Annotated in this window: 50 protein-coding genes and 1 pseudogene (1 of these 51 only partly in view); 26 read left to right on the top strand and 25 right to left on the bottom strand. The window is 73.0% G+C overall.

From position 1 onward, the window contains the following. On the top strand, window positions 1-1730 hold the 3' portion of the coding sequence (gene fxsT, locus ABEA10_RS47890) for an FxSxx-COOH system tetratricopeptide repeat protein (RefSeq protein WP_345475366.1). It extends 787 nt beyond the left edge of the window; only the last 1730 of its 2517 coding nucleotides appear in the window; the start codon falls outside the window, past its left edge; its stop codon occupies window positions 1728-1730. 4 nt (window positions 1731-1734) lie between these two features. Here the strand turns inward: fxsT and ABEA10_RS47885 are convergent, their stop codons facing one another. The 3 genes from ABEA10_RS47885 to ABEA10_RS47875 all read right to left on the bottom strand — a co-directional run bounded on the left by ABEA10_RS47885 (window position 1735) and on the right by ABEA10_RS47875 (window position 6086). Beyond that, the gene (locus ABEA10_RS47885) at window positions 1735-3084 is read right to left on the bottom strand and encodes an HEXXH motif domain-containing protein (RefSeq protein ID WP_345475365.1); all 1350 of its coding nucleotides are present in this window, start codon (window positions 3082-3084) and stop codon (window positions 1735-1737) included. Next, complete coding sequence (locus ABEA10_RS47880) at window positions 3081-4298, bottom strand: FxsB family cyclophane-forming radical SAM/SPASM peptide maturase (protein ID WP_345475364.1); 1218 nt, start codon at window positions 4296-4298, stop codon at window positions 3081-3083. Before ABEA10_RS47880 ends, ABEA10_RS47885 begins: the two co-directional genes overlap by 4 nt. A gap of 243 nt (window positions 4299-4541) precedes the next feature. Then, window positions 4542-6086, bottom strand: coding sequence for a DHA2 family efflux MFS transporter permease subunit (locus ABEA10_RS47875; protein ID WP_345475363.1), 1545 nt, complete (start codon window positions 6084-6086; stop codon window positions 4542-4544). A 294-nt stretch (window positions 6087-6380) separates the two neighbouring features. Here ABEA10_RS47875 and ABEA10_RS47870 point away from each other — a divergent pair, with 294 nt between their 5' ends. From ABEA10_RS47870 to ABEA10_RS47845, 6 genes are all read left to right on the top strand, one after another. Continuing rightward, window positions 6381-7457: a serine hydrolase domain-containing protein gene (locus tag ABEA10_RS47870; RefSeq protein ID WP_345475362.1), complete on the top strand. Its 1077-nt coding sequence runs from the start codon at window positions 6381-6383 to the stop codon at window positions 7455-7457. After that, window positions 7454-8365, top strand: coding sequence for an SAM-dependent methyltransferase (locus tag ABEA10_RS47865; protein WP_345475445.1), 912 nt, complete (start codon window positions 7454-7456; stop codon window positions 8363-8365). Before ABEA10_RS47870 ends, ABEA10_RS47865 begins: the two co-directional genes overlap by 4 nt. A 117-nt stretch (window positions 8366-8482) precedes the next feature. Beyond that, complete coding sequence (locus ABEA10_RS47860) at window positions 8483-9271, top strand: hydroxypyruvate isomerase family protein (RefSeq protein WP_345475444.1); 789 nt, start codon at window positions 8483-8485, stop codon at window positions 9269-9271. Beyond that, entirely contained in the window at window positions 9268-10140 is an 873-nt protein-coding gene (locus ABEA10_RS47855; RefSeq protein ID WP_345475361.1) for a 2-hydroxy-3-oxopropionate reductase, read from the top strand. Before ABEA10_RS47860 ends, ABEA10_RS47855 begins: the two co-directional genes overlap by 4 nt. Before the next feature lie 171 nt (window positions 10141-10311). Further along, window positions 10312-10665 (top strand): STAS domain-containing protein, encoded by a 354-nt coding sequence (locus tag ABEA10_RS47850; RefSeq protein ID WP_345475360.1) that lies wholly within the window; start codon window positions 10312-10314, stop codon window positions 10663-10665. A gap of 81 nt (window positions 10666-10746) precedes the next feature. Beyond that, entirely contained in the window at window positions 10747-11571 is an 825-nt protein-coding gene (locus ABEA10_RS47845; RefSeq protein ID WP_345475359.1) for an SDR family oxidoreductase, read from the top strand. Window positions 11572-11596: 25 nt separating this feature from the next. On the opposite strand, the gene ABEA10_RS47840 is transcribed toward ABEA10_RS47845, so the two are convergent. Further along, window positions 11597-12136 (bottom strand): cysteine hydrolase family protein, encoded by a 540-nt coding sequence (locus ABEA10_RS47840; RefSeq protein WP_345475358.1) that lies wholly within the window; start codon window positions 12134-12136, stop codon window positions 11597-11599. Between the two features lie 86 nt (window positions 12137-12222). After that, window positions 12223-12450, bottom strand: a complete 228-nt coding sequence (locus ABEA10_RS47835) for a hypothetical protein (protein ID WP_345475357.1) — start codon at window positions 12448-12450, stop codon at window positions 12223-12225. Between the two features lie 116 nt (window positions 12451-12566). On the opposite strand from ABEA10_RS47835, the gene ABEA10_RS47830 reads away from it, so the two are divergent. The 4 genes from ABEA10_RS47830 to ABEA10_RS47815 all read left to right on the top strand — a co-directional run bounded on the left by ABEA10_RS47830 (window position 12567) and on the right by ABEA10_RS47815 (window position 16511). Continuing rightward, on the top strand, window positions 12567-13415 hold the full coding sequence (locus tag ABEA10_RS47830) for an SDR family oxidoreductase (protein WP_345475356.1): 849 nt from the start codon (window positions 12567-12569) through the stop codon (window positions 13413-13415). A gap of 324 nt (window positions 13416-13739) precedes the next feature. Next, window positions 13740-14633, top strand: coding sequence for a glycosyltransferase family 2 protein (locus tag ABEA10_RS47825; protein WP_345475355.1), 894 nt, complete (start codon window positions 13740-13742; stop codon window positions 14631-14633). After that, window positions 14630-15532, top strand: coding sequence for a glycosyltransferase family 2 protein (locus ABEA10_RS47820; protein ID WP_345475354.1), 903 nt, complete (start codon window positions 14630-14632; stop codon window positions 15530-15532). Before ABEA10_RS47825 ends, ABEA10_RS47820 begins: the two co-directional genes overlap by 4 nt. A 22-nt stretch (window positions 15533-15554) precedes the next feature. After that, window positions 15555-16511 (top strand): UDP-glucuronic acid decarboxylase family protein, encoded by a 957-nt coding sequence (locus tag ABEA10_RS47815; RefSeq protein WP_425551064.1) that lies wholly within the window; start codon window positions 15555-15557, stop codon window positions 16509-16511. Here the strand turns inward: ABEA10_RS47815 and ABEA10_RS47810 are convergent. From ABEA10_RS47810 to ABEA10_RS47795, 4 genes are read right to left on the bottom strand one after another with little or no spacing between them, the layout of a single operon-like run. Then, window positions 16477-17424, bottom strand: coding sequence for a glycosyltransferase family 9 protein (locus ABEA10_RS47810; RefSeq protein WP_345475352.1), 948 nt, complete (start codon window positions 17422-17424; stop codon window positions 16477-16479). The two genes, ABEA10_RS47815 and ABEA10_RS47810, sit on opposite strands and share 35 nt — an antisense overlap. Continuing rightward, window positions 17421-18755 carry a D-glycero-beta-D-manno-heptose 1-phosphate adenylyltransferase gene (gene rfaE2 / locus ABEA10_RS47805; RefSeq protein WP_345475351.1) on the bottom strand — a complete coding sequence of 445 codons (1335 nt, stop codon included), beginning with the start codon at window positions 18753-18755 and terminating at the stop codon, window positions 17421-17423. The genes ABEA10_RS47810 and rfaE2 (ABEA10_RS47805) overlap by 4 nt, the downstream gene beginning before the upstream one ends. Before the next feature lie 10 nt (window positions 18756-18765). Beyond that, complete coding sequence (locus tag ABEA10_RS47800) at window positions 18766-19977, bottom strand: glycosyltransferase (RefSeq protein ID WP_345475350.1); 1212 nt, start codon at window positions 19975-19977, stop codon at window positions 18766-18768. After that, window positions 19974-20891, bottom strand: coding sequence for a glycosyltransferase (locus ABEA10_RS47795; protein WP_345475349.1), 918 nt, complete (start codon window positions 20889-20891; stop codon window positions 19974-19976). Before ABEA10_RS47795 ends, ABEA10_RS47800 begins: the two co-directional genes overlap by 4 nt. A gap of 92 nt (window positions 20892-20983) precedes the next feature. Here ABEA10_RS47795 and ABEA10_RS47790 point away from each other — a divergent pair, with 92 nt between their 5' ends. Beyond that, window positions 20984-21901 (top strand): RNA-guided endonuclease InsQ/TnpB family protein, encoded by a 918-nt coding sequence (locus tag ABEA10_RS47790; RefSeq protein ID WP_345475348.1) that lies wholly within the window; start codon window positions 20984-20986, stop codon window positions 21899-21901. Here the strand turns inward: ABEA10_RS47790 and ABEA10_RS47785 are convergent. The 4 genes from ABEA10_RS47785 to ABEA10_RS47770 form a co-directional block, all read right to left on the bottom strand. Then, complete coding sequence (locus ABEA10_RS47785; protein WP_345475347.1) at window positions 21877-22932, bottom strand: glycosyltransferase family 9 protein; 1056 nt, start codon at window positions 22930-22932, stop codon at window positions 21877-21879. The two genes, ABEA10_RS47790 and ABEA10_RS47785, sit on opposite strands and share 25 nt — an antisense overlap. After that, window positions 22929-24407 carry an HAD-IIIA family hydrolase gene (locus ABEA10_RS47780; protein ID WP_345475346.1) on the bottom strand — a complete coding sequence of 493 codons (1479 nt, stop codon included), beginning with the start codon at window positions 24405-24407 and terminating at the stop codon, window positions 22929-22931. Before ABEA10_RS47780 ends, ABEA10_RS47785 begins: the two co-directional genes overlap by 4 nt. Beyond that, window positions 24404-26014 carry a carbamoyltransferase family protein gene (locus ABEA10_RS47775; protein WP_345475345.1) on the bottom strand — a complete coding sequence of 537 codons (1611 nt, stop codon included), beginning with the start codon at window positions 26012-26014 and terminating at the stop codon, window positions 24404-24406. Before ABEA10_RS47775 ends, ABEA10_RS47780 begins: the two co-directional genes overlap by 4 nt. A 734-nt stretch (window positions 26015-26748) precedes the next feature. Continuing rightward, window positions 26749-27423: a hemerythrin domain-containing protein gene (locus tag ABEA10_RS47770; protein ID WP_345475344.1), complete on the bottom strand. Its 675-nt coding sequence runs from the start codon at window positions 27421-27423 to the stop codon at window positions 26749-26751. A 224-nt stretch (window positions 27424-27647) separates the two neighbouring features. Between ABEA10_RS47770 and ABEA10_RS47765 the strand changes: the two genes are divergently transcribed. From ABEA10_RS47765 to ABEA10_RS47750, 4 genes are all read left to right on the top strand, one after another. Next, window positions 27648-28865: a glycosyltransferase gene (locus ABEA10_RS47765; RefSeq protein WP_345475343.1), complete on the top strand. Its 1218-nt coding sequence runs from the start codon at window positions 27648-27650 to the stop codon at window positions 28863-28865. A gap of 200 nt (window positions 28866-29065) precedes the next feature. After that, a complete protein-coding gene (locus ABEA10_RS47760; RefSeq protein WP_425551063.1) occupies window positions 29066-29719 on the top strand; it encodes a D-sedoheptulose-7-phosphate isomerase in 654 nt (217 codons plus the stop codon). Between the two features lie 13 nt (window positions 29720-29732). Further along, on the top strand, window positions 29733-31157 hold the full coding sequence (gene rfaE2 / locus ABEA10_RS47755) for a D-glycero-beta-D-manno-heptose 1-phosphate adenylyltransferase (protein WP_345475342.1): 1425 nt from the start codon (window positions 29733-29735) through the stop codon (window positions 31155-31157). Beyond that, window positions 31154-32122, top strand: coding sequence for a UDP-glucuronic acid decarboxylase family protein (locus tag ABEA10_RS47750; protein ID WP_345475341.1), 969 nt, complete (start codon window positions 31154-31156; stop codon window positions 32120-32122). The genes rfaE2 (ABEA10_RS47755) and ABEA10_RS47750 overlap by 4 nt, the downstream gene beginning before the upstream one ends. Before the next feature lie 117 nt (window positions 32123-32239). Here the strand turns inward: ABEA10_RS47750 and ABEA10_RS47745 are convergent, their stop codons facing one another. Beyond that, window positions 32240-32581: a hypothetical protein gene (locus ABEA10_RS47745; protein ID WP_345475340.1), complete on the bottom strand. Its 342-nt coding sequence runs from the start codon at window positions 32579-32581 to the stop codon at window positions 32240-32242. Here ABEA10_RS47745 and ABEA10_RS47740 point away from each other — a divergent pair. The 4 genes from ABEA10_RS47740 to ABEA10_RS47725 all read left to right on the top strand — a co-directional run bounded on the left by ABEA10_RS47740 (window position 32570) and on the right by ABEA10_RS47725 (window position 36677). Continuing rightward, window positions 32570-32797, top strand: coding sequence for a hypothetical protein (locus ABEA10_RS47740; protein WP_345475339.1), 228 nt, complete (start codon window positions 32570-32572; stop codon window positions 32795-32797). The two genes, ABEA10_RS47745 and ABEA10_RS47740, sit on opposite strands and share 12 nt — an antisense overlap. A 198-nt stretch (window positions 32798-32995) precedes the next feature. After that, window positions 32996-33787, top strand: a complete 792-nt coding sequence (locus ABEA10_RS47735; RefSeq protein ID WP_345475338.1) for an ABC transporter ATP-binding protein — start codon at window positions 32996-32998, stop codon at window positions 33785-33787. A gap of 14 nt (window positions 33788-33801) precedes the next feature. Next, the gene (locus ABEA10_RS47730; RefSeq protein WP_345475337.1) at window positions 33802-36324 is read left to right on the top strand and encodes an FtsX-like permease family protein; all 2523 of its coding nucleotides are present in this window, start codon (window positions 33802-33804) and stop codon (window positions 36322-36324) included. A gap of 143 nt (window positions 36325-36467) precedes the next feature. Beyond that, window positions 36468-36677 (top strand): PspC domain-containing protein, encoded by a 210-nt coding sequence (locus ABEA10_RS47725; protein ID WP_329254241.1) that lies wholly within the window; start codon window positions 36468-36470, stop codon window positions 36675-36677. Window positions 36678-36765: 88 nt separating this feature from the next. Here the strand turns inward: ABEA10_RS47725 and ABEA10_RS47720 are convergent, their stop codons facing one another. Continuing rightward, window positions 36766-38052: a nucleotide sugar dehydrogenase gene (locus tag ABEA10_RS47720; protein ID WP_345475336.1), complete on the bottom strand. Its 1287-nt coding sequence runs from the start codon at window positions 38050-38052 to the stop codon at window positions 36766-36768. Window positions 38053-38140: 88 nt separating this feature from the next. After that, window positions 38141-39088: an NAD-dependent epimerase/dehydratase family protein gene (locus ABEA10_RS47715; protein ID WP_345475335.1), complete on the bottom strand. Its 948-nt coding sequence runs from the start codon at window positions 39086-39088 to the stop codon at window positions 38141-38143. Between the two features lie 386 nt (window positions 39089-39474). Between ABEA10_RS47715 and ABEA10_RS47710 the strand changes: the two are divergent. Further along, window positions 39475-39726 (top strand): annotated as a pseudogene (locus ABEA10_RS47710) (zinc ribbon domain-containing protein); the annotation flags it as partial. A gap of 42 nt (window positions 39727-39768) precedes the next feature. Here ABEA10_RS47710 and ABEA10_RS47705 read toward each other — a convergent pair. Continuing rightward, the gene (locus ABEA10_RS47705; protein WP_345475334.1) at window positions 39769-40947 is read right to left on the bottom strand and encodes a glycosyltransferase; all 1179 of its coding nucleotides are present in this window, start codon (window positions 40945-40947) and stop codon (window positions 39769-39771) included. A gap of 64 nt (window positions 40948-41011) precedes the next feature. Next, complete coding sequence (locus ABEA10_RS47700) at window positions 41012-42022, bottom strand: NAD-dependent epimerase/dehydratase family protein (RefSeq protein ID WP_345475333.1); 1011 nt, start codon at window positions 42020-42022, stop codon at window positions 41012-41014. An 83-nt stretch (window positions 42023-42105) separates the two neighbouring features. Here ABEA10_RS47700 and ABEA10_RS47695 point away from each other — a divergent pair, with 83 nt between their 5' ends. Further along, window positions 42106-43494, top strand: coding sequence for an O-antigen ligase family protein (locus ABEA10_RS47695; protein ID WP_345475332.1), 1389 nt, complete (start codon window positions 42106-42108; stop codon window positions 43492-43494). Next, complete coding sequence (locus ABEA10_RS47690) at window positions 43491-44339, top strand: class I SAM-dependent methyltransferase (RefSeq protein WP_345475331.1); 849 nt, start codon at window positions 43491-43493, stop codon at window positions 44337-44339. The genes ABEA10_RS47695 and ABEA10_RS47690 overlap by 4 nt, the downstream gene beginning before the upstream one ends. Here ABEA10_RS47690 and ABEA10_RS47685 read toward each other — a convergent pair. The 5 genes from ABEA10_RS47685 to ABEA10_RS47665 form a co-directional block, all read right to left on the bottom strand. Beyond that, on the bottom strand, window positions 44316-45611 hold the full coding sequence (locus ABEA10_RS47685; protein ID WP_345475330.1) for an oligosaccharide flippase family protein: 1296 nt from the start codon (window positions 45609-45611) through the stop codon (window positions 44316-44318). The genes ABEA10_RS47690 and ABEA10_RS47685 overlap by 24 nt on opposite strands. After that, window positions 45608-46729, bottom strand: a complete 1122-nt coding sequence (locus tag ABEA10_RS47680; protein ID WP_345475329.1) for a glycosyltransferase — start codon at window positions 46727-46729, stop codon at window positions 45608-45610. The genes ABEA10_RS47685 and ABEA10_RS47680 overlap by 4 nt, the downstream gene beginning before the upstream one ends. Then, window positions 46729-48651, bottom strand: coding sequence for an asparagine synthase (glutamine-hydrolyzing) (gene asnB / locus ABEA10_RS47675; RefSeq protein WP_345475328.1), 1923 nt, complete (start codon window positions 48649-48651; stop codon window positions 46729-46731). The genes ABEA10_RS47680 and asnB overlap by 1 nt, the downstream gene beginning before the upstream one ends. Continuing rightward, a complete protein-coding gene (locus tag ABEA10_RS47670) occupies window positions 48639-49856 on the bottom strand; it encodes a glycosyltransferase (protein ID WP_345475327.1) in 1218 nt (405 codons plus the stop codon). The genes asnB and ABEA10_RS47670 overlap by 13 nt, the downstream gene beginning before the upstream one ends. A gap of 94 nt (window positions 49857-49950) precedes the next feature. Next, window positions 49951-50817: a hypothetical protein gene (locus tag ABEA10_RS47665; RefSeq protein ID WP_345475326.1), complete on the bottom strand. Its 867-nt coding sequence runs from the start codon at window positions 50815-50817 to the stop codon at window positions 49951-49953. Window positions 50818-51237: 420 nt separating this feature from the next. Between ABEA10_RS47665 and ABEA10_RS47660 the strand changes: the two genes are divergently transcribed. The 3 genes from ABEA10_RS47660 to ABEA10_RS47650 all read left to right on the top strand — a co-directional run bounded on the left by ABEA10_RS47660 (window position 51238) and on the right by ABEA10_RS47650 (window position 54365). Continuing rightward, a complete protein-coding gene (locus ABEA10_RS47660; RefSeq protein WP_329254285.1) occupies window positions 51238-52197 on the top strand; it encodes an MraY family glycosyltransferase in 960 nt (319 codons plus the stop codon). Between the two features lie 24 nt (window positions 52198-52221). After that, complete coding sequence (locus tag ABEA10_RS47655) at window positions 52222-53595, top strand: tyrosine-protein kinase domain-containing protein (protein WP_345475325.1); 1374 nt, start codon at window positions 52222-52224, stop codon at window positions 53593-53595. A gap of 368 nt (window positions 53596-53963) precedes the next feature. Further along, window positions 53964-54365 carry an STAS domain-containing protein gene (locus ABEA10_RS47650; RefSeq protein ID WP_345475324.1) on the top strand — a complete coding sequence of 134 codons (402 nt, stop codon included), beginning with the start codon at window positions 53964-53966 and terminating at the stop codon, window positions 54363-54365. A gap of 22 nt (window positions 54366-54387) precedes the next feature. On the opposite strand, the gene ABEA10_RS47645 is transcribed toward ABEA10_RS47650, so the two are convergent. Together ABEA10_RS47645 and ABEA10_RS47640 are read right to left on the bottom strand one after the other, a co-directional pair. Beyond that, a complete protein-coding gene (locus ABEA10_RS47645; protein ID WP_345475322.1) occupies window positions 54388-55218 on the bottom strand; it encodes an MBL fold metallo-hydrolase in 831 nt (276 codons plus the stop codon). A gap of 90 nt (window positions 55219-55308) precedes the next feature. Continuing rightward, window positions 55309-55887: a TetR/AcrR family transcriptional regulator gene (locus tag ABEA10_RS47640; protein WP_329254299.1), complete on the bottom strand. Its 579-nt coding sequence runs from the start codon at window positions 55885-55887 to the stop codon at window positions 55309-55311. Window positions 55888-56175 lie beyond the last annotated feature (288 nt).

Below are 56175 nucleotides of genomic sequence, written 5' to 3'. Positions count from 1 at the left end.
CGAAGCTGCCCGAGGCCATCGAGCTGTTGCGATGTCTCGCGTTCTTCGGCCCCGACCCGGTGCCGCGCGAGATCCTGCGCGCCTCCGGCGAGCTGCGCCGGCCCCTGCTCAAGGCGACGCTCGCGGATCCCATCATGTTGACCCGGGCAGTCGGTGAGCTGGGACGTTTCGCGCTCGCCAAGGTCAGCACCGGCGACCGGTCCATCGAGGTGCACCGGTTGATTCAGGCGCTGCTCCGCGATCAGCTCCCCGCGAAGGACCGGGAGTCGCTGCGTGACGACGTGCACGTCCTGCTGGCGCACGGGGCGCCGGCGAACCCCGACGACGGCTCTCAGTGGCCGCGCTACGCCGAACTCGTGCCTCACCTCGGGCCGGTCGGGATCGTCCGGAGCGTCGACATGCGGGTGCGGGACTTCGTGCTGAACGTCGTGCGCTACCTGTACCAGTCGGGCGACCGCCAGGCGGCACGGTCGATGGTGGAGGACGTCCTGCGCCGCTGGGATGACACCCCGGGCGAGGACAACGACCGCCTGCTCCTGACCGCCGCCGCTCACCGCGGTGACATCCTCCGCGATCTCGGGGACTACGCCGCGGCGCTGGAGACCGACCAGGAGGCGTTCCACAACGCCCAGCGGGTCTTCGGGCAGTACCACGAGATCACCCTGCGCCTCGCCCGGGGCATGGGCGGCGACCTGCGCGGCACCGGGAGGTTCGCGGAGGCGGCGGCCCAGGACGACTCCGCGCGCGAACGCCATGTGCAGGCGTTCGGCGCCGACGACCGCAGGACGCTGCGCAGCGTCAACAACCTCGCCCTGGACTACGGCCTCGTGGGCCGCTACAAGGAGGCGCGGGAGCTGCACCTGCTCGCCTACACCAGCCAGCGCGACCCGGAGAGCGGAGCCAGCGAGGTCGAGATCCTCAGCTCCTGGAACGGCCTCGCCCGGGTGATCCGGCAGAACGGTGACTACGCGATCGCGCGTGACCTCGGCCGGGACGCGCTGGGGTACGGACACAAGGAACTGGGCGCCGAACACCCCTGGACGTTGCGGACCGGCCGGGACCTGTCCATCGCGCTGCGCCGGGCCGGTGAGTTCGAGGAGGCGCACGAACTCGCGGAGAGGGTGTACGCCGCGTGCCGCCGGCTCTTCGGGCCGGACAACCCCGACACCCTCGCCGCCGCGACCTGCCTGGCCAACGCCGAACGGAGCGTCGGAAACCTCGACAAGGCCTTCGAGCTGGCCGAGGACGCGCTGCGCCGCTATGCCCCCGTCTACGGACAGGAACACCCCTTCACCATCGCCTGCCTCGGCAACGTCGCGCTCCTCCACCGGGTGAAGGGCGCCGTACGGACGGCACGAGAGCTGGACCAGGAGTGTCTCGGGGGCCTGCGGGACACGGTCGGTCCCGACCATCACTACTCGCTCAACGTCGCGATCAACCTGGCCAGCGACCTGGCGGCGCTGGGCGACGTCGCCGGCGCCGTGTCCTTGGGCACCGAGACGCTGGAACGCGTGCGCGCGGTGCTCGGCGAGGGGCACCCCGTGGCGATGGGCTGCGCGGCCAATCTGATCAACGACCTGACCGCGGCGGGCGACCGAGAGGCGGCGGCCGTGCTCTCAGCGGAGACGTTCCCCCTGTACGAGCGGCTCTTGTTCCCCAACCACCCGGATGTCAGAACCGCCCGGGAGGGCCGGCACCTCGACTTCGACTTCGACCCACCGCTGATCTGAGCGATCAGCCGGACGCCGCAGTGGTGGTGTTCCGCCGCTTCCAGGCGTCGTGGTGCCGCTGGTTCTCGTCGGCGGCGCGGGCCATCGCGCGTGCCGGGACCTCGTCTCGCTCCCAGCCGAGCAGCGTGGCGCGTACGCCGGAGACGAACTCCTCTCCCGCGGCGGTCAACCGGCCGCTGTTCAGCAAGGTCTCGGCGCCGGCGCGGGCGGCGGCGCGCCAGCGGGCGAACTCGCGGTCGGCGGTCCCGGTGGTGTCGAGGGCGCGTTCGCGGCGCCAGAAGCCGGTGACTCCGAGGTACGCGTACACCCCCTGGAGGAGGCCGCCGGCCGGGCGGGGGTCGTCGCGCCACGGCGCGTAGTAGCGCGTGCCGTCGTCGGGGAGCACGAGGCGCACGATGTCGAGCAGGCCGGTGAGCTTCGCGTGCCCGACCTCGTGCGCCAGGGTCTCGGCGCAGGATCGCGGGTCGGTGGGCACGGACATCGCGACGGAACCGAAGGTGTCCCGCCCGGTCGCGCTGACCTGGCCGTGCTCGGGTGACCGCAGCGGAGTGAGCACCAGCAGCGCGGCCCGGACCTCGTCGGCGGTGTCCGGGTGGTGACGCGCGAGGTGTTCCCAGCCCGCCGGGAAGACCTCCTGCCACTCGCGGACCTGCCGGTCGGTGAGCGGGCCGGCGAGATCGGGCATCGCGGGCATGCGGTAGGGGTCCGTGTCATCGATGATCAACTCGATACGGCGGCTCGCGCCGCCGGCGGACAACCTGGGCAGGGCGCGCCAGCCGGGGACGTCGTGGCGCGGATCGGCCGGCAGCGTCAGCCGGTCGACCGCGGCGTCGTCGGCGACGCGAGCCGGGGCGCCGCCGGGAAGACAGCGGATCTCGGCGCCGTCACCGCTCACGTCGATGACGGCCCGGTCGCGCCGCAGGAGCGCCCGGCCCAGCGACGGGAGTACGAGCACGCCCGCGGGCGCGGCCACCTCGACGGTGGCCGGGACGCCGGCGCGGATCGCGGCGGCGGCGGCGAGGGCGCCGAGACGGCCGAGGTCGGCGTCGGCGTCGCGGGCGGAGGAGGGGCGGGTCAGCGTACGCGCGGCATGCCGCGCCCAGGCGCGGACCGACGGATGGCGGAGCGTGGCCTCCACCTCGTCCGGCGCCTTGTCGTGCAGCGAGGCGAGCTGCTCGAACGCGCGCTCGGCGTCGAGCGCGCCGGGTCGGCCCGTGGCGCGGCGGAGCACGCCGGTGACGAGCAGCAGGAGCTTGCTGTAGGAGATGTCCGAGAGCAGGCTGATCGCCGTCGGCCCACCTCCTCCCGCGGCGATGGCCGAGAACGTCTCACGGGAGAGCTGATGAGATCTCATGCTTCTCTGTTTCCGTTCGCCCGGGCGATCAGGTCGGTCTCCATCACGCGCGCCATGTGGGAGATCAGGCGGAGCAGATCAGGGCAGTAGACGGAGGGATTCGCGAACCCCGATCCCGGCCGGTAGCGGTGGGCGTACAGGCCCGCTCCACAGACACGGTGGACGGCGCAGCGGCGGCAGTCGTCCGCGAGGGCGAGCTCTCCGAGCTGACGTGCGGCGACCGAGGGCAGGGCGAGTGCCGCGTCGAACGGATCACGTGTGACGTGAAGGCCGGTGACCGGCGCGCCGGAGTAGGCGGACTTCAAGATGTCGGACTGCTCGATGCCGCCATCGGTCTCGACGACCACCACCGTGACCGGCGAGAGCCCGACGCTCTCGCTGGCCGACGCGCCGCCGAGCAGCAGGTGCATCAACTCGCCGAACAGCCGGACCCGCGTCTCCTGCCGGGGGGCGGCGTACCAGTGATCGAACACCTCGATCAACCAGTCGGCGTACGGCGTCGCCGCCGAACCGGGGTGCCGGCCGGGTGGCGGCGCCGTCCAGTTGCCGTGCGGGAGAAGGAAGTCGATCGCCGGCGGGTCGAACTCGAGCAGGGCCGCGTACGTGTCGAGCGGTGGGTTGCGCAGGTCGACCGTGCACAGCAGGCCGCTGAACAGATGCCGGTGGCGTTCGGACAGAAGACGCACGTTGGCCGCGACCGTGTCGTAGCTGCCCGCGCCGTGCGCGTAGCGCCGGTGCCGGTCGTTGGCCACGGAGTCCCCGTCGAGGCTGACTCCGACGTGGACGCCGAGCCGGTCCAGCAGTTCGAGGTGGGGGGCGAGCCGTACGCCGTTGGTCTGGAGCGCCATCCGGACCTCCACCCCCGGCCCGACCGCCTCGCGAATCGTGGTCACGGTCTCGGTGATGGCCTCCGGGCCGGCCAGCAGGGGCTCGCCGCCGTGCAGGACCACGTCGATCGAGGTGAGCCCATGGGACCTGACGTGCTCCCCGATCCGGGAAGCGGTCGCGGCGACGACCTCCGAGGACATCCGGAGCGGCCGGTCTCGCCAGCTCTGGTCGGCCATCGCGTAGACGTAGCAGTAGTCACACGCCAGGTCGCAGCGGCTGTGGATCTTCAGGACGAATTCCCGGAAGGGGCGAGGCCGCCAGCCGGTCCGTACCAACCGCCCCACGTCCAGCGACGCGGGCCACTCAGGGACGGCCTCGGCTGGCAAGTCTCATCAACCCCTTGCAGGGATCGCGTAGTCGCGTCGTCCAACGCGCGACGCCGCTCGGTCAGGCCGGCGCGTCGTGCGGGCATCAAGCTACTGGTTCACGTACACCGGTGGGGGGAGGCGACCAAGCGTGTTGGGCGGCGGCCCGACGGGCGTCCCCCGGTGCGCCCGGAGGCGGCTCCGACGCGGCTTCGGCCTCGCGACGGTGAGGTCGCGAGGCCGAAGAGGACCGATCGAAAGGCGTCAGTGCATCGTCATCGCGGCCGGGCTGTCGGCGGAGCTCGTCGAGTCCGGGCGGTGGCGGGGCATGAGCAGGGCCGGCAGGAAGGCCAGGGCCAGCAGGCCGACCGCCCACCAGTAGGTGCTCTGGAACGCGTCCGCCATCGGGCCGGCGATCTTGTGCATGAGCGCCGGAGGGATCTTCTGGGCGGAGGACAGGCCGCCGCCCGAACCGCCGCCGAGCTTGTCGGTCAGGTTGTTGGCCAGCAGCACCGACATCAGGGCCGTGCCGATGGAGGCCGACACCTGCTGGATGATGTTCAGCATCGTGCTGGCGCGCGGCACCTCGTCGTGAACGAGGGTCTGGATCGCGGCGGCCATGGTGGGCATCATCGTCAGGCCCATGCCCAGGCCCATCACGAACAGCACCGCGCCCAGCGACCAGTACGAGGTGTCGGCGTGCAGCAGGCTCGTGAAGCCCGCGACCGACGCCACCACCACGACCAGGCCGATCAGCACGACGCGGCCGGGGCCGATGCGGTCGGTGAGCTTGCCGCCGACCGGCATCGTCACCATCGCGCCGATGCCCTGCGGGGCGAGCAGCAGGCCCGCCGCCAGGGCGCTCTCCTGCCGCACGACCTGGTAGTAGAGCGGCAGCAGCAACATGGCGCCCATGAACGCGCACATGAACAGCACCATCGTGCCCGCCGCCGCGGCGACCGAACGCCGCTTGAGCAGGCGCAGGTCGATCAGCGGGTTGGCCGCCGTCAGCGCGCGGACCGCGAACAGGACCACCAGCACCGCACCGGCGATCGTGGTGATGAGGACGTCGGTCGCACCGAAGTCGCTGTTCTGCGCGCCCTTGGCCAGGCCGTAGATGAGCGCGGCCAGGCCCGGGGACAGCAGGAGGACGCCGAGCACGTCGAGGCGCTCACCCGGACGCGGGGTGTCGCGCTTGAGAATGCGGGCGGCCAGGAACAGCGCCACGAGGCCGATCGGCAGGTTGATGAAGAAGATCCAGCGCCAGGACACGTCGTCGACCAGGTAGCCGCCCAGGATGGGGCCGCAGATCGGGCCGAGCAGCATCGGGACGCCGACGATGCTCATCACCTGGCCGACCCGCTTGGGGCCCGCGGCCTGAGTGAGAATCGTCATACCCGCCGGCATGATCATGCCGCCGCCCAGGCCCTGCAGCACCCGGAAGGCGATCAGCGACTCGGCCGACCAGGCCATGCCGGCCAGCGCCGACCCGATCACGAAGAGCGCGATCGAGATCATGTAGAGCCGTTTCGTGCCGAACCGGGCGGACGCCCAGCCGGTGAGCGGGATCACCGTGGCCAGCGCCAGCGTGTAGCCGGTGGCCACCCACTGGATCGTGGACAGCGGAGACTTGAACTCGCTGGTCAGGTGGCTGATTGCGACGTTGACGACGGTGACGTCGAGGATCGACATGACCGCGCCGAGTACGACGACCATGGCGACGGCGAGCACGCCCCGGTCGAGCTTCCCCGACGAGCCGGACGCCTCGGGTGGGTCGTTGGCGACCTCGGGTGAGGAAAGGGTGCTCAATGAAGGGTTCCAATCGTCAATGCGCGGGGGGCCGTTGTCTTGGGATAGTGCGGCAACATGATGGCGGGGCGCACTGACATTTTGGCAAACGAATTAGCCGCCTTGATCAGCACCCCTGTGCCCGGGAACGCTCTTCGCGACGCTGAGCGCACCCTCGCTCGCCGACCGTGAGAAGGGCGAAATTCGCGACCGCGCGGCGCGGTGGCGCCGGCGGATTACCGGCCCGCGGATACGCGCGTACGCCGGCGATGAGGCCCTTCGCGCCGCCGGACCCGTCGTTCTAGAGTCCTGGATGTGGCAGATGTCGAGGGTTTCTGTGACGAACGTTTCACCGCCGTACGCGAGGCGCTGACCGCGAACCTGGCCGGCGGGGCCGACGTGGGCGCGTCGGTCGCCGTGTACCTCGGCGACGAACCCGTCGTCGACCTGTGGGGCGGGCAGACCCACGACGGCCCGTGGCGGCGCGACACCATCACCAACGTCTGGTCCATCACCAAGACGATGACCGCGCTGTGCGCCCTGATCCTGGCCGACCGCGGCGAGCTGGACTTCCACGCGCCGGTCGCGCGCTACTGGCCCGAGTTCGCCGCGGCGGGCAAGGAACGCGTGGAGGTCCGGCACCTCATGGGCCACACCGCCGGCCTGCCGACGTGGGGCGAACGGATCGACGGCTCCGTTCTGTACGACTGGGAGAAGGCGACGTCACTGCTGGCCGCCCAGGAGCCGGAGTGGGAGCCGGGCACCGAGTCCGGCTACCACGCCGTGACGCAGGGCTACCTCGTCGGCGAGGTGATACGCCGGATCACCGGCCGTACGGTCGGCACGTTCTTCCGCGAGGAGGTCGCCGGTCCGCTCGACGCCGACTTCCACATCGGCCTGCCCGCCGAACACGACCACCGGGTGGCCCGGGTCATTCCGCCCGACGACGCCCCTCCGCCCGCCCCGCCGCGGCAGGCGGCCGAGGCGAGCTGGACCACCGAGTGGCGCCGCGCCGAGATCCCCGCCGCCGGGGGCCACGGTAACGCCCGGTCGGTGGCGCGGATCCAGTCGGTCCTGGCCACGGGAGGCGGCTCGCTGCTGTCCGCCGCCGGCTGCGAACGCGTCTTCGAGCAGCAGTCCGACGGCGTCGACCGCGTCCTCGGCACCTGGGTGCGGTTCGGCCTCGGGTACGGCCTGCCCTCCCGCGGCCTGCCCCTGCCGAGTCCCCGCAGCGTGGCGTGGGGCGGCTGGGGCGGCTCGGTCGTCGTCGCGGACCTGGACGCCGGGATGACCGTGTCGTACGTCATGAACCGCATGGTCGGCGGGTTCACCGGCGACGCCCGGGGGGTCGGCATCGTCCTCGCCGCCTACACGGGACTCGCCGAGAGCTGACCGTACGGCGCCGTCCGGCGCGGGCCGGGCCCGGGAGATCCAGTGGACGCCCGCCAGGCTTTTTTAATTTTTCGCTAACCTTCGGTGTATATCCGAAAGGTGGAGGTATCGGCATTTCCCACAACCGCCCGCCGAAGCGCTTCAACCCCGCGGTGCCCAACGAAGCGCGGATGTTCGACTATGCGATGGGCGGCAAGGACAACTACCGGGCGGATCGGGACGCGGCGGAGCTGATCGGGGCCGCCCTTCCCACGGCGCTGGCCGCGGTGCGGGAGAACCGCCAGTTCATGCGGCGGGCCGTGCGCCACCTGCTGTCCGCGGGCATCCGGCAGTTCCTCGACCTCGGCTGCGGCATGCCCGGACGCGGCAACGTCCACGAGCTCGTGGCCGCCGCCGACCCGTCCGCCACGGTCGTCTACGTCGACAACGAGCCGATGGTCGTCAACCACTTCCAGGCGCTGCTGTCCAGTTCGAGCGTGGCGACCGCGCTGCTCGCCGACATCCGCCGGCCGGGCGACGTCCTCTCCAGCCCCGAGGTGCGCAGGCTGATCGACCTCCGCCGGCCGGTGGGGATCGTCCTGACCGCCGTACTGCACTACTTCGAGGACGAGGACGACCCCGCGGGCGTGGTGAAGGAGTTCGTCTCCGCCGTTCCCCCGGGCAGCCACGTCGTTCTCACCCACTACCACCCCGAGGGCATCCCCGCCGAGGACCGGGCGGTGACGGCCGAGTTCGCCGAGTCCCTGGACATGACGATGGCCGAACGCGACCGCGCGCAGATCGAGGCGCTGTTCGGCGAGCTCGTCCTGGTGGAGCCGGGCCTGGTCCCGCCGCCCCGATGGCACCCCGACCGCCCGCTGCGCGACCCGACCGGATGGCTTCTCGCCGGCGTCGCCCGCAAACCGTGACCGAAGCCGGCGCGGAGGCCTGAGGATCGGGCCGTGCGACGCGCCGGCGCGGAGGCCTGGAACCTGGCCGCGCACGCAACGGAGGCAATCTTGACGCGTTACCTCGCCAACTGCTCGATGCTGTTCACCGAACTCCCGCTGCTCCGCCGGCCCGACGCGGCGCGGAAGGCCGGGTTCGAGGCGATCGAGTTCTGGTGGCCGTTCGCCTCGCCGGTGCCCGGCGACGCCGAGGTCGAGGCGTTCGTGTCCGCGATCGAGGACGCGGGCGTACGGCTCGTCGGGCTGAACTTCTTCGGCGGCGACCTGGCCGGGCCCGACTGCGGCGTGCTGTCCATCCCGGAGCGGGCCGGGGAGTTCCGCGACAACGTGGAGGTCGCCGTCGGCATCGGCGAACGCCTCGGCGTCCGGGTGTTCAACGCCCTGTACGGCAACCGGGTCGAAGGCACGGAGGCCGGGCTCCAGCGCGAGACGGCCCTGGCGAGCCTCGCCCTGGCCGCCGAGGCGGCCGGCCGGATCGGCGCCACCGTGCTGATCGAGGCGGTGAGCGGGCCCAAGCCGTACCCTCTGCGCACCGCCGACCAGGCCGTCGCGGTCGTCGACGCGGTGAACGCCGCGACCGGAGCGGCCGGCGTCGGGTTCCTGTGCGACCTGTACCACCTGGCGACCAACGGCGACGACGTCGGCGCCGCCATCGCCCGGCACGCCGACGTGATCCGGCACGTACAGATCGCGGACGCGCCCGGCCGGGGCGAGCCCGGCACCGGCGATCTCCACCTCGCCGGTCATCTTGCCTCGCTGCGGCATCATGGCTATGACGGCTGGGTCTCGCTGGAGTACCGGCCGTCGACCACGACCGAGGAGAGCCTGGCCTGGCTGCGCCGGGGTGATCTGGAGGAGACACGATGACGACCGTCGGCTTCATCGGCCTGGGCATCATGGGCGGCCCGATGGCGGCCAACCTGGTGGCGGCAGGTTTCGACGTCATCGGGTACAACCGCACCCCGGCCAAGACCGAGCGCCTCGTCGAGCGCGGCGGGCGCGCCGCGGGCAGCGTCGCCGAGGCGGTGCGCGACGCCGACATCGTCGCCACGATGCTGCCCGACTCACCGGACGTACGCGCGGTGCTGACCGAGGTCTTCGAGCACGCGCGGCCCGGCACGCTCATCATCGACTTCTCCACGATCCGGCCCGACGTCGCGGCCGAGCTGGCGGCCGAGGGCGGCGAGCGGGGGTTCCGCGTGCTGGACGCCCCCGTGTCCGGCGGCGAGCAGGGCGCGATCGACGGCAAGCTGTCGATCGCGGTCGGCGGGGCCGACCGCGACTTCGCGGACGCCGTCCCGGTCTTCGAGGTGGTCGGCGCCACCATGGTCCACGTCGGCCCGTCCGGCGCCGGCCAGACCGTCAAGGCGGCCAACCAGCTCATCGTGGCCGGCAACCTCCAGCTGCTCGCCGAGGCGATCGTCTTCCTCGAGGCCCACGGCGTCGACACGAACGCCGCCCTCCAGGTGCTCCGCGGCGGCATGGCGGGCAGCGTCGTGCTCGAACGCAAGGGCGAGACGATGGTCGCCCGCGACTTCAAACCGGGCTTCCGCGTCGAGTTGCACGACAAGGACATGGGCATCGTCACCAGCGCCGCGCGGGAGGCGGGAGTCGTCATCCCGCTGGGCGCGGCCGTCGCCCAGCTCCTCGCCGCGCTGCGTGCCCAGGGCGACGGCGGCCTCGACCACTCCGCGCTGTACACGCTGGTCAGCCGGTTGTCCGGCCGCGACTCCTGAGCGCGGCCGTCGCCCGGGCGCGGTCGTCCGGCAAGGACGGCTGAGTGCGGTTGACTGCGGACGGTCGCCGGGTGGATGGTGGAGAGAGCCGCCCACCGGTCGACGGCGGGCGTAGGGGTCCAAACAGGCGGCCCTCACCATGGAGCGATGTGAGGAGCCGACATGTATGCCATGACGCCATTGCAACTCCCCGTGACGACGGTGCGTGGAGACACGGTCGCCGTACTGCCGTCCGAGGTCGACGCCCACAACGCGCCGATGATCCGCGATGCGCTGTTCAGCCTGCTCGATCAGGGCGTGCCCTCGCTGATCATCGATCTGACGAGCACGAACTTCTGCGACTGCGCGGGCCTGCGCGCGCTCACGCGCGTGCGGCGGCGGGCCGACGTCCTGCACACTCCGGCGTGCGTGGCGCTGCCGGACACCGGTTCCGTCCGCCGGGTCGCGGAGTTGTCGGGCTTCATGTGCGACGACCAGGTCGCGACCGGCCTCGCGGCGGCCCACCGCCGCCTGCACCCGGTCTGAGCGACCGCCCGGCACCGACGCCGCGCCGGGTCCGGCGTCGGCGCGCGGGTTCCTCCGACCTCGTACGGGTAGGGCGCGGGCATGACTTCAGCGAACGCGCCGGTCCACGGCACCGGCTACCCGAGCATCGCGGTCATCACCGGTGCCGACTCCGGCATCGGCAAGGCCACCGCGGTCACACTGGCCGGGCGCGGCCTCGACGTGGGGATCACGTTCCACCAGGACGAGGACGGCGCACGGCGTACCGCCGAGGAGGTCCGCTCACTCGGCCGGTCGTGCGCGGTGCGCCGCCACGACCTGACCGACCCGGTCACCGCGGCGGGCGCCGTGGACGAACTCGCCGACGAACTGGGCGGGATCGGTGTGCTGGTCAACAACGCCGGCACCGGCAGCGGCCGTTCGCTCCTGGAGATGGACTACGACGAGTGGCGGTCCGTACTGTCGGTCGACCTCGACGGCGCGTTCCTGTGCGCCCAGCGGGCGGCGCGCCGGATGACCGAGCAGGGCGGAGGCGGCCGCATCGTCAACGTGACGAGCGTGCACGAGGAGTACCCGCGGGTCGGCGCCGGGCCGTACTGCGCGGCCAAGGGCGGGCTGAAGATGCTGGCACGCGTGCTCGCGCTGGAGCTGTCGCCGTACGGGATCACCGTGAACACCATCGCGCCGGGGGAGATCGCCACGCCGATGACGGGCCAGGAGGACCAGCCGCCCCGGCCGGACACCCGGCCCGGCTACCCGCTGGCCCGGCCGGGCGACGCGCGCGAGGTGGCGGCGGCCATCGCGTTCCTCGCCGACCCGGCCGCTTCGTACGTCACGGGCGCCTCGCTGTTCGTCGACGGCGGGATGGTCCTGATGGGTCCCCAGGCATCGGGCGCCCTCGACTCCGCCGGTTGGCGCCGCGGCTGAGCTCGGTCCTCCCGGTGCGAGCGGGTCAGCAGAGGCACTCGGCGGCCGTGACGATCTCCGCGCGCATGTTGCGTTCCATCATGCGCAGCGCGGCCTCGCCCAGCTCCGGGTCGATGCAGGCCACGGCGTCGCGCGGGATCATGATCCGGAAGTGGCGCACGTACGCGTCCAGGGCGCTGTAGAGCACGCACTGCTCGGTCACCTGCCCGGTGAGGATGAGCTGCTCGGCGCCGATGCGCTGCAGCACGTACTCCAGCGGCGTGCCATAGAACACGCTGTGCCGCACCTTGGTCAGGAACGTCGCGTCCGGCGGAGGCAGGATCGGCTCCACGATGTCCGGCCGCCGGCCGTCGAGGGCCTGGTCGATGAGGTCCTGCCGGCTCGCGGAGAAGTCGCCGAAGTTGTCGTTGACGTAAAGGACGCGGACGTCGTCACGGTCGCGGGCGCGTCCGATCAGCCCGTGCAGCGGTTCGGCGATCCGCTCCGCCTCGGCCGCCAGCAGGTCACCGTCCTCGTGGTCGTACGAGTTGAGCATGTCGATGACGATCAAAGCCGTGACACTCACGGCGCTCACCTGCCCCCATGGTCACGGCCTCATTCACCGGATGCCCAGAACCGCGGCGTCCCCGTTCCCCGGCCGGTCGGCGGCGCCTACGCGTCGCTGTCGCGGGCGCGGTCGGCGCGGGCCTCGGCGCCGGTCTCCTCCGCGTAGCCCACGTCCTGGCCCGCGACCCGGCCCACGAACTTCTCGTTCGGCGTGGTGCCCGTCGTCGTCGCCTGGTCGGGCTGGTCGGGATCGGGCACGCCACCCGTGTCCCGGCTGGCGGCCACGGCCTCGTCCGGCTCCACGTCGCGCTCGGTGTGCTTGTTCCGCTTCATGGTCCCGGCCCTACCCACCAGGTCAGGGACCATTCGGGCGTCCCTGCCGCGCCGTTTCGGCCCGGTCCGCGCGGGTAGCGCGCCGACCGTACCCAGCGGGGATCGGAGGGAAGGTCATGACGGAAAAACCGGCACAGAGTCAGCCGTACCCGGGCGAGACCGGTGAGATGACACCGAGGCCGCGCGACGAGATGCGCGACTACGCCGGAAGCGGGCTGCTGGAGGGCCGCCGGGCGCTGGTGACCGGAGGAGACTCCGGGATCGGCCGGGCGGTGGCGGTGGGGTTCGCCAAGGAGGGCGCGGACGTGGCCATCACCTACCTGCGAGAGGACGCCGACGCGCGGCACACCAAGAACCTGGTCGAGCAGGAGGGCCGGCGCTGCGTGACTCTGGGCGGCGACATGGCCGGCGAGGAACACGCTCGCGAGGTGGTCCGCCGCGTCGCCCGGGAGTTCGGCGGCATCGACGTGCTGGTGCTTCACCACGGTACGCAGAAGCCGGTCCAGGACGTCCGCGAGATCACCACCGACCAGCTCGAACGCACGTTCCACGTCAACGTGTACAGCCTGTTCTGGACCGTGCAGGAGGCCCTGGACCACATGCCGGACGACGGGTCGATCGTGTTCACCGGCTCGATCAACGGGCTGCGCGGCAACAAGACGCTCATCGACTACGCGGCGAGCAAGGCGGCCGCGATGACCTTCGCCCAGTCGATGGCGCAGTCGCTGGCCGACCGCGGCATCCGGGTCAACTGCGTCGCGCCCGGCCCGGTCTGGACACCGCTGATCCCGGCCACGTTCGACGCCGAGCGGGTCGAGGGCTTCGGCGAGCAGTCGCCCATGGGGCGGGCGGGCGAGCCCGACGAGATCGCCCCGTCGTACATCTTCTTCGCCAGCAACCGGCTCTCCTCCTACTACACCGGACAGAACCTCGTGCCCGCCGGAGGTGAGATCCATCCGGGCTAGCGAGTACGCGAGACGATGCACGCGTTCTTGAACTTCTGCGGCCTCCTGTCCGCCGGGAACCACGCGATCGACCTGATCGCCACCGAGCCGCGGGAGGAGTTCGGCCGCGGTGACCGACCGGTCGGCCGCTTGGTCGCGACGGCCGGAAGCGGCACGGGTTGTCATCGGCGGGCCGTAGCGCCCATCGGATCCCCCGGTTCACGATGGAGGAAGGGGATCACGGGGAATGATCCGGACGGCGGCGGACAGAACAGCATGTCTTCGGGACGGGTGGGTAGAGCGGGAACCCGGTGACAGGTCGGCGGCCGATGAAGGGGGAGACCCATGGCGTCACGTGTGACCGTGGTCATCGCGACCCGGAACCGGCGGGACGAACTGGCGCACACGCTGCGCCGGCTGCGGGCGCTGCCCGACCGTCCCGAGATCATCGTCGTCGACAACGCCTCCGCCGACGGGACCGCCGAGGCCGTACGCCGTGAGTTCCCCGGCGTGCGCGTGCTCGCGCTCCGGCGCAACCTCGGGGCCGTCGCACGGAACCTGGGGGTCGAGGAGGCGCACACGCCGTACGTCGCGTTCAGCGACGACGACTCGTGGTGGGAGCCGGGCGCGCTCGACACCGCCGCCGGGCTGTTCGACGCCCATCCGCGCCTGGGCCTGATCGCCGGACGGCCGCTCGTCGGGGACGAGAGGCGGCCCGACCCGATCGCCGGCCGGATGGCGGACAGCCCGCTGCCGCCCGACGACCGCCTGCCCGGCCCCGCGGTCCTCGGCTTCCTCGGCTGCGCCGCGATCGTGCGCCGCGCGGCGTACCTGGAGGTCGGCGGTTACAGCGAGGTTTTGTTCTTCGTGGGGGAGGAACGCCTGCTGGCCTACGACCTGGCCGCGGCCGGATGGGGGCTCAGCTACGTCTCCTCGGTCGTTGCGGTCCACCGGCCGTCGCCGGTCCGCGACACGCCCGAGCGCCGCCGCGGGCTGGAGATGCGCAACGAGGTGCTCACGGCGTGGCTGCGGCGTCCGGTGCCGCTGGCGCTGGCCCGGTCCCTGCGCCTGGCGGGCCGGTCGGTGACCTCGACCGCCGCGCGGTCGGCCTGGCCGTCGGCGCTCGTCCGCCTCCCGGCCGCGCTGCGCGACCGGCGACGGCTGCCGGAGCCCGTCGAGCGCCACGCGCGGCTGCTGGAGTCCGTCGAGCGTCACGCGCGGTCGCTGGAGACGGTGTGAGGGCCCGCGACGAGCGGGTGACCGTCGTCATCATCACTCGTGACCGGTGCGCGGAGCTCGCCCGCACCCTCGGCCACATGGCCGCGCTGCCGGAACGCCCGGAGATCATCGTCGCCGACAACGGCTCGCGGGACGGCACCGCCGCCATGGTCGCCGCCCGCTTCCCTCGGGTCCGGCTGCTGCGGAGCGACCGCAACCTCGGCGCGACCGCGCGCAACCTGGCCGTACGCCAGGTGACCTCGCCGTACGTCGCGTTCTGCGACGACGACACCTGGTGGGAGCCGGGCGCCCTGAGCACGGCGGCCGACCTGCTGGACGCCCACGACGGGCTGGCGTCGGTGACGGGCCGGATCGTGGTCGAGCCCGGGGGCGAGGAGGACCCGATCGTCGCCGAGCTCGACGGGTCGCCGCTGCCCGCGCCGGGCTGGCTGCCCGGGCCCGCGCTGCTCGGCATCCTCGCGGGCGCCAGCATGCTGCGCGTGACGGCGTTCCGCGAGGTCGGCGGGTTCTCGCCGCGGCTGTGGCTCGGCGGTGAGGAGGAACTGCTCGCGATCGATCTGGCCGCCCGCGGATGGTGGATGTGCTACCGCGGCGACGTCGTCGTCCACCACGCCGCCTCGTCCGCCCGCGACGCCACCGAGCGCCGCCGGCTGGGCATCCGGAACACGCTGTGGACGACCTGGCTGCGGCGGCCGGTCCGGGACGCGCTGCGCCGTACCGGCGCGGTCGTCGGTTCCCTGCCGCGCGACACCACGAGCGCCCGCGCGCTGGCCGCCGCCGTCGCGGGGCTGCCGTGGGTGGTGCGCGAACGGCGCGTCGTGCCGCGCGACGTCGAGGAGGGGCTGCGTCTGCTGGAGGGGCCGCAGCGCCGGTCCGTCGCCCGAAGGTATGTCGGGTAGTGCCAGAGAAAGGGAGCGATCTGTGACTGTGCGAACCTTTGAGCGTGCCGTGGTCACCGGCGGGGCCGGTTTCCTGGGCTCGCACCTCTGCGAACGCCTGCTGGAGACCGGCGCGGAGGTCATCTGCCTGGACAACTTCCTGACCGGCACCCCGGACAACCTGGCGCACCTGCAGGAGCATCCGCGGATGCGGATCATCCGCTGCGACCTGACCGACTTCGTGCACGTGCCGGGGCCCGTCGACCTGGTCCTGCACTTCGCGTCGCCGGCCTCGCCGATCGACTACCTGCGCCTGCCGCTCGACACGCTCAAGGTCGGCAGCCTGGGCACGCTGCACTCGCTCGGCCTGGCCGCCGAGAAGGGCGCGCGCTTCCTCCTCGCCTCCACCTCGGAGGTGTACGGCGACCCGCTCGTCCACCCGCAGCCGGAGTCGTACTGGGGCAACGTGAACCCGGTCGGCCCGCGCGGCGTGTACGACGAGGCCAAGCGGTTCTCCGAGGCGCTCACCACGGCGTACCGCGCGAGCAAGGACGTCGACACCGCCATCGTCCGGATCTTCAACACCTACGGCCCCCGGATGCGCCCCGACGACGGGCGGGCGATCCCCACCTTCATCCGCCAGGCACTGCGGAACGAGCCGCTGACCGTCGCCGGCGACGGCTCGCAGACCCGCTCGATCTGCTACGTCGACGACACCGTGTCCGGCATCCTCGCCCTCGCCGCCTCCGGGCACCCCGGCCCGATGAACATCGGCAACCCCGAGGAGATGAGCGTGCTGGACCTGGCGACGAGGATCCGCGCGCTCGCCGGCTCGTCGTCGGAGATCGAGTTCATCGAGCGGCCGGTGGACGACCCGCGCGTACGCCGCCCGAACTGCACGCTCGCCGAGCGCGAACTGGGCTGGCATCCCCGGGTGAACCCCGACGACGGCCTCGCCCGGACCATCAAGTGGTTCGAGGAGTACCTCGCGGGGGCGTGAGCACGCGCGACGCCGCGTCGAGGACCTCCTCGACGGAGATCCGCAGCAGGCGGGGGTCGGTCTCGGTGCCGTGGGCGTCGCCCGGGCGGTCGCCGGTGCCGTGCCAGAGGGCGACGTGCTCCGGACGGCCGGGCGGCGGGCCCCACAGGGCCGGGGACACGGGCCCGAAGAGCGTGACGGAGGGCGTCCCGTACGCGGTGGCCAGGTGTGAGGTGCCCGTGTCGTTGCTGATCACGGCGCGGGCCGACGCCACGAGGGCGGCCAGCTCGGTCAGGGTCGTCTCCAGGGCGGCGTCGGAGGGCAGGCCGGCCTCGGCCGCGACCCGCCGGGTCAGGTCACGCTCGTCCGGAGCGCCGGTGAGGACTACGCGGTGCCCCTCCCGGGCCAGTGCGCGGGCGACCGCCGCGAACCGCCCGGCGGGCCACCGGCGGCCCGCGCTCGCGGCGCCGGGGTGCAGCACGACCGCCCCCGCGTACGGGGAGGGGCCCGGCGAACGCAGCCGCAGGTCGCCGGGGTCGGCCCGTACGCCGTACCACTCCAGCAGCCGGCACCACCGCGTGACCTCGTGCTCGCCAGGGTCCCACCAGGGCCCCTTCGCGTCCGGTGCCTGCGGCGAGGCGTACAGCATGGTCAGCGGGGCGGACAGCGCCTCCACGACCTGATGGCTGGCCGGGCCGTTGCCGTGCAGGTCGACCGCGACCTCCGGAGGCGGGCCGGACCAGGCGACCGGCTCCAGCTCACCCGCCGGCAGCAGCCGGTCGATCGCGCCGGTCAGCTCCGCCAGGGGCGCCAGCATGGAGGGCGCGGCCAGGATCGTCTCGTGCCCGGGGTACGCGGCGCGCAGCGCCCGGTAGGCGGGCACCGCCGTGAGAAAGTCGCCGAGGCCGAGGGCCCGCAGCATGAGCACCCTCATGACCGGTGCGCGAGAATGCGCGTCGTGGAGCGTCCGGGCAGGTAGGGCAGCACGACCGTACGCCCGCCCCAGCTCGCCACGACCGACGCCTCGGGGAGCCGGTCGACGGTGTAGTCGCCGCCCTTGACCCACACGTCCGGGCGCAGCCGGCGCAGGACCTCCTCCGGCGTGTCCTCCTCGAAGACCTCCACGGCGTCGACGCACTCGAGCGCGTTCAGCACCGCGGCCCGGTCGGCGGCCGTGTTGACCGGCCGGTCCTCGCCCTTGGCGCGGCGCACCGACGCGTCGGAGTTGAGGCAGACGACGAGGCAGTCGCCCAGCGCCCGCGCGGAGCGCAGCGTCGCCACGTGCCCGGCGTGCAGGACGTCGAAGCAGCCGCCCGTCGCCACGACGGTGCCCCCGGCCTCGCGTACGGCGGTGACCGGGTCCCGTACGGGCCGGGGCCGCGGTGCGCGGGACAGGGTGGAGGCCGCGCCCCGCTCGACGAAGGCCGCTGCGGCGGCCACGGCGGCCTCGACCGCCTCGGACGGCAGCGCGCCCCGCGCCAGCAGGCCGGCCGCGGTCGCGGCGAACCGGTCGCCCGCTCCGCAGGTGTCGCGGCCGGTGACGGGCTCGGCGGGGAAGATCTGCGGTGCTCCCGAGCCGTGCGACAGCAGCGCGCCCCGCTCGCCCATCGTCACCGCGACTCCGTCGGCCCGGTAGCGCCGCACGATCTCCTCCGCGCTCCGGGTCACCGCGTCGAGGTCGTCCTCCCGCCGGTCGCACCAGGAGAGGGCCTCTCTCAGGTTCGGGCAGATCAGCCGGGCGCGGGGGACCGGATCGGCGCCGCGCGGATGCGGGTCCCACACCAGGGGCACCCGGCGCGCGGCGTCGGCGAGCAGCGCGCGCATCCGCGGCTGGGCCGCCGCCCCCCGGCCGTAGTCGGAGACCAGCACGGCCCCCGCGTCGGCGAGCACCGCCTCGGCCTCCCGGCCCGGCTCGCCCACGACCCCCGGTGCCGACCGGTCGATCCGTACCAGCGGATGGCCGCCCGCCCGGACCCGGGTCTTCTCCGCCGGGCTCTCGCTGAGCGGCAGCGCGACCACGCGTACGCGCGGCGCCAGCAGGTCCCGCAGCGTACGGCTGACGCGGTCGGCGCCGAGCGGCGTCACCAGGACCACGTCCGGACCGTCGTCGGCGGCCAGGAGGGCGGCCAGCCCGGCCCCTCCGGGACGCGTGTGCTCCTCGACGGCGTCGACCACCGGAACCGGGGCGTCCGGGCTGAGCCGCTCGGCCCGCCCGTCCAGGTCGCGGTCGAGCATCACGTCGCCGACGATGACCAGGGGCTTCATTTGATCTCCTTCACTGGCTCGCAGCCATGGGCCGCCGCCGCGCAAGCCGGTCGTAGACCGCCTCGGTGCGCGCGGCCACGTGTTCCCAGGAGTAGCGGGCGCGGGCCCGCTCGGCGCCGGCACGGCCGTACTCCGCGAGGCGCGCCGGGTCGTCCAGCAGCGCGCGCAGCGTGCCGGCCAGCACGTCGGGCCGGCGCGGGGGGACGTGCTCGCCGGTGACGCCACCCGCCACCGTGTCGACGATCCCGCCGACCGCCGAGGCGACCACCGGGACGCCGCACGCCATCGCCTCGACCGGCGCGATGCCGAACGGCTCGTACCAGGGGGTGAAGACGGCCACGTCGGCCGAGCGCAGCAGCGCCGGCACGTCCGCCGGGGGGACGCCGCCCAGCATCACCAGCCGGTCGGCGACGCCCACCTCGGCCGCGACTTTCCGCAGCCGGCACGCCTCACGGTCGCCGTCGAGCTCGCTGGCGGCAGGGCCGCCGGCGACGACGAGTTCGGCGTCTGTCAGGTCGACGAGCGCCCGGATGGCCGTCTCCACGCCCTTGCGCTCGACGAGACGGCCGACGTAGATGAGCCGGTGGCGTTCGCGGCGCGGCACGCGGTCGTCGGCCGGCCCGTCCGGGCGGAGCCGTGCCAGGTCCACGCCGCACGGCACGACGGTCGTCCTGCGGTGGGTCACCCCCATCTTGGCCAGCTCGAACACCTCGTCGCTGCACGTGGCGATGATGTGGTCGGCGTCCTGGCCGATGCGGCGCTCGACGTCGAGGCGGTCGGCCGGGCTCGGGTCGTCCTCGCCGAGGTGACGGCGCTTGACCGTGCCGAGCGCGTGGTAGGTCAGCGCGACCGGCACGGCGCCCTCGCTCGCCGCGAGCGAGGCCAGACCCGACATCCAGAAGTGCGCGTGCGCGACGTCCGGCGGACGGGCCCGCCACCGGCGGCCCAGCTCGTGCCCGAACTCCCGCATGTGCGGCAGCAGCAGGTCCTTGGGCACCGGCTCCGGCGGCCCCGCCGGCACGTGCTCGACCGTGTATCCGGCGTCGGTGCCGACCCGGTCGGGCAGATCGGGGTCGTCGCGGCGCGTGTGCACGGTCACCTCGTGGCCGCGCCGGCAGAGATGCTCGGCGAGCGCCGCGACGTGCACGTTCTGCCCGCCGGCGTCCGCCTCGCCCAGCACGGCCAGCGGGCTGGCGTGTTCGGAGACCAACGAGATCCTCATGCCGTCACCTCTTTCAGGACGCGGTCCCAGTCGTCGAGGAACCGCTGGAGGCCGTACCGGTTCAGCACGCTCTCGCGGGCGGCGCGCCCGGCGTCGGCGGCCTCGGCGGGATCGCCGAGATACCGCCGGATCGCGGCGCGCAGCACGTCGACGTCGGTCGAGACGACGCCCGCCTCGGACGGCACCGCCTCGACCACCTCGGTCGTGGCGAGCGCGACCACGGGCATCCCCAGGTGCATCGCCTCCAGCAGGGACAGGCCGAGCGAGGTCCACCGGATCGGGTGGACGTAGACGCGGCGGCGGGCCAGTTCGGCGTGCATCCGGTCCTGGGGCAGGTCCTCATAGGTGCGGCAGCCGGTCAGCCCGGAGACCTTCATCCCGAACACGTCCAGCGGCGCGTCCAGCCGGGGCAGCAGGTCGGTGCCGACGTAGCGGCCCCGCCGGATCGGCTCGTTGACGACGACGGCGGCGCGCGGGACCTCCCCGGTCCACAGCGGTCCCGGGTCGACCACCCCGTGCTCGACCACGGTCGTGGGCGTCGTGCCGCAGTCCCAGAACAGGTCGTTGAAGTGGGTGACGTGCACCAGGCGCAGGTCCGGCCGGTCGGCCATCGGATGCCGGGTGAGCGGCACGTCGCCCCAGGGGGCGTCGTGTTCGAGGTAGACGGTCGGCACCCGGCCGAGCGGGCGGACGAACTCCTCCTCGTGCGGCCGTTGCAGGATCACCACGTCGGGCTCGGCCTCGGCGATCCGGTCCAGGGGCACCTCGCGTACGGACGCGGGCCAGTCCCAGGTGCGCGCGCGCCCGAGCCCGTCGGGGCCGCGGTCGGGCGTCACCGGGACGAAGTACTCGTGCCGCCCCTGCACGAGGGCCGTGGTGTACGAGCCGTGCACGTGCCAGAGCAGAATTCTCATCAGCTGCGCGGCGTGAAGTCCCTGGCCTTCAGACCGGGAGGAAACGCCGCTCCCCCCCTCGCAGTGTCAGTGGCGGTCGTTAGCGTGCTCGCATGCGGTTCCGGCTTCAGCCCACACCTGCCCAGGAGGAGGCGTTGCTGGAGCACTGCGCACATGCCCGATACGTGTGGAATCTCGCCTGTGAGCAGCATCAGCATTGGCGGCCGGGAAGGGCGAGTGCGCCGGGCTATGTGAAGCAGTGCCGTCAGTTGACTGAGGCCCGACGAGAGTTCGCGTGGCTGGCGGCGGGTTCCCAGACGGTGCAGCAGCAGGCATTGCGGGATTTCGCGCAGGCCGTGGCGAACTTTTTCGCCGGGACGCACCGGCGGCCGACGTGGCGTAAGGCGGGCGTCCATGAGGGGTTCCGATTGTCCGTGCCGGGGCTGCGTGCGGCTGAGGCCAAGCGACTGGTGGGTTTGCAGCGAAGGCTCGCTCGGGCGCAGCGTGGGTCGAAGCGCCGCAGACGTGTCAAGGCGGCGATCGGCCGGTTGAAGGCTCGCGAGGTCGATCGGCGCTGGGACTGGGCGGAGCAGGCCTCCACCGATTTGGCCCGCCGCTTCGACGTCATCCGCGTTGAGAACCTGAAAATCCGCAACATGGTCCGGTCCGCACGCGGCACGATTCAGGCACCAGGCACGAATGTGCAGGCAAAGGCCAGGCTGAACCACTCCATCCACGCGGCGGGTTGGGGGCGGCTCGTGAAGCGTTTGGAGCAGAAGGCTGCGGGCCGGGTGGAGCGAATCGATTCCGCGTACACGTCGCGAACTTGTAACGCCTGCGGGCACTGCGCAGCGGAAAACCGTGAGAGCCAAGCCGTTTTTCGCTGTCGCGCCTGCGGGCACACCGATAACGCGGATGTGAACGCGGCCAAGAACATCGCGGCAGGGTGTGCCGTGACAGCGCGGGGAGCCTTCCAGCCGTTGGGCGAGGCTATGAACCGCGAACCTCAACCTTCTTCCTCCTCTGCGTAGGTAGAAGTGGGTTGGAATCCCCCGCCTCCAGGCGGAGGAGGACGCCAGGTCAACACCTCCTCTACGGCGGCGACCACGTCGGCGGGCTCCACCGAAGTCAGGCACGGGTGCCCGGCGACCGGGCACTCGCGTGCGCGCGTGTCACGACAGGGGGCGTCCTGGTCGCCGAGCAGCACGTGCCGCACGCCGTACGGCGCCCAGCGGACCGCGGGCACGACCGGCGCGAACAGCGAGACCACCGGCGTGCCGACGGCGGCGGCCAGGTGCGCGGGGCCGGTGTTGCCGGCCACGACCGCGCTCGCCCCCGCGAGGACGCCGGCCAGCTCGGCGAAGGTCGTACGGCCGCCCAGGTCCAGGCCGGCGTCGCCCGCGACCCGCGCGGTCAGCGCGCGTTCGTCCGGCCCGCCGGTCACCACGACCCGCCGGCCGCGCGCGGTCAGGTCGCGTACGGCCCGCGCGCAGTGCCCCTCGGGCCAGGCGCGCGCCGGTACCGACACTCCGGGATGCAGCACGACGTACCGGCCGTCGAGCGGCGCGGGCGGCAGGGGACGCCGGATCGCGAGGCGGCCGTCGTCGCCGTCCGGCAGGTCGAAGCCGGCCGCGCGGGCCAGCGACAGCGCGCGCTCGGCCTCGGGAATATCGTCCTCGACCCGGTGCCGTACGTCGAGCAGGGAGCCCGGGTAGTCCTCGCTGATCGCCGCGATGTGCCCGACTCCGGCGAGCCGCAGCAGCAGCGCGGCCGGCAGCGGCGACTGGTGGAAGGAGGTCAGGATCAGCGCGCGGTCGTAGCCGCCGAGCCGCGCGACCAGGTCCGCCACCTCCCGGCGGTCCACCGGCGGCGGGTCGAACCCGGCCCAGGGAGCGCGCCACACGAGCACGTCGTCGACGCCGGGCAGGAGCCGCGCGGCGTCCGCGCCCTCCGGTCCGGCGAGCAGCGTCACGTGGCGCGACCCGGCGGCGGCGGCGCGCACCGCGGGTCCGCACAGCAGGACGTCACCCGCGTTGTCCAGGCGCACGACGAGGGTCCTCATCGGCGTTCCCCGATCGCGAACCGCACCGCCTCGGTGAGCGACCCGGCCACCCGCGCGCCCAGGCACTCGGCCTCCAGCGTCTCGGCGGTCGGCACGAGGACGCTCCGGGCCCCGGCGGCGCGGGCGGCGGCGATGTCGGAGCCGATGTCGCCGATCACCACGCACTCGTCCGGGCGGACCCCGAGGGCCGCCGCGGCCTGGAACACCAGGCCGGGCGCCGGCTTGCGGCAGGCACATCCGCCGTCGTGCGGGCACACCTGCCACGTGTCGAAGGGTCCGAGCAGCTCGTCCACCCGCTTGTTGACGCGCTGGACGTCGTCCTCGGTGATCAGGCCGCGCGTGACGCCGGACTGGTTGGAGACCACGCCGACGCGCACGCCCGCGTCACGGGCGAGGCGCACGGCCGAGGCCGCGTCCGGCACGGGCTCGACCTTCTCCGGGTCGCCGTTGTACGGGACGTCGCAGATGAGCGTGCCGTCACGGTCGAACAGGACGGCCTTCGCCGGTCCCGGCCAGGAGCGCTCGCCGCGGGTCGTCGCGAGGCCGCGCAGCCAGTGCCAGGTGGCCGTCGGGGGGATGAGCGCGCTGGTGGCCGCCATGGTCAGGATCTCGTCGGGGGTACGCGGGCCGGGCCTGACGCGGGCGGCGGCGAACTCGGCGATCCCGGCGAGCGCGGCGGCGCCGGCCAGGGCACCGGTCCTCCGCCGTCCCGTGACGGCCAGCCCGGCGGCGAGCGCGCCGGCGGCGGTGATCGCCAGGTGCCGCCCGCGGCGCCCGGGATCGGCGCGGGCGCGGCTGTGCCAGCCGGGCCCGTGGACGGCGCGCATGAGCGCGTCGTCGGCGTTGCCCGCCTGCGCGTGTACGCTCGCCCACCGCGACGCGGACCGTACGGGGTGCACGGTGCGCCGCTCGCCCCGGGTCAGCACCCAGCCGGCGTCCATCGTCCGCAGGGCCATGTCGGCGTCCTCGCGGAACGCGCGGGGGAACCGCTCGTCGAAGCCGCCGGTCTCGACCAGCGCGTCACGCCGGTAGGCCATGTCCGCGGTGATCCACCAGGCGTCGGCGAGCCCGGCGGTGCCGCGCTCCCAGTCGGTCGGGCGGCGCCCGTCCGGCAGCGGCACGGTGATACGGCCCTGGATCCCGCCGGTCTCCGGGGAGGCGTTCTCCAGGTCGCGCCGCAGGTCCTCCCGCCAGGTCTCGGTGACCCGTACGTCGTCGTCGAGGAACGCCACCCACGGTGCGGTGGTGATCCGCCAGCCGGTGTTGCGGGCCGCCGCCGGTCCCCGGCCGCCGCTGCGGACGACCGTGCCGGGCACGTCGAGCGGCGGGCCGCCGCCCGGCCGGTCGTCGACGACGACGATCTCGTCGGGCTCCGGGCCCCGGGACCGTTCGAGGGCACGCAGGCAGTCGGCGAGGCAGGCACGCCCGATGGTCGGGATGACGACGGCGTACCTGAGGTCGGCGTGCTGACTCATGCCGGCCTCCGGACGGCGAACGGGCCGATCGCCAGCAGGTCGATCGGGGTGGAGCCGAAGCACTCCAGCGCGTCGCGCGGGCTGTCGACCATCGGGCGGCCGGCGGTGTTGAGGCTGGTGTTGACCACGACGGGCAGGCCGGTACGGCGTTCGAACGCGGTGAGCATCCGGGCCACGAGCGGCTCGGCGGCGGGATCGACGGTCTGCACGCGCGCGGTGCCGTCCACGTGGACCACGGCCGGGATCCGGTCCTGCCAGGCGGACGTCACGTCGTGCACGAAGAGCATGTACGGGCTGGGCAGCGGGCCGCGCGTGAAGATCTCCGCGGCCCGGTCGGCGAGCACCATCGGCGCGACCGGGCGGAACTGCTCGCGGCCCTTGACGTTGTTGAGCCGCTCCAGGTTCGCCTTGCGGCCCGGGTGGGCGAGCAGCGACCGGTGGCCCAGCGCCCGCGGGCCGTACTCGGCGCGTCCCTGGAACCAGGCGACGATGCCGTCGTCCGCGAGTGTCTCCGCCACGGCCTCGGCGACGTCGGGCGGCCGTTCGTACGGCACGCGCGCCGTCCGCAGCGCCTCCTCGATCTCCGCGTCGCCGAACTCCCGCCCGAGGTCGGGGGCGAACTCCAGCGGCCCGGTCCGCGCGAGGTGCACGGCCGCGCCGAGCGCGGTGCCGGCGTCCCCGGCGGCGGGCTGCACCCAGACGTGCTCGAACGGGCCTTGTTCCGACAGCACGGTGTTGGCCACGCAGTTGAGACCCGTGCCGCCCGCGATCATTAGGGTGCGGTCACCGGTGCGTTCGTGGATCCATCGGGCGAGGTCGAGCAGGACCTCCTCCAGCCGCCGCTGCACGCTCGCGGCCAGGTCGGCGTGCTCCTGCGTCCACTGCTCGTGCGTTGCGCGGGCCGGCGCCAGCCGCTCCCAGTCGATCGTGCCGGTGACGAACCCGCCGTCCTCGGTGGCGCGCACGGCCTCCCGCAGCAGGTCCAGGTGGCGCGGTTTGCCGTACGAGGCCATCGCCATGACCTTGTACTCGTCGCTGGAGCGCAGGAAGCCCAGGTGCTGCGTGAGGTCCTCGTACATCAGGCCGAGCGAGTGCGGCAACTCCTGGCTAGCGAGAATCTCCAGGCCGTCGGGGGAGTGACGGCCGCTCAGGTGGGAGGCGCGCTCCCCGCGGCCGTCGCAGACCAGGACGCTGCCCTCCCGGCCGAGCAGCGCGGAGGCGGCGTGGGCGACGTGGTGGGGGACGAACCGCACCTTGGCCGGATCCAGCCCCGGCAGGGCGTCGGCCAGCAGGCTCGGGGCCTGCTCGGCATACATGATCCGCAGGTGGTCCCAGGGGTCGTTCAGGCCCATCGCCTCGGCCGGCCGTACGAGCGAGGGATCGTAGGAGAAGCCGACCAGATCAAGGTCCCCGGGCCGCAGGCCGGCCTGCTCCAGGCACCAGCGGGCCGACAGGACGGGCTGTTCCCAGGCGGAGAAGGGCACGGGCCGCTTACCGTGCTTGCGCCTGCTGAAACGCTCCTCCTCGGCCGCCGCGACGATGCGGCCATCGACCACGAGCGCCGCGGCCGGATCGTGGAAAATCGCGTTGATCCCGAGTACCCGCACGACCTACCTCCCTCGCAAGAGCCTGCCTGTCGCCTTTTCCCGGAACACAGAGCACTCGCGCTGCCCCAGAAGCCGCTCCGCAAACACCGCACCACCCCCGACGGGGCGTTATCCACAGGCATCCGCCGACCTTCCGGCCGAGCAACCCGGCGTTTGACAATGGAAGTGGGCTGGAGCCCCCGGGCGGGTGGGGACCCACGGGTGGGGACCCACGGGTGGGGACCCGCCGCCCGGGATCCACGGCCCGGGACCCACGACCCACCGCTGTCTGGGACCCACGGCCCGGGACCCGTCGCCGCCCGGGATCCACGGCCCGGGACCCACGACCCACCGCTGTCTGGGACCCACGGCCCGGGACCCGTCGCCGCCCGGGATCCACGGCCCGGGACCCACCGCCGCCCGGGACCCACGACCCGGGGCTCTCGGGTGGGGACCCGCAGGCCCGGCCCCATGAGACCGGGACCCGCCATGAGCCTGGGACCCGCCCCGAAACCGGGACCCGCCCCGAAACCGGGACCCGCCACCAGACCGGAACCCGCCACGACACCGGAACCCGCCATGAGCCTGGGACCCGCCATGAGACCGGGACCCGCCATGAGACCGGGACCCGCCATGAGACCGGGACCCGCCACCAGACCGGAACTCACGGGCCGGGAGCCCACAGGCTCGGGACCCACGGGTGGGCGTGTCGTCTGGACGCCGCTCGCTGCGGGCGGGGGTTTCTCGACGAGCACCTACGTTTGCCGGTGGGTGGCCCACAGGTCCGGCCACATGCTGCTCTGGGCGCAGGGGTCCGGGTCCTTCGGAGTGCGCGGTCGGCGGGGCCACGGCTCGCCTGCCGGCTCGCCTGTCGGCTCGCGGACCGGCTCGCGGGCCGGCTCGTGTGGGAAGTGTTCGCGGACGCGGTGGGCCAGGTCGTCTCCGTCGCGTGGGCGGGCAGGAGTGGTGAGCTCCGACCGGCTCGGTGCGCTGTTGATCGCGGATTCGACCCGTTCGCCGAGCCGCCGCAGGTCCTCCGGGCTCGCGTGTTCGGCGAGGCGGGGGAGCAGTGCGTGCTGTTCCTCCCGCAGGTGCTCGTGCACCTCGTCCATGAGCCGCCGGGTCAGTGACGCGAAGGCCCGGTCGGCGGCAGCGGACCGCCGGAGCTCTTCCAGGAGCCGTTCGACCTGCGCGTTGTCCGAGGTGTACCGGTCGGCGACCCGGTCGCCGTCCGGCAGGTGCCGGCGTACCGCCGGGTACAGGTGCCTCTCCTCCACGACCGCGTGCCAGACGAGCTCGATGGTGACGTCGTCGAGGATGCGGCGGCGTTCGCCGAGGTCCCGCGCGACGGTCAGCTCGCCGAGCAGGTCCTCCAGCTCCCGTTGGTCATGGGTGAGTATGTCGATCAGATCGTGCGCGTTCTCCGTCATCAGGCTCCCCCGTCCGTGACGACCAGCGAACCGTGTTGTCTGTTTCTCTACCCCCGCTACTCCGGTCACACGTCCCCGTCTGCCGCTTCGCAAAATCTCGTTGAGAGCCTATTGGCCGAATGATTACGTCATTGGTGTGTGGCGAGCGTGCTCTGACAAGTGGGGTTTCGGTGGTTGTTATCCGGTAATTGTGTTAATACGGCCGCCTGATAAAGGAGTGACTCATGAAGATCGAAATGGTCTCGGAGCACGCCAGCCCGCTCGCGCGGGTGGGCGGTCCGGACGCGGGCGGCCAGAACGTCCACGTCGGCGCGCTGGCCGTCGCGCTGGCGCGGCGAGGCCATGAAGTGGTCGTTCTCACGCGGCGTGACGACGCACACCGCCCGACGGTGGTGCCCTTCGCTCCCGGGGTCACGGTCGAGCACGTCCCGGCGGGGCCGCCCCGCAGGGTGCCCAAAGATCGGTTGCTGGCCTATATGGACGACTTCGCCGCCGCCCTTTCACGGCGGTGGGCGGTACGGCCGCCGGACGTCGTGCACGCGCATTTCTGGATGAGCGGACTCGCCGCCCTCGACGGCGCGCGGGGCCTCGGAATTCCCGTCGTCCAGACATTTCACGCCCTTGGCAGCGTCAAACGCCGGCACCAGAGACAGGCCGACACCAGTCCCGCGAGCCGGATCCACCTGGAGCGGCGGATCGCCTGCGAGGCGGACGCGATCATCGCGACGTGCACCGACGAGGTGAGGGAGCTCACCGCGTACGGAGCGCCGCCCGGCCGGGTGTTCGTCGTGCCCTGCGGCGTGGACACGGCCTGCTTCCGCCCGGACGGCCCGTCGGACGCGCGCGACGGGCGGTTCCGCATCGTGACGTTCGGCCGGCTGGTGCCGCGCAAGGGCGTCGACACGATCATCGAGGCGCTCGGCCGGACGCCCGACGCCGAACTGCTCGTCGCGGGCGGCCCCGACCGCGGCTCCCTGTGCCGCGACGCCGAGGTGCGCCGCCTGGCGGGGGTCGCGCGGGAGGAGCACGTCACCGGCCGGGTGACGTTCCTCGGCCGGGTCGCGCACGAGGACCTGCCGTCGCTGATCCGCTCCGCCGACGTGGCCGTGTCGGTGCCCTGGTACGAGCCGTTCGGGATCGCGCCGGTGGAGGCGATGGCCTGCGGGGTGCCCGTGATCGTCTCGGCGGTGGGCGGGCACCTCGACACGGTCGTCGACGGAGTGACCGGCCTGCACGTGCCGGCGCGGCGGCCCGGCGCGCTCGCCGCGCAGCTGCGCCGCCTGCTCGCCGATCCCGAGCTGCGCTGCACGCTGGGGGCCGCGGCGGCCGAGCACGTCCGCGACCGCTACACCTGGGAGCGGATCGCCGCCGAGACCGAGGCCGTCTACGAACGCCTGATCCCGGCCTCCGCCGCCCCGGTCGCCGTCGCGGACCGGGCATGAGCGAGCGGAGCGAGCGAATCAAGGAACACGCGCGCCTGGTCTCTCCTTCGACGAAGGAGGGCTCATGAGAGAGCGGAGCGAGCGAATCAAGGAACACGCGCGCCTGGTCTCTCCTCCGACGAAGGAGGGCTCATGAGCGAGCGGAGCGAGCGAATCAAGGAACACGCGCGCCTGGTCTCTCCTCCGACGAAGGAGGGCTCATGAGCGAGCGCATCGACGAGCACGGACTCCCCGGCCTCTCCGCCGACGCGGGAGGTCTCCATGCCGTGTCCCCCCACCTCGCGGAGCTGGAACGGGCCGTGCGCCGGTTCGCCGCGCACGCCGCCCGCGTCGAACAGTGGGGGCGGCGGCTCGCGTGCGTGCTGGAGTCCGGCGGCCGGCTGCTCGCCTGCGGGAACGGCGGCAGCGCCGAGCAGGCGCAGCATCTCACCGCCGAACTGGTGGGCCGGTACGAGGACGAGCGCCCGCCGTACGCGGCCATCCCGCTGCACGCCGACCTCGCGGCCCTCACCGCGATCACCAACGACTACGGGCCGCGGGAGATGTTCGCCCGGCAGGTGCGTGCGCACGGCAGGCCCGGGGACGTCTTCATCGGGCTGTCCACGAGCGGCGAGAGCCGCAACGTCATCGCCGCCGCCGAGGCCGCCGCCGACCTGGGCATGCGGACCTGGGCGCTGACCGGCCCCGGCCCGAACGCGCTCGCCGGCGTCTGCGACGACGCCGTCGCGGTCGACGCGCCGCGCACGGCGACCGTCCAGGAGATCCATCTCGCCGCCATCCACATGCTCTGCGCGTCCGTCGACGCGGTCGTGTGCCGTCCGGGCCGCGCGGCCGGAGAAGGCCTGGCCTCATGACGGAGGAGGCCACGTGACATCTCGGGGCGGGCCGCTGGTCGTGGTCGGCGACGCGCTCCTCGACGTCGACATCGAGGGGACCGCGGGACGGCTCTGCCCGGACGCCCCCGTACCGGTCGTCGAGCGGACACGTGAGCACCGGCGCGCCGGCGGCGCGGGCCTGGCCGCCCGGCTCGCCGCCGAGATCACCGGAAGAGACGTCGTCCTCGTCACCGCCGTGGGCGACGATGAGGCGGGACACCGCCTGGGCACGCTCCTGAAGGCGTACGCCGACGTCGTCCGGGTGCCGATGGCCGGGACGACCAGCTGCAAGACCCGGGTCCGCGCCGGGGGCCAGACCCTGGTGCGGATCGACGAGGGCGACGGCCGCGCGGCCGACGGACCTCTGCCGCCGCGGGCGGCGGAGGTGCTCGCGCGCGCCGGCGCCGTACTCGTCTCCGACTACGGGCGCGGCGTCGCCGCCCACCCCGGGATCCGCCGCCTGCTCGCCGCCCTCCCCGACGGCGTGCCGGTGACGTGGGACCCGCATCCGGCCGGCCCACCGCCTCCGCGCGGAACGCGCCTGGTGACGCCGAACCACGCCGAGGCGCGCCGGTTCGCCGGAGGAACCCCGGCGGACGAACCGCTCTCGCAGGCCGCCGCCGACGCGGCCGCCCTCGTCGGCCGGTGGCGGGTGACCGGGGTCGCGGTGACGCTGGGCGAGCACGGCGCCCTGCTGTCGATGGGCGAGGCGGCGCCCCATGTCGTCCCGGCCCCCGTCGTCGCGGGACCACGTGCGGACGGGTGCGGGGCCGGTGACTGCTTCGCGGCGGCGGCCGCGCACGTGCTGCGCGACGGCGGCATGGTCACCGAGGCGGTCGCCGAGGCCGTACGGCGCGCGAGCGCCTTCGTGGCGGCCGGCGGGGCCACCGCGCTCGGCGCGCCGGCCCCCTCCGCGGACACGGCCGCCGTGGAGGAGGAGGACCTGTGGGACCTGATCCGGCGCACCCGGGCCTCGGGCGGGCGCGTGGTGGCCACCGGCGGATGCTTCGACCTGCTGCACGCGGGCCACGTCAACCTGCTGCGCGAGGCCCGGCGGCTCGGCGACTGCCTCGTCGTCTGCGTCAACTCCGACGCCTCCGTACGCGCGCTCAAGGGCCCGGACCGCCCGCTCGTGCCGGCCGCCGACCGGGTGCGCGTGCTGGCGGCGCTGGAATGCGTCGACGCCGTCGCCGTCTTCGACGAGCTCACCCCCGTAGCGCTGCTGGAACGCCTGCGGCCCGGCATCTGGGTCAAGGGCGCCGACTACGCCGGCATCGACCTCGCCGAGGCCGGAGTGGTACGCCGCCACGGCGGCGAGGTGGTGCTGTTGCCCTATCTGGACGGCCGTTCGACGAGCCGCCTGGTCGCGCGGGCCCGCGCGACCACGAGCGTTCTTCCCGGAGGTGATGGCCAATGATCGGACACGCGGTGGTCACCGGGGGAGCGGGCTTCCTCGGCTCCCACGTCTGCGAGCGGCTGCTGGCACAGGGCGCCGCGGTGACCTGCATGGACAACTTCCTCACCGGATCGCCGCGCAACGTCGCGCACCTCCTCGGCGAGCCCGGGTTCCGGCTGACCGAGTGTGACCTGACCGGCTTCGTGCACGTGACCGGCGGCGTCGACCTCGTCCTGCACATGGCGTCGGCGGCCTCACCGGTGGACTACCTCCGGCTGCCGATCGAGACGCTGAAGGTGGGCGGGCTCGGCACCCTCCACGCGCTGGGCCTCGCGCGGGAGAAGAACGCCAGGTTCGTCCTGGCCTCCACCAGCGAGGTGTACGGCGACCCGCTCCGGCACCCCCAGCGGGAGGACTACTGGGGCAACGTCAACCCGGTCGGGCCGCGCAGCGTGTACGACGAGGCGAAGCGCTACGCGGAGGCGCTGACGACGGCGTACCGCGTCAGCCGCGGCGTGAACACCGGCATCGTGCGGATCTTCAACACCTACGGGCCGCGCATGCGGCCGGACGACGGCCGGGCGATCCCGACGTTCATCTGCCAGGCGCTCATGGGCCGGCCGCTGACGGTCGCGGGCGACGGCGGCCAGACCCGGTCGATCTGCTACGTCGACGACACGGTCGCCGGGATCCTCGCCATGGCCCGCGACGACTTCGCCGGCCCGGTCAACATCGGCAACCCGGAGGAGATGTCCGTCCTGGACCTGGCCATGACCATCCGCGACCTCGCGGAGAGCGAGTCGCCCATCACCTTCGTCGAGCGCCCGGCCGACGACCCGGCCGTGCGCCGGCCCGACACCGCACTCGCCCGCGACCGGCTGGGCTGGCTGCCCACGGTGCCGAGTAAGGACGGCCTGCGGCGGACCATCGACTGGTTCGCCCGCGAGCTGGACGTACGAGCGGCCGACGGCGCCATCACCACCTGAGCGTCGACCGGTACGGACCGGGAGAGGCGCGGCGGTTCTCCTCCACGAAGGGCGCTCATGTGCTCGCCGGACGGTGACCCTGGGCGGGTGACGGGCCCGGGGTCACCGGTGCCAGGATCAGCCGGCGGGCCAGCCACAGCCGCCGCAGAACTTGGCGTCGCCCAGGTTCGTGCCGCAGTTCGTGCAGAACATCTTGGCGGCTTGAGGCGCCGAGGCCTGCCGGGCGCCGCACTCGCGGCAGAAGCGGCCGCCGCCGGAGTCCGCGCCGCAGGACGCGCACCGTGCCGTCACCTGCTCGCGGTACTCCACGCCCTTCGTCCAGTCCTGCCGGCACACCCACTGGCCGCAACGGTGGCACTGGGGCGATGCGCCCCAGGCCCTGTCGTCGGTGTAGATCGAGACCGACGACGCGGTGTCGCCGTCGGCGCCCATGTCGGCGAGGCTGGTGTGCGGGTCCATGTGGTTGCCCACTACCGCAACGGCGCCGACGACGTGCGCGGCCAGGGGCTGCGGGACGGGGCCGTGTGGGCCTGGAACCGTACGCAGGCCAGCTGGTGCATGCACAACCAGCCGAACCAGCGTGGTGACAGCGACAAGTTCTACCCGGGACGCAACGACCGGACCAAGTTCACCGTGCTGTCCCTCGGCAGGTCCACTACCGGCATCTGCTGGTAGCGCGGCGTTCCGTCGCATCGGTGCCCGGCCGGAAGCCTCTGGCCGGGCACGATCGCCTCCCGGGGTTTCCCACGCCGGCTGTCCGTTTGGGGGGCAGCACCCGGGGGCTGGCACCACCAGGATCGGCCAGCTCGCCGGATCGTCCCAGCGTGCCCTGAAACCTAGCGTTTTCCCTGGCTTCCGCGAACAGGAGTACCAGTGAACACGCCACCTCCGCCCCTCACCGAGCCTCCGCCCGAGGCCGCCGTCGCGTTGCGCGGCGTGCGTAAGACCCACGGGCGTCACGCCTCGGCCGTCCAGGCGCTTGACGCCGTCGACCTCGACTTCTTCGGTGGTACGTTCACCGCGGTCATGGGCCCGTCGGGGTCCGGCAAGAGCACGCTGCTGCACTGCGCGGCGGGGCTGGACCGGCCCAGCGCCGGCACGGTGCTGCTCGGCGGCACCGATCTGGCGCGGCTGTCGGAGACGGAGCTGACCCGGCAGCGCCGCACCCGCGTCGGCTTCGTCTTCCAGGCCTTCAACCTCGTGCCCGCGCTCACCGTGCGGGAGAACATCCTGCTGCCGTCGCGGCTGGCGCACGTACGGCCGGACCGGCGATGGCTGGCCGAGGTCGTGGAGCGGGTGGGTCTGCGGGGGCGGCTGCGCCACCGGCCGGCGCAGCTGTCCGGCGGTGAGCAGCAGCGGGTCGCGATCGCCCGCGCCCTGTCCGTACGGCCGCAGGTCATCTTCTGCGACGAGCCGACGGGCGCGCTCGACACGACCACCGCGGCGCGCGTGCTGGCCCTGCTGCGCCAGGCGGTCGACGCCGACCGGCAGACCGTCGTCATGGTCACGCACGACCCGGTGGCGGCGTCCTACGCCGACCGTGTGGTGTTCCTGGCGGACGGGAGGGTCGTCGACGATCTGGCGGCGCCGGGTGTGGACGCGATCGCCGAGCGCCTCGCGCACCTCGGATCGGCGCGCGCCGGAGGCGAGACGCCGTCATGGTGAGGATCGCCTGGCGGATGCTGACGCAGCGTCCCGCGAGCATGCTCGCGACCTTCCTGGCCCTGTGGTTCGCCGTCGTGATCGTGACGATGTGCGGCGCCATGCTGGAGTCCGGGATTCGCTACAACGGCACGGTGGCGCGCTACGCCGCCGCGCCCGTCCTCGTCGCGACCACCGACCTGCAGGTGACCTTCGGCTCGGGCGAGGACCGCGAGACCGAGCGTTACCCGCTGGCCGAGCGCGGGCGGCTGGACCCGTCGCTGCCCGCGCGGATCGCCGCGGCGCCCGGCGTGCGCGAGGCGGTCACCGACGTCGCGCTGCGGGGCCGGCTCGACGCCGGCGGGCGTACCGCGCCCGTGGAGGCGCACCCGTGGTCGGCCGCGCGGCTCGCCCCGTTCGCGCTCCGCGCGGGCGCGGCCCCGGCGGCGGCCGGTCAGGTCGTGCTCGACCAGAGCCTCGCCACCCGCGTCGGCGCGCGGCCGGGCGCGCGGGTGCGCCTCGGGCTCGCCTCCGGCGTGCGCACCTACACCGTGGCGGGGGTCGCCGCGCCGGCCGGCAGGGCCCCGGAGGCGCCCACGGTCTTCCTCGGCGACGCCGACGCCCGCGCGCTCGCGGGCGGCGCCGCCCAGGTCATCGGGGTCCTGCCGGATCCCGGCGTGGGACCGAAGACCCTGGCCGGCGCCGTACGCCGCGTGCTCCCGCCGTCACCGGCCCGCCTCGCCGGCGCCTACCCGCACGTCTACTCCGGCGCCGGCCGCGGCGCCGTCGAGTCGCCGGACGTCGGCAACGGGCGTGAGTTCGCCATCTCCGTCTCGAGCGTGTTCGGGGGCTGCGCGCTGCTCATCGCCGTCCTCGTCATCGCCGGCACGGTCGGCCTGTCGGTACGGCAGCGTCACCGCGACATCGCCCTGCTGCGCGCGCTCGCGGCCACCCCGCGCCAGGTCCGGCGGATGGTGGTGCGGGAGGCCACGGGCCTCGGTCTGCTCGCCGGCGTGCTGGGGGTGTGGCCCGGCCTGCTGTTCGCCGACCGGCTGCGCGACCAGTTCGTCGCGCGGGGCATGGTCCCGGGCACCTTCCGCACGCACCTCTCGTGGCTGCCACCGCTCGTCGCCGCCGGGTCCGCGCTGGTCATCGCGGTCGCCGCGGCCTGGATGGCCAGCCTCCGCGCCAGCCGGATCCGGCCCACGGCGGCGCTCGCAGAGACCGCCGTCGAACGCGGCGGCGTCGGCCTGGTCCGGTCCGCGCTCGGTCTGGTGGCGCTGGCCGGCGGGATCACCCTGTGCGTGGTCGCCGGTTCCGTGTCGGGCGACAGCGCGGCCGGCACCTCGGTCGGCACGGTGTTCACCCTCGTGGTGGCGGTCGCGCTGCTGAGCCCGCTGCTGATCCGCGCCGCCGCCGCGACGTTCGGCCGGCTGCTGCACCTGGCCGGCGTCACCGGCCGCCTCGCCAGGGCCACCACCGCCACCTCGGCCCGGCGGCTCTCGTCCGTGGTGAGCTGCCTGGTTCTCGCGGTCGGCCTGGGCGGCTCGCTGTGGTTCATGCAGACCTCCGAGCTGCACGTCGCGGACCGCCAGAGCCGGGCCGGACTGCTCGCCGACCGTGTCGTCACGCCCGCCGCGCCCGGCCTGCGACCCGAGGCGACCGCGGCGATCCGGCGTACCGGCGGCGTCACGGCCGCCACCGGAGTCGTGCACAGCACGCTCTTCACCCGCCAGGCCGGAGGCATCACCGACTTCCCGGCCCAGGGCGTCGACCCCGAAGGCCTCGACCGGACCCTGGACCTGGATGTGACCGGCGGCGACCTGGCCGGCCTGCGGGGCGACACGGTCGCCCTGGACGCCCTCACCGCCCAGTCGATGCACCTTCGCGTCGGCGGGCGCTTCCGCGGCTGGTTCGGCGACGGCACGCCGGTGACCCTCCGCGTCGTCGCGATCTACACGCGGGGCCTCGGTTTCGCCGCGCTGACCCTCCCGCACGACACGCTCGCGCCGCACACCGGCACGGGGCTGGACGACGCGGTGTTCGTCGCCACCACGGGTCCGCGTGCGGTCGCGGCGCTCCGCGCCGAGCTGGACACCGTGGCGCCGGGCTCCTCGGTCGTGAGCCGCGACGCCTTCCAGGTCGGCCTCGACCACAACCTGGAGGAGAACGCCTGGACGAACAAGGTGGTCACCGCGGTGCTGCTGATCTACGTGGTGATCGCGGCGGTGAACACCCTGGCCATGTACGCGCTGGGCCGCCGCCGGGAGTTCGCCGTACTGCGCCTGTCCGGGACGACGCGCACGCAGGTGCTGCGCATGGTCCGGCTGGAGCAGGTGCTGCTGCTGGGACTGGCCTTGGTGGTCGGCGCGGCGATCGCCGCGGGCACGCTGATCCCCATGGTCAAGGGCATCACCGGCTCGGCGACGCCCTACATCCCGCCCGGCGGATGGATCGCGGTGATCGGCGGCGTCGTGCTGATCAGCGTCGTGGCGACTCTCCTGCCGGCCCGGCGGGTCCTGCGGACCCGCCCGGTCGACGGGGTCGGCCTCCGCGAGTAGGAGGAGCCGCGCGCCGCCGTACGACCTCCGGCGGGAGCCGTCCCTCTCCTGGGGGACACCAGAAGGGTCCCCCAGGGCGACGCGCGCGGGCGTCCGCGTCCCTAACGTAAGAAGCAGCAGGTCATCCCGAGGAGGAAGACGACATGAACGGTCTCTACCGCCCGCGCCAGGGTCGCGTCATCGGCGGCGTGTGCGCCGGGCTCGCCCGCCGGTTCGGGCTCGGCGCCTGGACCGTACGGCTGTTGGCGATCATCTCCTGCGTGCTGCCCGGGCCGCAGTTCCTCGTCTACATCGCGTTGTGGATCATCATGCCGGACGAGCGCAAGTACGCCGCCTCGCACCCGACGATGTGACGCCGGCGACCCGGGCCCAGGGCGCGTCTCAAAGCCCCGCTGTCCTACCGCGCGCCGCTCGCTGCGGACGGGGACCGTGAGACGTGACCTAGAGGCGCTCGACGGTGTCCGACGGCGGCAGCACGCCGCGGGTGTCGAGCACCAGCGTCGCACGCGTCGCGACGAGCGACAGGTCGAAGGACCGGTGCGGCTGGAGCAGGATCGCCAGGTCGGCGGCGTCGAGCGCCTCTTCCAGGTCGTGGACCCGCCGCACGGGCACCCCGCCGGCCGTCCACTCGTCGATGAGCGGGTCGTGGTAACTCACCCTGGCCCCCGCGGCGTCCAGCCGCCGGGCGAGAGGCTCGGCCGGCGACTCGCGGCCGTCGGCGACGTCGGGCTTGTACGTCACGCCGAGCAGCACGACGTCGGCGCCGTTGGCGCAGCGGCCGTGCCGGTGCAGCAGACGCGCCGCCCGCTCGGCGACGTACGCCGGCATCCGGTCGTTGACCTGCTGGGCGAGCTCGGCGAACTGGAACTGCTGTCCCAGGCGCCGCACCCGGTGCGACAGGTAGCTCGGGTCGATCGGAATGCAGTGCCCGCCCACGCCGGGGCCGGGCCGGAACGGCTGGTAGCCGAACGGCTTGGTGGCCGCCGCCGAGATCGTGTCCCACACGTCGATCGCCAGCTCGTCGCACAGGACGGCGATCTCGTTGACGAGCGCGATGTTGACCTGCCGGTAGGTGTTCTCCAGCAGCTTGGCCATCTCGGCCTCGCGGGTGCCGCGCACCGGCACGACCTGCTCCACGAGCTTGCCGTAGAACGCCATGGCGCGGTCCAGGCACGCGCTCGTCACCCCGCCGACGATCTTCGGGGTGTTGCGCAGCTCGTAGACCGGGTTGCCGGGGTCGATCCGTTCGGGTGAGTAGGCCAGGTGGAAGTCGATCCCCGCGGACAGCCCGCTCTTCTCCAGCAGCGGGCGCAGCACCTCCTCGGTCGTGCCGGGCCACGTGGTCGACTCCAGTACGACCAGGGTGTCCGGGCCGAGATGGTCCGCGACCGTGCGGCCGGCCCCGATCACCGCGCCCAGGTCCGGCCTGCGGTCCTCGTCCAGCGGCGTGGGCACGCAGATCACCACCGTGTCGGCGGCGGCCAGCACGCGCTCGTCCGAAGTGGCGCGGAACCCCTGCGCGAGCAGCGTCGTGACCTCGCCGTCGGAGATGTCGTCCACGTGGGAGATTCCGGCGTTGAGCCGAGCGATCCGGCCGGGGTCGACGTCGAGTCCGGCGACCCGCATCCCGCCCCGTACCGCCTCGCGGACGAGCGGCATTCCCACATAGCCCAGGCCGACGACGACGAGGTCCCATTCGACGAGCCGATCGCCTCGTGACTGATCCATGATGTGTCCCCCCGGTTGCACGAGTTGCCATGATCGAAACGGCCCGTCGGACGCCCCCTGCCGGACAGGCCTGAGCGAACGCCGCGGGTCAGGGCGCGGCGGCGTACACCGGACGCCCGCGGAACCAGGCCACCGTCCGCCGGAGCCCCTCCTCCAGGGGCACGGCCGTGGCGCCGGGAAAGAGGCGCCGGAGCCGGTCGTCCGCGGCCTGGGACTCCCGGACGTCGCCCGCGCGCGGCGGGCCGTGCCGCACCTCGACGGGGGTGCCCAGCACCCCGGACAGCCGGCGGGTCAGCTCCAGCACCGACACCCGCGTGCCGAACGCCAGGTTCACCGGCTCGTCGCTCGTGACCCGCCGCAGGACGGCGTCGGCGAGCACTCCGGTCACCGTCCCGACGAAGGTGAAGTCACGCGTCTGGTACCCGTCCCCGTGGATGAGGAGAGGCTCCCCGCGCATCGCCGCGTCGACGAAGGTCGGCACGACGGCGGCGTACGCGTGCCCGGCCGGCTGCAGCGGGCCGTACACGTTGAAGAACCGGAAGGCCAGCGACGGCAGCCCGAAGCTCGCCCCGTACGCCAGGACGTACGCCTCGGTCGCGAGCTTGCTGGCCCCGTACGGGCTGAGCGGCCGCGTCGGCAGGTCCTCGTGCTTGGGCAGCGACGCCACCGAGCCGTACACCGAGGAGGACGAGGCCGCCACCACGTGGACCGTCTCCCGCCGGCAGGCCTCCAGGACGCGCACCGTCCCGGTGGCGTTCACGTCGTGGCTGGCCACCGGGTCGGCGAGCGACCGGGGGACCGACGGACGGGCGGCCAGGTGCACGACGGCGTCGGCCTCGGCCACGAGCCGGCCGAGCACGACGGTGTCGAGGATGCTGCCCTCGACGAGTTCGGCGCCGGTGCCGTCGAGGTTGCCGGCGCACCCGGTGCTCAGGTCGTCCAGCGCGACCACCCGGTCGACCTCGGGCCGCCCCATGAGTTCGCGGCACAGGTTGGCGCCGATGAAACCGGCGCCCCCGGTCACAAGGACCTTCATCGGCTGCGCGGCGTGGAGACCCTGGCCTTCGGGCCGGGGAAGGCACGCCGCTCCCTCCTTGGAATGTCGGTGGTGGTGGTTAGCGTGCCGGCATGCGATTTCGACTCCAGCCCATGCCCGCTCAGGAGGCGGTGTTGCTGGAGCACTGCGCGCATGCCTGATAGGTGTGGAATCTCGCTTGTGAGCAGCATCTGCATTGGCGGCCGGGGCGGGCGAGTGCGCCGGAGTACGCCGAACAGTCCCGCCAGCTGATCGTCGGGCAGCGCGGCCGTCACTGGGATGTTCGGCGGCTGTCCCGCAAGGTCGGTGAGGTTCGGACCCCGAAGGTGGGCTGGGTGCGGTTCCGCTGGTCCCGCGACATCCCCGCCGAGGCCAAGTCGTTCGGTACGCCTCAGACCTGTCATGCCTGTGGGCACTGCGCAGCGGACAACCGTGAGAGCCAAGCGGTCTTCCGCTGTCGCGCCTGCGGGCACACCGACCACGCGGACGTGAACGCAGCGAAGAACATCGCCGTCGGGCGGACGGTGACGTTCCTGCCCCGACCAACCGACCCCGGCCGACCTCCCGAGCGGGGAGCCCTCCAGCCGTTGGGCGGGGCCGTGAACCGCGAACCTCAACCTGTGCCCTCCTGTGTGTAGGTGATCGGGTTGGAATCCCCCGCCTTCAGACAGGGGAGGACGTCAACGGGCCCCCTCCTTCTGTCGTACGGGCCACCAGCCCCGTTCCTGGGCGATGGACGCGTAGATCCCGGTGATGTCGGCGACGAGGCGCTCGGCCCCGAACCGCTGGGTGGCCCACGCCCGTGCCCGGCGGCCCATCTCGCGGCGCCGCGGGTCGTCCAGGAGCAGGCTCGCCGCCCGGCGGGCCAGCGCGCCGGCGTCGCAGGGCGCGAGCAGGCCGGTGACGCCGTCGTGCACGACCTCGGCGACGCTTCCGACACGGGTCGCCACGACCGGCACGCCGGACAGCCCGGCCTCGATCAGCGAGACCGGCATTCCCTCGTTGTCGGAGGTGAGCAGCACCAGGTCGGCAGCGGCGTAGACGGTCTCGATGTCGCGCCGCCAGCCCACCATCCGCATCGCGCCGCCGAACTCCGGCACCGCCGCGGTGACCTCGCCGGCGGCGTCACCGCTTCCGCAGATCACGAACCGCACGCCGGGGACGAGCCGGCGCAGCTCCCGCGCGACCTCCACCAGCCGGTCCGGCCGCTTGACGCCCGTGAGGCGGCCCACGAACGCGACGACGGGCTCGCCGCCGGGCACGCCGAGGGCGAGCCGCGCGGAGGCGCGATCGGGCGGTGTGCCGAGCTCGGTGCCGGGCGGCACCACGGTGTACTGCTCCGCACGGCCGATGCCCGCCGCGACGAGCTCGTCGCGCACCCGCGTGCCGACGGCCACGAGACGGTCGCAGAGGTGGGCGGACATCCGCTCGCTCCGCACCACCATCTTCGTCTTCGCGGGTGAGAAGTAGCCGTAGAGCAGGTGGCCGTGGTAGGTGTGCACGCGCACCGGCACCCGGGCGAGCACGGCCGCCGTACGCCCGAGCAGCCCGGCCTTGGCCGTGTGCGTGTGCACGATGTGCGGGCGGAACCGCCGCATCGCGGCGACGAGAGAGGCGACCGCCCGCGCGTCGTCGGCCGGACGGATCGACCGGCCCAGGGTGGCGATCCGGTGCGGCGTGACGTCACGCGCACGCAGGTCGAGGTAGTCGGCCTCGCCCGGTTCGACGTTCCCGGTGTACAGGCGCTGGTCGAACAGCTCCCGGTCCAGGCCGCGCATCAGCACGCTCGCCTGCAACGCCGGCCCGCCGACGTTCATCCGCGCGATGACCCGCATCACTCGAATGCGCTCGTCCGTCATGAGTCCTCCTTCATCGGAGAGGGGCCGGGCACGCTGTGCTCGTCGATTCGCTCGCTCCGCTCGTTCATGACGACACCAGGTCGGGTCGGGGGGCGGCCTCGCGGCGCGCCTCGGTGATGGCGTCGCTCAGCACGTCGGCGAGCGTGTGGCGCGGCTGCCAGCCGGTGAGCGTGCGCAGCTTCGTCGTGTCGGGCACCCGCCGCTGCATGTCCTCGAAGCCGGCCCCGTACGCCTCGTCGTAGGGGATCAGCTCGATCCGCGACCTGCTCTCGCAGCGGGCGACGATCGCCTCCGCGAGGCGGCCGATGCTGATCTCCTCGGAGGACCCGATGTTGAACGTCTGCCCGATCGCCGCGTCGTCGTCGAGCAGGCGGAGCAGCGCCTCCACCACGTCGAGCACGTGGGCGAAGCAGCGGGTCTGCCGGCCGTCCCCGTAGACGGTCAGCGGCTCGTCCCGCAGCGCCTGCTGCACCAGCCGTGGGATGACCATGCCGTACGCCGGGCTCTGCCGCGCGCCGACCGTGTTGAACAGCCGGACGACGATCGTGGGCAGGCCGCGCTCGCGGTGGTAGCAGTTGGCGAGGATCTCATCGACGGCCTTGGCGGTGCTGTAGGCCCAGCGGACGATCGACGGGCTGCCCAGGATCCGGTCCGCGGTCTCGTGCAGCGGTCCCAGGGAGTTCTTCCCGTAGATCTCCGACGTGCTGGCCATGAGGATCTTGCGGCGGTACCGATGGGCCGCCTCGATCACCACCTGCGAACCCCGGATGTTGGTGGTGAGCGACTTCAGCGGCTGTTCGACCACCAGCCGGACGCCCACCGCCGCCGCCATGTGCACGACGACGTCGCACTGGTGTACCAGCTCGTCCACCACGAGCTCGTCGAGCACCGAGCCGTGCACGAAATGAAAGTGCGGAGACTCGCTCGCCTCTTCCAGATTGGTGAGCCGCCCCGTCTGCAGATTGTCCAGGGCGACAACGGTGTCACCACGGGCTAATAGGGCATTGACCAGATAAGAGCCGATGAAACCGGCGCCGCCCGTCACCAAATAGCGCGTTCCAGTCCTGTCCGCCATGACACGCCCTCTCGAAATTCCGAGTGGTCAGTGCAGGTAGCACTACCCTTCGTGATCACGCAGTCACTTCAGGTCGGAAACTGGTGATCAAAAAGTCGGTCATCAGCGCACACGGCCACGACATCATCGCGGTGCCGGATCGACAGAGTCCGCGCCGGCGGGCGGGGGCGATGCGACGAGGCGGCACGACCACGGAGGCGCGCGCGGCTTCGCTCCGCCGCGCCGCGGCACGGCCGTCGTCCCTGCTGCCGCTGTCCGCACCCGTGGTCGCCTTCCTGGTGGTCGACCGCTCATGGCCGGTGGTCGGCGCGGTGGCGATGCTCGCGCTCGGCGTGCTCACCGTGTGCGGCCCGGCGGGCGTCCTGGCCGTGATCCCGGTGAGCCTGCTGGCCGGGCTGTCGGGCGCGACGTCCGTCACGCTCGGCGCCATCGCCGCGGTGACGATGGTCGTGGCGGTCCAGCTCGTGGCCGGCACCCGCACGCCGCGTCCGGCGCACCTGTGGATCGCCCTGCTCGGGCTCCTGGTGCTCCTCGCGTACGTGCTGCCCGCCGGTGGGCCGGGGACCGCGCCCGACCGCTTCTCGGACCTGATCGGCCTGCTCGCCGGCCTGGGGCTGCTCGCGGCCGTCGTCGCGTCCCCGCCTCCGGCGGGCCTGATGGCGCGGGTCGCCGCCCTGGCCGGGGCGGTCGTGGCCGGATGGGTCCTGGCCGCCGGGCAACGGGAGGGCGGCCGGCTCGTCGGCTTCGCCCAGAACCCCAACTTCCTCGGCGCCCTCCTCGCCCTGCCGTTCGTCGCCGCGGCCGGGCTGGCGCTCCGGCACCGGCGGCCCGCCTGGCTGGTGCCCGCCGGTGTCTGCGTGGCCGCGATGGCGGCGACCCAGTCGCGAGGCGCGTTCGTCTCGGCGGCGGCCGGGGTGGCCGTCGTGCTCCTCCAGGGCAGGCGGCGCGGGATCCAGGTGGCGATCGTGGCCACCGCCGCCGTCCTCGGCACGGTCTTCCCCGCCGCGATCGACACCGTCGAGCACGTCGCGGTCGGCGACCGGCCGGCGGCGGAGCTGAGCCAGGACTCCTCCGTCCGCGAGCACGTCGCGTGGTACGCCGCGAAGGTCGCGGCCGAGCACCCGCTGCGCGGAATCGGCTACGGCGTCTTTCCCTCCTATGCCGAAAACTCCCCCCACCTCGGTATTTACATCGCCACCCACAACGACTACCTGCGATTGGCGGCCGAGACCGGAATTCCGGCGCTCATCGTCTTTCTCGTACTGATCTGGCTCGGCATGAAAAGCCCGGCATCGGGCGAGGCGGCGGTCCAGCGCGCGATGGTCGCCGCCTACGCGGTCGGCATGCTCTTCGCCAACCCATTGGCGAATCTCGTGGTCAGCACGCCGTTCTGGCTGGCCCTGGGCTGCCTGCTCGCCGCGCCCGCGTCGCGGGAGCACCCCATCAACTCGGCACTAGGAGTGAAGACATGATCGACGGCCGGCAAGAGGTCCTGGACGGCGACCGGTTCGCCTTCGGCAGCAACTGGCGCGCCTTCATCGAGCTCGTCGACGAGAGGAGGATCAAGGCCGCCGTCGGCTCGCTCGCCGGTCCGCTCGGCACCACCGACCTGACCGGCCGGAGCTTCCTCGACGTGGGGTGCGGCAGCGGCCTGTTCTCGCTCGCCGCGCACCGCATGGGCGCGCGCGTCCGCTCCTTCGACTACGACCCCGAGTCGGTCGCCGCGACGGTCGCGCTGCGCGACCGGTTCGCGCCGGACGCGGACTGGACGATCTCCACCGGATCGATCCTGGACGAGGAGGGCGTCGCCGGGCTCGGCCGGTTCGACATCGTCTACTCGTGGGGCGTGCTGCACCACACCGGCGAGCTGTGGCGCGCCGTTGACCACGCCGCCGGCCTCGTCGCGCCGGACGGCCTGCTGTTCATCTCCATCTACAACGACCAGGGGCTGGAAAGCCGCCTGTGGCGGCGGGTCAAGCGCCGGTACAACCGGTCGGGCGCGCTGGCGCGGCGGCTGCTCGTCCTGGGCAGTGCCGCCTACCTGTACCGCCGCAAGCCGCTGGCGACCGCGCTGGAGCTGGTCCGGGGCGGCGAGACGGCGCTCGTGCGCCCGCCGCGGGCGCGCGGCATGTCGGCGAGACACGACCTGGTCGACTGGGTCGGCGGCTACCCGTTCGAGGTGGCCAAGCCGGAGGAGGTGTTCGCCTTCATGCGCGAGCGCGGCTTCGAACTGCGTCACCTGAAGACCTGCGCCGGCGGCATCGGCTGCAACGAGTACGTCTTCGAGCGCTCCTCAGACACCCCGGCGCGCGGCTGACAGCCCCAACCGGCCCCGCGCGTACGCCACCTCGGCGGGGCCGGGCAGCAGGTCGCGGGGCGACACCCCGCTGGCGCGGACGAACCACGCGGCCTGCAGGGCGGCCAGCGTCACGTACGCGATGCTGGAGGCGACCGCGCTGCCGACGATGCCGAAGAACGGCACGAGCGCGAAGTTCAGCGCCACGTTGACCAGCAGGGCCGCCACCGACATGGACGAGGCGAGCATCGGGCGGTCCAGGCGCAGCAGGTACGCCCCGATCGGCCGGGTCGCGCCGAGCGCCAGCAGGCCCGGGGCCAGCGCGATCAGCGACGGCACGCTGCCCGCGAACGCCTTGCCGTACACGAGAGGCACCAGCGGCGGCGCCGCCAGGCACATCAGGACGGCCGAGGCGACCGCGACGATCGTGCTGAGGCGCGTGACGGCCAGGGTCGCGGCGGCGGCCCCCTTGTCGTCGGTGCCGAGCTGGCGGGGCAGCGCGATCTGCGCGATGGCGTCCGTGACCAGCCGCGTCAGCTCCGCGAGGCTGACCGCGAGGGAGTACAGGCCGACCGCCGCGGTCGTCGTCATCGCGTCCAGGATCAGGATGTCGGAGCGGAACAGCAGGAACAGCGAGGTCAGCCCGAGGTGGTACCGCAGGCCGCGGTCGACGGCCCGCCGCGCGAGCGACCGGTCCCAGTGGCGCAGCCGCGGGCGCGCCGCCGGCACGACCACCGCGAGCGGCACCGTCACCGAAACCGCCCACAGCAGCACCACCTCCGCGGACGACAGCCGGGTCAGGTACGCGAGGAGCAGCAGCGGCCCGCACTGCAGCACCCCGCCGAGCAGCGCGGCGGTGTTGACCACCTGCACCCGCGAGCGCAGGACGAGGATGTTGTTCAGGTAGACCACGGCCATCGCGTACGGGATCGCGGCGAGCGCGGTGGCGAGCTGCCCGTAACCGGCGATCGGGATGACGTCCTGCCCCAGCACGCCGACGAGCACCCCGGCGGCGACCGCCGCGAGAGTGCCCACGGCCAGCCCGAGCACCAGCCCGTTCGCGGCCAGGGCCCGCCGGTCGACACCGCGCGACCACAGCCACACCTGCGACTGCTCGATGGACAGGTGGCCGACGGAGATCGTGATGGTGGCGATCGTGGTGATGACGTAGTACGCGCCGCGCCCCTCCGGCTGGAGCGCGCGGGCGATGACGACGCCGCTGACCGCGCCCAGGACCACCAAGAGGGCGCGGATGCCGACCGTGTGCGCGACCTGGCGGACCGCGGCGGTCACCGCAGCAGCCGCCGGTACACCGCTTCGTGCCGGGCGGCGCACTCGTCCACGCTCAGCCGTTCGGCGGCGCGGCGCCCGGCGGCGCCCATCGCCCGCCGCAGCTCCGGATCCCGGGCGAGCCGCTCAATGGCGGAGGCCAGCGCGGCCGGGTCGCGCGGCGGTACGACCAGGCCCGCCACGCCGTCGGCCAGCACCTCGGGCACGCCGCCGACGCGTGTGGCGACCACCGGCAGGCCCGCGGCCATCGCCTCCAGGACCGCGTTCGGCAGCCCCTCGGCGTGGGAGGGCAGTACGGCGAACTGGTAGTCCGCGAGCAGCGCACGCGCGTCGGGCACGCCTCCGGCGAGCCGGACCACGTGCCCGAGCCGGCGCGCCCGGATCAGCGCGGTGAGCGGCTCGCGCTCGGGTCCCTCGCCGACGAGGCAGACCGGCGGAGGGGAGTGCAGCAGGGCGAGCGCCTCGACCAGGTCGGCGTGCCCCTTGTAGGCGATGAGGTTCGCGACCACGATCCCGCGCGCCGGGCTCCGGGCGGGATCGGCGACGCGCCCGGGCGGCTCGACCCCGTTGGCGATCACCTCGATGCGGTCGGCGGGCACCTTCTCGTCCCGTACGAGGCGGGCCCCCAGGGCGCGGGAGTTGGTCACGTAGAGGCTGGAGGAGCGGTGGCCGGCGAAGTCCAGCGCTGAGCGCAGCAGCCCGGTCGGCTCCTGCGGCGACGCGCCCCGGCGCCCGTTGACCCGCGCCGGCACGCCCGCCAGCCAGGCGAGGGGCAGGACGTGGGTGTAGCAGGTGAACAGGAACCCGTGGCAGACGTCGGGCCGCAGGGTCCGCAGGTGCCGCCACATCGCCAGGAGCTTGCGGATCTCGGCGAGCAGGATCCGCGGGTCCCGGCGGCCGGAGGAGTCGCGCGTTCGCAGACCCGCGTAGGAGAAGACGCGCGTGGGCACGCCCAGGGCCCGCAGATCGTCCTCGTACGGGCCGCCACGGCTGACCGCGATGACGTGCACGTCATGGCCGCGGGCCGTCAGACGCCCGGCCAGCTTGACGAGCTGGGACTCGGTCCCGCCGACCTGGAGGGACCCGATGGACAGCACGATGCGGAGCGGCCGGTCGGCCATCAGGACCGCCAGCTGTCGGCACCCGCCGCGATGGCCGTGCCGGCCTGCGTGTGCGCGCCGTCGATGAAGACGCGGTGCCACAGCTCGAACTGGATCAGCGCCCAGATGCGGGGGCTGTGGTCGGCGCCCTCCTCGTGCTGCTGGAGCAGCCGCTTGATCGCGTCGTGGCGGAACAGGCCGCGCGAGCGCGCCGTGTGGTCGGTGAGCAGGTCCCAGGACAGGCCGCGTAGCTCGGTCCGCAGCCACGACGCGAGCGGCACCCCGAAGCCCATCTTCGGCCGGTTGACCAGCTCGGGCGGCAGCCACTCCGCCACCGCCTTCTTCAGCAGGTACTTGGTCGTGCCCGAGCGGATCTTCAGGTCGGCCGGCAGCCTCGCGGCCCACTCCATCAGGTGCTGGTCCAGGAAGGGCGAGCGTCCCTCGATGGAGTTGGCCATCGTGGTGATGTCGGACTTCACGAGGAGGTCGCCCGGCAGGTACGTGTTGATGTCGACGTCCATGATGGCGCCGAGCTGGGACCCGGCGAGCGAGGCGGTGAACGCCGCGTCCAGGATCTCGTAGCTGTCCACCCCGGCGAGCTGCTCGCGCAAGGCGTCGGAGTAGATCGCCAGTTTCTGTTCGGGACCGAAGTAGGACATCATCCGCGCGTAGCGGTGCGACAGCGGATGGCTGAGCAGTTCCAGAACGCGCCCGGCCTGCCACGGCGGCGACTGCGGCGCGCCGCGCGAGGTCAGCAGCGCGCCGAGACGTCCGAGCCGGGGCCGCAGCGCCGCCGGCAGGTGGATCCGCCGCGTGCGGTTCATCGCGACGTACCGCCGGTAGCCGCCGAAGGTCTCATCGCCCCCGTCGCCGTTGAGCACGACGGTCACGTGTTCGCGGCTCATCCTGGCGACGTAGAAGCTGGGGATCGCCGACGAGTCGGCGAACGGCTCGTCGAAGTGCCAGGCCAGCGTCGGCAGCACGTCGAGCGCGGACGGGCGTACGACCAGCTCGTGGTGGTCGGTGCCGTACCACTCGGCCAGCCTGCGGGCGTAGTGCCGCTCGTCGAACTTCTGCTCGTCGAAGCCGATGCTGAAGGTCCTCACGCGGCCCGTGGTCTGGCGTGCCATCGCAGCGACGACCGCCGAGGAGTCCAGGCCGCCGGACAGGAAGGCGCCCAGCGGGCGTTCGCTGACCATGCGCACGCGGGTGGCGTCCAGGAGCCTCTCGCGCAGCTCCTCCGCCACCTCGCGCTCGTCGGTGACCGGGCGCGGCGTGCAGTCCAGCCGCCAGTAGCGGCGGAGCTCGTGCCGGCCGTCCTGCCAGACCAGCACGTGGCCGGGCGGGAGTTTGCGCACGCCCTGGAGGATCGACCAGGGCGCCGGGACGTACTGGTAGGTGAGGTAGTGGTGGAGCGCCACCGGGTCGACCTCGCGCGGCATCGACGGATCCTGCATCAGCGCCTTCAGCTCCGAACCGAAGACGAGAGAGGTGCCGTCGGACCGGTAGAACAGCGGCTTCTTGCCGACGCGGTCCCGGGCGAGCAGGAGGCGGCGACGGCGCGCGTCCCAGAGGGCGAACGCGAACATGCCGCGCAGATGGTCGACCAGCTCGTCGCCGTACTCCTCGTACAGGTGGACGAGGCACTCGGTGTCGCCCTCGCTGGTCAGGCGGTGCCCGCGGCGGCGCAGCGCGTCGCGCAGGTCGCGGAAGTTGTACAGCTCGCCGTTGAGGACCGCAACGATCGTGCGGTCCTCGTTGTAGACCGGCTGGTCACCGCCTGCCACGTCGATGATGGCGAGCCGGCGCATGCCGAGCGCGGCGTGGTCGTCGGTGTGGAAGCCCGCGCCGTCCGGCCCTCGGTGCACGAGCGCGTCGCACATCCGGTGGACCAGCCCGGCGTCCGGTGCGCCGGCCGACACGGTTCCCGCTATTCCGCACATCGGCGCTCCAGCAGCTCTCGGTAGATCTGGACATGGCGGTCGACCATCGCGTCGACGTGAAGGTGCTCCAGGCTCCAGGCGCGCGCCCGCGCGGCGAGCCGCTCGGCCAGGCCGTGGTCGCGCAGCACGCGGCCGATCCCCTCGGCCAGCGCCGCGCCGTCGGAGGGTGGCACCAGGACGCCGCGGTCGCGCAGCAGCTCGCCGGTTCCCCCGACGTCGGTGGCGACGACCGGGCGTCCCGCGGCCATCGCCTCCATGACGGCGTTGCTCATGCCCTCGTGCAGGGACGGCAGTGCCACGACCTGGGCACGGGCGAGGAGCGGCTCGACGTCGGTACGGGTGCCGAGGAACCGTACGTCGGCGCCCACGCGTGCCGTCTGCTCCTCCAGCGCGCGGCGCTGCGGCCCGTCGCCGACGAGGGCGAGGGTGGTCGGCAGGCCCTGGTCGCGGAGGCGCGCGACGGCGTCGATCAGGTACCGGTGTCCCTTGTCGGGCTTGAGGTTCGCGATGCACAGGACGACCGGCGCGGTGGTGTCGATGACCGTGGGGGCGGCCGGGGCGAACGCCGAGTCCGGCAGGCCGTTGTACACGGTGACGATCTTGTCGGGGGAGACCTTCTCCTGGCGGCGTGTGTCCTCGGCGACGGCCTCGGCGTTGGCCACGAGCAGGTCGGTCATGCCGGTGGCGAGGCGTTCGACCGCGAGCATGACGTGGCGGCCCCGCTTGAAGTCACCGAGGCTGCGCCGGCCCGCGACCAGCACGCGGACGCCGGCCAGGCGCGCCGCCGGAGCGGCGGTCACGTAGCTGTGGAACAGGAAGGCGTGCAGAACGGCGGGCCGCAGCCGCCGCAGCTGACGGACGAGCCGCGCGAAGGCGGCCGCGTTGGCCGGCAGCATGCGCGCTCCCGCGGCGGCGGAGACGAACCCCAGGTGGGTGACGGGTATCCCGGCCGCCCGCAGCGCGCCTTCCCGCGGACCGCCCTCGAACATCAGGAGCACGTGAACGTCGATGCCGCGGGCGCGCAGGCCCTGGGCGAGCAGGACGAGCTGCTTCTCGGTGCCGCCGAGGCCGAGCTGGCCGATCAGCAGGCAGACGCGTGCGGGCCCGCCCGGGAAGGCCCCCGCCGGCCGCCGGTCCCGGTCGGTGGTGCGGCGGTCCGTGCGCTCGTCGCTCGTGCGTTCGCCGCTCGTGCGAAGTTCAGCCATTGCCGGCCACCACGCATCTCCATTCTGGGGCGGTCGCCGCCGTGTGTGTCAGGCATGCCGGCACACACGGCGGCGACCGCCGGTGGAACGCGGGTCAGTTCGTGCAGCCGAACAGCGAGCCCAGAGGCACGCAGTTGTTCGGTGTGTTGTTCTGGATGAGGCTGTTGTTCAGCGACACCCGGCTCGGGACGCCGGCGTTGAAGATGCCGCCGCCGCTGGCGGCGGTGTTCAGCTGCACCAGAGTCCTCTGCAGGATCAACCGGGCGTCCGCGGCGTTGTAGATACCACCACCGTTGGCGCCGGCCGTGTTGTGGTCGACCGTGGTCCGGTACAACTCGGCCCGGCCGCCCTGACCGTTGTAGAGTCCGCCGCCGTTCGTGTTCGCGCGGTTGGCCCTGATGATGGTGTTGTTCGTCGTCATCGAGCCGTCGTTGTACACGCCACCGCCACCGCCGCCACCGGTGCGGGTGGTGTTGTTCTGGATGAGCGTGCTGTCGACGACCAGCCGTCCGCTGTCATTGGAGATTCCGGCGCCGTTGTCCGCGGTGTTGCCGGAGATGGTCGTGCGGTACAGGCGGATGGTCCCGCGGGAGTTGAGGATGCCGCCGCCCGAGTCATTAGTCGGCGTCGTGTTGTCGGTCAGTCCTCCGGAGACGAAGACGTTCCGCAGGTCGAGCCTGGCGCCCGATGTGACCTCCATGACGCGGAATGCCGGGGCGGCGGCCGACCTGGTGATCCGCGTCGAGTTACCGCCGATGATGGCGATGTCGCCGGTGATGAGCAGCCCGTCCGGACCGCGCCCGGTCCCGGCCGCGGTGGTCAGGACGTAGTCGCAGTTCGAGGCCAGCAGGAGCGTCCCCGAACCGATGCTGTTGACGCCGTTGACCGCCGCGATCAGCGCCGCCGTGTTGCAGGGCACGTTCACGGTCTGGCGGGCGTACGCCGGCTGCGCGACAGCCATTCCAGTCATCAACAGTGTGGCGGCGGCGATACCACCGGATACTCTAATTGCCGAACCCATCAGGCCCCCCTGGCCAATCTGGACATTTCGTTATCCGTGCGATTGAATTGCTTTCTGTGCCACTCCAGAAAATGGCATCCGTGGTCCCGTTCTAAAACCAGGCTGCACGCTATCATGCTGCGCCGGTTCATTGAAACCTTGGAAATATTGACCATTGTTGGCAATCTTTTATTCGGTCGAATGTTTCGATTCGCGGTGTCCCGAATCGTGCACCGGTGTGCCGACTGGTCTGCCGTGCGCCGGTGTTTTACGGGCCGCGTCTCGCGGTAACAGAGCTGAGAAGCTGCTGCCGTCAACGAGAGACCAGAATCAATGGCAATGACGTGGGTGGCGGTCGCTGCATTCGTATTGGTCGGGGTATTGACCGAATTCGTGCGCAGGCTGGCCGTTCAGCTGTCGTTGACCGATCGGCCCGACATGCGCAAGAGTCACGAGCGGCCGACGCCGTACCTGGGAGGCGTCGTCATCGCCGTCGGGGTGATCGCGCCGACGATCGCCGCGCTGAGCGGCGGTGATCCGCGCCTGCGGATCCTGCTCGTGGCCGCGACGGCCGTGGCGCTGCTCGGCCTGGTCGACGACCTGCGGCCGCTGTCGCCGTACCCGCGGCTGACCGTCGAGGGGCTCGCCGCCGTGGCCGTCGTCGGCGCGGGCGGCCACGTGAAGATCTTCGGGAACTGGCTCGACTACGTCCTGCCGGTGCTGTGGATCGTCGTCATCACCAACTCCTTCAACCTGCTCGACAACATGGACGGAGCCGCGGCCGGCGTCGCCTGCGTGACCAGTGCGTCCCTCGCGCTGCCCGCGATGATGGTGGGGCAGAGGGGCGTGAGCGTGCTGCTCGTCGCGCTGGCCTGCGGATGCGCCGGGTTCCTGCCGCACAACTGGACGCCCGCGCGGATCTTCATGGGCGACGCCGGATCGCTGTTCATCGGCTTCGTGATCTCGGCTTCGGCGCTCTTCGTGTTCGCGCGGACGGACGACACGGGTGTGGCCGGGCCGCTCATGGTCACCTTCGTCGCCACCGTCGACACCTGCGTCGTCCTGGTCTCGCGGCGCCGCGCGGGCCGGCCGCTGATGCTCGGCGGCACCGACCACGTCTCGCACCGGCTGCGCCGGCTCGGTCTCAGCACCGGGCAGGTGGCGTTCGCGCTGTCCGGCACCGCCGCGGTCACCTGCCTCGCGGTCGTCCCGGTTCTGAAGGGCTGGGTGCCGGCGCCCGTGCCCCTCGCGATCGGCGCCGGGCTGGGCGGCGTGTTCGTGTGGCTGCTGCTCAAGGTGCCGGTGTACGCCAAGCCCGACGAGCAGCTTCGTACGACCTAGGGATCCGGCCGAAAGGGGAGCGGGATGGAACTGCTGCACTACCTTCGACTGCTGCGGCGCCGATGGAAGCTGGTGGCGGCCTCGATCCTGCTCGCCCTCATCGCGGCGGCCTTCGCCACGACCCGGATGAGCCCGCGGTACGCCGCGACGATCACGATGATCGTGTCCGCGCCCGCGAACGGGGGGAACGCGGCAGTGGCCTACCAGGGGTCGCTGCTGTCCCAGGACCGCGCGAAGTCCTACGCCAAGCTGATCCAGAGCCGGACCGTCGCCACCGCCGTGGCGACGGCCCTGGGCGACGGGATGACCGCCGAGGAACTGCGGCCGAAGATCAGCGCGGTGGCGGTGCCGGACACCGTCCTGGTGCGCGCCACGGTCACCGACGCCTCTCCGGAGCTGGCGATGCGGATCGCGCGCACTCTGGGCACCACCTTCGCCGGCTACGTGGACCGGCTCGAACGGCCGGACCGGACCGCCCCGGCCGGCGTACGGGTCACGGTCGCCGACGACGCGGATCCGCCCCGCGTGCCGGTGAGCCCCCGGCCCCTGGTCAACCTGGGGATCGGGCTGGTCATCGGCGCCGCCGTCGGCGTGGTCGGCGCCGTCCTGCGGGACCGCACCGACACCTCGATCCGGTCGGCGGGCGCCCTGCACGAGGTCGCGGGCGGCACCGTGCTGGGCACGGTGCCCGCCGACGGACGCATGGACCTCGGCGTACGCGGCGACGCGCCGCTCGCCGAGTCCTTCCGCCGGATCCGCGCGAACCTGCGGTTCGCCCAGGGCGGCGACTTCCTGCCCCGATCGGTGGTCGTGACCAGCGCCCTCCCCGGCGAGGGCAAGACCACCGTCGCGTGCAACCTCGCGGTCTCGCTCGCGGAGGCGGGCTGGAAAGTGATCCTGGTCGACGCCGACCTGCGCGGCTCCTCCCTGGCCTCCCGGCTCGGCGTCGAGGAGGCCGACGGGCTGGCGGAGCTCCTGAGCGGCGGCCGTACCGTCGATGAGGTGCTCTGTCAGTGGGGCCCCGACACGCTGTCCGTGCTGCCCGGCGGCGCGGCCAGGGGCAACCCCGGCGACCTCGTCGCGTCGCGGATGATGTCCTCGATCCTGCACGAGCTGGGCGACCGCGCCGACATCGTGCTCATCGACACGCCCCCGCTGCTGTCCACCACCGACGCCGCGGTCCTCGCCCGCGGGTGCGCGGGCGCGCTCGTCGTCGCCCGGCACGGCCGGACCCGGCGGGAGGACGTCGCCCAGGCCGCCGAGCGACTGGAGACCGTGCACGCACGCGTGCTCGGAACCGTCCTCAACGGCGACCAGCCGGCACGCGGCGCGTACCCCGGCGGTGACCTGCGCCTGTTCCGCCCGGCCATCCGACGGCGGCTCGCCGCGCAGCGCTGAGCGCACCGTCTGTTCCGCCTGGCCGCACGGCGGCGGTTTTGTGGCGCGGAGCCGAGCGCACCGCCGTCTGTGTGATCGTCCCCACGTCCAGGTACGTGTCGCCTGCTCAGCGGGCGGAGCTATGGGCGGTTCGGCGGTAAATCGGTGTATCTGTAGGGAAATAAGGGGATAACCTCCTGGCAAGGGGAGCGTCTCATCGGAGCGGTCGTCGCCGGGCGGGGGATGCCCGGTGCCGCGAATGCGAGACACCGCCGGGGTTCGAATGCGTGGGGAAGCGCGGTGTCCCGGTGAGACGCGTCGTCGCGGTCCAACTGTGAGACCGCCCCACCATTCGGAATGGCACAAGGGGGATCTGGATGGTACGGGCCGTGGTTTCCGCTCTGCCCACCTGGCGCACCAGCCGCTACACGGTCGTCGAACTGCCCGAGCAGATCGACACGTCCAACGCCGACGGGGTCCGCGAGCAGTTGCTCGCGCTGCTCAACTCCGGCGGCGAACCGATCATCGCCGACCTGACCGGGACGACGTTCTGCGACTCATCGGCGGTCAACGCGCTGCTGCGCGCGTACACCCGGGCCCGTGCGACGGACCGCCCGCTGTACGCGGCGGTGCCGCCGGGCGGCATCGTCCGCAAGGTGTTCGAGATCACCGCGGTCGCGCGCGCGATCCCCACCTTCGACGACGTCGGCTCGGCGGTCGCGACGGCCGTCGTCGCGGCCCTGGACGAGGACTCCTCACCCGGCGGCACTCCCACCGGGACGCCGCGCTGAGCCCGTCTGCCGTCGAGCCCGTCTACCGATTGGCGGTCCGCGCGAAGTCGCCGAACGGCATGCTCGTGCCGCGTCCGACCGCGCGGACCTTGTCCATGAAGCCGCGGTCGCGGGCCTCCGCCTCGTAGTCCGGCAGCCCCGACTTCATGACCGTGTAGTCGTCGTAGTGGACCGGCACCACGCGGCGGCAGCGGATCATCTCGGTCCAGTCGGCGCCCTGCCGCGCGTCCATCGTGACCATGGACAGGCCGAACAGCGTCGTGCCGCCCAGGTGCACCACGCCCAGGTCGATGTCGGGGTAGCGGCGGGGGATCTCCTTCAGGTCGTCGTACATCAGCGTGTCGCCGCTGATGTACATCCGCAGCTCCGTGGCGCCGCCCGCCGGGCCGAACTCCAGCATCGAGCCCATCACCGGCGGCAGCAGGCGGCCCGCGAGCCCGAAGCCGTGCCGTCCGGGCATCGCGGTGATCCGTACGCTGCGGCCCTGCTTGATGAACTCGTGCTCCTGCCACACCCGCAGGGGACGGGTGCGGCCGAAGCCGCGCCGGGCCAGCCCCCGTGACGCGTGCGACGTGGTGACGATGGGCAGGTCGCGGTCGAGATGGCGGGTGGTGACCCGGTCCCAGTGGTCGCCGTGCAGGTGGGACAGGATGACGGCGTCCATCCGGGGCAGCTCGTCGATCGAGATCGCCGGGTCGCGCAGCCGGCGCGAGTTCAGCCCGTAGCCCAGGAACGCCCGCTGGCCGCGCCGCAGGAAGTTCGGGTCGGTCAGCAGGGTGAACCCGCCGTAGCGGATCACCATGGTGGCGTTGCCGATGAAGTACAGCCCGTCGGCGTCGGTCAGACCTGCCATCGTTCCCCCTGGTTCCCCGGCGCGCCGCTCACGGCGCAGGCCAGAACCTACCCGCTACGGAGAGTGATCAGTCGCGCCGGTGGGGCCCGGTCAGGCGGCGGCCGTGACGTGGGCGAGGGCCCGGCGCAGGATGGAGGCGAACGGCTCGGAGTCGTCGCGTTCGATCCAGTGGCGGCCGGCCACCCGGATCGCCCCGGCGACCGCCGCGGCCATGACCCGGGCGAACAGCTCGTCGCCGCCGGTGCGCTCGGCGATCGCCTCGGCCAGCGGGCCCTCCGCCGTGGTGAACGCCTTCAGCGCCTCGCCCTCCAGCGCCGGGGTGCACATGATCATGCGCAGGCCCGCCCGGTCGGGCTCGGCGGTTCCGTAGTACTCGGTCACCGCCGCGGTGACGGCCTGGCCGAGCGGCTCGTCGGCCGGGCGCTCCAGCAGCGCCTGCCCGAGCCGGCGCGCCTGGTCGGACTGGAAGGCGCAGATCGCCTCCTCCCGGCTGGAGAAGTAGTTGTTGTAGGTGCGGGGCGACACCCCGGCGGCCTCGGCGATGTCGCGCACCCGTACGAGCGCCAGCCCCTCGGGTCCCCGCTCCAGCGCCAGGCGCAGGGCGGCGGTGCTGATCGCCTCCCGGGTGGCCTGCCGGTTGCGCGTCCGCATGTCCACTGCGTCTTCCATGGGTCACATCCTAGCCATCGATTGCGTGTTGCGCACTAATTGCTTATCGCGCACTATGTGCGTGGCGCGCAAGTTGTGGATAGAGTGCGCGGCGGTGCCGGGCGGACGCGCCCGGTGAGTGCCGGCACGAGGGGCGGGCCGGGGGGGTGAGGCCCGTTCGCGGGCCGTCCGTCGCGGGCGCCGTCCCGGTCCGCCTTCGCCGAAGAGAACAGGAGCAGAGATGTCCCCGAAGATGATCGCGTTCGATGAGGACGCGCGGCGCGGCCTCGAGCGCGGCATGAACCAGCT

The organism is Actinoallomurus oryzae, from assembly GCF_039541955.1.
Taxonomy (GTDB): Bacteria; Actinomycetota; Actinomycetes; order Streptosporangiales; family Streptosporangiaceae; genus Actinoallomurus; species Actinoallomurus oryzae.
The sequence above is the reverse complement of the archived record's forward strand: the minus strand, read 5'-3'. Positions and strand labels throughout refer to the sequence as shown.

Coding starts and splice junctions, on each gene's coding strand:
- ABEA10_RS47725 (WP_329254241.1), top strand. CDS start 36,468: ATGAACGGTCTCTACCGCCCGCGCCAGGGTCGCGTCATCGGCGGCGTG.
- ABEA10_RS47690 (WP_345475331.1), top strand. CDS start 43,491: ATGATCGACGGCCGGCAAGAGGTCCTGGACGGCGACCGGTTCGCCTTC.
- ABEA10_RS47855 (WP_345475361.1), top strand. CDS start 9,268: ATGACGACCGTCGGCTTCATCGGCCTGGGCATCATGGGCGGCCCGATG.
- ABEA10_RS47885 (WP_345475365.1), bottom strand. CDS start 3,084: ATGAGATCTCATCAGCTCTCCCGTGAGACGTTCTCGGCCATCGCCGCG.
- ABEA10_RS47825 (WP_345475355.1), top strand. CDS start 13,740: ATGGCGTCACGTGTGACCGTGGTCATCGCGACCCGGAACCGGCGGGAC.
- ABEA10_RS47745 (WP_345475340.1), bottom strand. CDS start 32,581: ATGGACCCGCACACCAGCCTCGCCGACATGGGCGCCGACGGCGACACC.
- ABEA10_RS47715 (WP_345475335.1), bottom strand. CDS start 39,088: ATGAAGGTCCTTGTGACCGGGGGCGCCGGTTTCATCGGCGCCAACCTG.
- ABEA10_RS47720 (WP_345475336.1), bottom strand. CDS start 38,052: ATGGATCAGTCACGAGGCGATCGGCTCGTCGAATGGGACCTCGTCGTC.
- ABEA10_RS47800 (WP_345475350.1), bottom strand. CDS start 19,977: ATGAGGATCTCGTTGGTCTCCGAACACGCCAGCCCGCTGGCCGTGCTG.
- ABEA10_RS47770 (WP_345475344.1), bottom strand. CDS start 27,423: ATGACGGAGAACGCGCACGATCTGATCGACATACTCACCCATGACCAA.
- ABEA10_RS47730 (WP_345475337.1), top strand. CDS start 33,802: ATGCTGACGCAGCGTCCCGCGAGCATGCTCGCGACCTTCCTGGCCCTG.
- ABEA10_RS47765 (WP_345475343.1), top strand. CDS start 27,648: ATGAAGATCGAAATGGTCTCGGAGCACGCCAGCCCGCTCGCGCGGGTG.
- ABEA10_RS47850 (WP_345475360.1), top strand. CDS start 10,312: ATGACGCCATTGCAACTCCCCGTGACGACGGTGCGTGGAGACACGGTC.
- ABEA10_RS47785 (WP_345475347.1), bottom strand. CDS start 22,932: ATGAGGACCCTCGTCGTGCGCCTGGACAACGCGGGTGACGTCCTGCTG.
- ABEA10_RS47655 (WP_345475325.1), top strand. CDS start 52,222: ATGGAACTGCTGCACTACCTTCGACTGCTGCGGCGCCGATGGAAGCTG.
- asnB (WP_345475328.1), bottom strand. CDS start 48,651: ATGTGCGGAATAGCGGGAACCGTGTCGGCCGGCGCACCGGACGCCGGG.
- ABEA10_RS47810 (WP_345475352.1), bottom strand. CDS start 17,424: ATGAGGGTGCTCATGCTGCGGGCCCTCGGCCTCGGCGACTTTCTCACG.
- ABEA10_RS47670 (WP_345475327.1), bottom strand. CDS start 49,856: ATGGCTGAACTTCGCACGAGCGGCGAACGCACGAGCGACGAGCGCACG.
- ABEA10_RS47795 (WP_345475349.1), bottom strand. CDS start 20,891: ATGAGAATTCTGCTCTGGCACGTGCACGGCTCGTACACCACGGCCCTC.
- ABEA10_RS47705 (WP_345475334.1), bottom strand. CDS start 40,947: ATGACGGACGAGCGCATTCGAGTGATGCGGGTCATCGCGCGGATGAAC.
- ABEA10_RS47640 (WP_329254299.1), bottom strand. CDS start 55,887: ATGGAAGACGCAGTGGACATGCGGACGCGCAACCGGCAGGCCACCCGG.
- ABEA10_RS47835 (WP_345475357.1), bottom strand. CDS start 12,450: ATGAAGCGGAACAAGCACACCGAGCGCGACGTGGAGCCGGACGAGGCC.
- ABEA10_RS47645 (WP_345475322.1), bottom strand. CDS start 55,218: ATGGCAGGTCTGACCGACGCCGACGGGCTGTACTTCATCGGCAACGCC.
- ABEA10_RS47750 (WP_345475341.1), top strand. CDS start 31,154: ATGATCGGACACGCGGTGGTCACCGGGGGAGCGGGCTTCCTCGGCTCC.
- ABEA10_RS47760 (WP_425551063.1), top strand. CDS start 29,066: ATGAGCGAGCGCATCGACGAGCACGGACTCCCCGGCCTCTCCGCCGAC.
- ABEA10_RS47700 (WP_345475333.1), bottom strand. CDS start 42,022: ATGGCGGACAGGACTGGAACGCGCTATTTGGTGACGGGCGGCGCCGGT.
- ABEA10_RS47790 (WP_345475348.1), top strand. CDS start 20,984: ATGCGGTTCCGGCTTCAGCCCACACCTGCCCAGGAGGAGGCGTTGCTG.
- ABEA10_RS47680 (WP_345475329.1), bottom strand. CDS start 46,729: ATGGCCGACCGGCCGCTCCGCATCGTGCTGTCCATCGGGTCCCTCCAG.
- ABEA10_RS47845 (WP_345475359.1), top strand. CDS start 10,747: ATGACTTCAGCGAACGCGCCGGTCCACGGCACCGGCTACCCGAGCATC.
- ABEA10_RS47860 (WP_345475444.1), top strand. CDS start 8,483: ATGCTGTTCACCGAACTCCCGCTGCTCCGCCGGCCCGACGCGGCGCGG.
- ABEA10_RS47665 (WP_345475326.1), bottom strand. CDS start 50,817: ATGGCTGTCGCGCAGCCGGCGTACGCCCGCCAGACCGTGAACGTGCCC.
- rfaE2 (WP_345475351.1), bottom strand. CDS start 18,755: ATGAAGCCCCTGGTCATCGTCGGCGACGTGATGCTCGACCGCGACCTG.
- ABEA10_RS47780 (WP_345475346.1), bottom strand. CDS start 24,407: ATGAGTCAGCACGCCGACCTCAGGTACGCCGTCGTCATCCCGACCATC.
- ABEA10_RS47830 (WP_345475356.1), top strand. CDS start 12,567: ATGACGGAAAAACCGGCACAGAGTCAGCCGTACCCGGGCGAGACCGGT.